The sequence below is a fragment of the Pseudoxanthomonas fibrivorans genome, from assembly GCF_041464125.1.
Taxonomy (GTDB): domain Bacteria; phylum Pseudomonadota; class Gammaproteobacteria; order Xanthomonadales; family Xanthomonadaceae; genus Pseudoxanthomonas.
In genome coordinates this window covers 1-56145 of sequence record NZ_JBGNUG010000002.1, presented here as the reverse complement: position 1 = coordinate 56145, position 56145 = coordinate 1, and the positions used below count along the sequence as shown (strand labels likewise).

General features: G+C 71.8%; 52 protein-coding genes (1 of these 52 only partly in view). 20 read left to right on the top strand and 32 right to left on the bottom strand.

The features are described 5' to 3' along the window. Positions 1-729 carry the 5' end (the start) of a M1 family metallopeptidase gene (locus ACA089_RS13725; protein WP_372017890.1) on the bottom strand. Its footprint begins 1260 nt before the window's first position, so only the first 729 of its 1989 coding nucleotides appear in the window; its start codon is at positions 727-729; its stop codon lies off the left edge, out of view. Between the two features lie 175 nt (positions 730-904). Continuing rightward, the gene (ubiE, locus tag ACA089_RS13720) at positions 905-1681 is read right to left on the bottom strand and encodes a bifunctional demethylmenaquinone methyltransferase/2-methoxy-6-polyprenyl-1,4-benzoquinol methylase UbiE (RefSeq protein WP_372017889.1); all 777 of its coding nucleotides are present in this window, start codon (positions 1679-1681) and stop codon (positions 905-907) included. A 93-nt stretch (positions 1682-1774) separates the two neighbouring features. On the opposite strand from ubiE, the gene ACA089_RS13715 reads away from it, so the two are divergent. Then, positions 1775-2227: a nucleoside deaminase gene (locus ACA089_RS13715; RefSeq protein WP_372017887.1), complete on the top strand. Its 453-nt coding sequence runs from the start codon at positions 1775-1777 to the stop codon at positions 2225-2227. A gap of 47 nt (positions 2228-2274) precedes the next feature. Here the strand turns inward: ACA089_RS13715 and hslU are convergent, their stop codons facing one another. The 19 genes from hslU to acs form a co-directional block, all read right to left on the bottom strand. After that, positions 2275-3648: an ATP-dependent protease ATPase subunit HslU gene (hslU, locus tag ACA089_RS13710; protein WP_372017886.1), complete on the bottom strand. Its 1374-nt coding sequence runs from the start codon at positions 3646-3648 to the stop codon at positions 2275-2277. A gap of 129 nt (positions 3649-3777) precedes the next feature. Next, positions 3778-4329: an ATP-dependent protease subunit HslV gene (gene hslV, locus ACA089_RS13705; RefSeq protein ID WP_372017885.1), complete on the bottom strand. Its 552-nt coding sequence runs from the start codon at positions 4327-4329 to the stop codon at positions 3778-3780. A 76-nt stretch (positions 4330-4405) separates the two neighbouring features. Then, on the bottom strand, positions 4406-4876 hold the full coding sequence (locus ACA089_RS13700; protein WP_372017883.1) for a DUF1203 domain-containing protein: 471 nt from the start codon (positions 4874-4876) through the stop codon (positions 4406-4408). 104 nt (positions 4877-4980) lie between these two features. Continuing rightward, the gene (locus ACA089_RS13695; RefSeq protein WP_372017882.1) at positions 4981-5250 is read right to left on the bottom strand and encodes a DUF3079 domain-containing protein; all 270 of its coding nucleotides are present in this window, start codon (positions 5248-5250) and stop codon (positions 4981-4983) included. A gap of 36 nt (positions 5251-5286) precedes the next feature. Further along, complete coding sequence (gene xerC / locus ACA089_RS13690) at positions 5287-6171, bottom strand: tyrosine recombinase XerC (protein ID WP_372017880.1); 885 nt, start codon at positions 6169-6171, stop codon at positions 5287-5289. A 70-nt stretch (positions 6172-6241) separates the two neighbouring features. After that, a complete protein-coding gene (locus ACA089_RS13685) occupies positions 6242-6934 on the bottom strand; it encodes a DUF484 family protein (protein WP_372017878.1) in 693 nt (230 codons plus the stop codon). Next, positions 6931-7770 (bottom strand): diaminopimelate epimerase, encoded by an 840-nt coding sequence (gene dapF, locus ACA089_RS13680; protein WP_372017876.1) that lies wholly within the window; start codon positions 7768-7770, stop codon positions 6931-6933. Before dapF ends, ACA089_RS13685 begins: the two co-directional genes overlap by 4 nt. Further along, on the bottom strand, positions 7763-7975 hold the full coding sequence (lptM, locus tag ACA089_RS13675) for an LPS translocon maturation chaperone LptM (protein WP_372017874.1): 213 nt from the start codon (positions 7973-7975) through the stop codon (positions 7763-7765). Before lptM ends, dapF begins: the two co-directional genes overlap by 8 nt. Positions 7976-8021: 46 nt before the next feature. Beyond that, positions 8022-8435 (bottom strand): YbaN family protein, encoded by a 414-nt coding sequence (locus ACA089_RS13670; protein ID WP_372017872.1) that lies wholly within the window; start codon positions 8433-8435, stop codon positions 8022-8024. Positions 8436-8462: 27 nt separating this feature from the next. Then, on the bottom strand, positions 8463-10637 hold the full coding sequence (locus ACA089_RS13665; protein WP_372017870.1) for a S9 family peptidase: 2175 nt from the start codon (positions 10635-10637) through the stop codon (positions 8463-8465). Between the two features lie 83 nt (positions 10638-10720). Further along, the gene (locus ACA089_RS13660; RefSeq protein ID WP_372017869.1) at positions 10721-12871 is read right to left on the bottom strand and encodes a prolyl oligopeptidase family serine peptidase; all 2151 of its coding nucleotides are present in this window, start codon (positions 12869-12871) and stop codon (positions 10721-10723) included. A 109-nt stretch (positions 12872-12980) separates the two neighbouring features. Next, a complete protein-coding gene (locus tag ACA089_RS13655; RefSeq protein WP_372017868.1) occupies positions 12981-13313 on the bottom strand; it encodes a hypothetical protein in 333 nt (110 codons plus the stop codon). 106 nt (positions 13314-13419) lie between these two features. Beyond that, a complete protein-coding gene (locus ACA089_RS13650; RefSeq protein WP_372017866.1) occupies positions 13420-14388 on the bottom strand; it encodes a helix-turn-helix transcriptional regulator in 969 nt (322 codons plus the stop codon). 138 nt (positions 14389-14526) lie between these two features. Further along, positions 14527-15438, bottom strand: a complete 912-nt coding sequence (gene hemC, locus ACA089_RS13645; protein ID WP_372017864.1) for a hydroxymethylbilane synthase — start codon at positions 15436-15438, stop codon at positions 14527-14529. A 112-nt stretch (positions 15439-15550) separates the two neighbouring features. Beyond that, positions 15551-16273, bottom strand: a complete 723-nt coding sequence (locus ACA089_RS13640; protein WP_372017862.1) for a LytR/AlgR family response regulator transcription factor — start codon at positions 16271-16273, stop codon at positions 15551-15553. Between the two features lie 93 nt (positions 16274-16366). Then, complete coding sequence (locus ACA089_RS13635; protein ID WP_372018930.1) at positions 16367-17032, bottom strand: alpha/beta hydrolase; 666 nt, start codon at positions 17030-17032, stop codon at positions 16367-16369. Between the two features lie 29 nt (positions 17033-17061). Next, positions 17062-18966: a glucans biosynthesis glucosyltransferase MdoH gene (gene mdoH / locus ACA089_RS13630; RefSeq protein ID WP_372017861.1), complete on the bottom strand. Its 1905-nt coding sequence runs from the start codon at positions 18964-18966 to the stop codon at positions 17062-17064. A 220-nt stretch (positions 18967-19186) separates the two neighbouring features. After that, a complete protein-coding gene (locus tag ACA089_RS13625; protein ID WP_372017859.1) occupies positions 19187-19855 on the bottom strand; it encodes a response regulator transcription factor in 669 nt (222 codons plus the stop codon). A gap of 20 nt (positions 19856-19875) precedes the next feature. Then, positions 19876-21819 carry an acetate--CoA ligase gene (gene acs / locus ACA089_RS13620; RefSeq protein WP_372017857.1) on the bottom strand — a complete coding sequence of 648 codons (1944 nt, stop codon included), beginning with the start codon at positions 21817-21819 and terminating at the stop codon, positions 19876-19878. Positions 21820-22134: 315 nt separating this feature from the next. On the opposite strand from acs, the gene ACA089_RS13615 reads away from it, so the two are divergent. Next, the gene (locus ACA089_RS13615) at positions 22135-23538 is read left to right on the top strand and encodes a DcaP family trimeric outer membrane transporter (protein ID WP_372017856.1); all 1404 of its coding nucleotides are present in this window, start codon (positions 22135-22137) and stop codon (positions 23536-23538) included. Between the two features lie 14 nt (positions 23539-23552). Further along, complete coding sequence (locus ACA089_RS13610) at positions 23553-25214, top strand: MFS transporter (protein WP_372017854.1); 1662 nt, start codon at positions 23553-23555, stop codon at positions 25212-25214. A 67-nt stretch (positions 25215-25281) separates the two neighbouring features. Here ACA089_RS13610 and ACA089_RS13605 read toward each other — a convergent pair whose 3' ends face one another. From ACA089_RS13605 to def, 5 genes are all read right to left on the bottom strand, one after another. Next, on the bottom strand, positions 25282-26559 hold the full coding sequence (locus tag ACA089_RS13605; RefSeq protein ID WP_372017852.1) for an O-antigen ligase family protein: 1278 nt from the start codon (positions 26557-26559) through the stop codon (positions 25282-25284). Between the two features lie 64 nt (positions 26560-26623). Next, positions 26624-28345 (bottom strand): ArnT family glycosyltransferase, encoded by a 1722-nt coding sequence (locus ACA089_RS13600; RefSeq protein WP_372017850.1) that lies wholly within the window; start codon positions 28343-28345, stop codon positions 26624-26626. Positions 28346-28365: 20 nt separating this feature from the next. Continuing rightward, the gene (gene rsmB / locus ACA089_RS13595; protein ID WP_372018927.1) at positions 28366-29649 is read right to left on the bottom strand and encodes a 16S rRNA (cytosine(967)-C(5))-methyltransferase RsmB; all 1284 of its coding nucleotides are present in this window, start codon (positions 29647-29649) and stop codon (positions 28366-28368) included. Between the two features lie 80 nt (positions 29650-29729). Further along, a complete protein-coding gene (fmt, locus tag ACA089_RS13590; protein ID WP_372017849.1) occupies positions 29730-30653 on the bottom strand; it encodes a methionyl-tRNA formyltransferase in 924 nt (307 codons plus the stop codon). Positions 30654-30792: 139 nt separating this feature from the next. Continuing rightward, positions 30793-31305 carry a peptide deformylase gene (gene def, locus ACA089_RS13585; protein ID WP_372017847.1) on the bottom strand — a complete coding sequence of 171 codons (513 nt, stop codon included), beginning with the start codon at positions 31303-31305 and terminating at the stop codon, positions 30793-30795. 132 nt (positions 31306-31437) lie between these two features. Here def and ACA089_RS13580 point away from each other — a divergent pair, with 132 nt between their 5' ends. From ACA089_RS13580 to ACA089_RS13540, 9 genes are all read left to right on the top strand, one after another. After that, a complete protein-coding gene (locus tag ACA089_RS13580) occupies positions 31438-32571 on the top strand; it encodes a LysM peptidoglycan-binding domain-containing protein (RefSeq protein ID WP_372017845.1) in 1134 nt (377 codons plus the stop codon). Between the two features lie 74 nt (positions 32572-32645). Next, positions 32646-33755: a DNA-processing protein DprA gene (gene dprA, locus ACA089_RS13575; protein WP_372017843.1), complete on the top strand. Its 1110-nt coding sequence runs from the start codon at positions 32646-32648 to the stop codon at positions 33753-33755. A gap of 77 nt (positions 33756-33832) precedes the next feature. Beyond that, a complete protein-coding gene (locus tag ACA089_RS13570) occupies positions 33833-34306 on the top strand; it encodes a DUF494 family protein (protein ID WP_372017842.1) in 474 nt (157 codons plus the stop codon). Between the two features lie 100 nt (positions 34307-34406). Then, positions 34407-35081 carry a pilin gene (locus ACA089_RS13565; protein ID WP_372017840.1) on the top strand — a complete coding sequence of 225 codons (675 nt, stop codon included), beginning with the start codon at positions 34407-34409 and terminating at the stop codon, positions 35079-35081. A gap of 34 nt (positions 35082-35115) precedes the next feature. Next, entirely contained in the window at positions 35116-36081 is a 966-nt protein-coding gene (locus tag ACA089_RS13560) for an RDD family protein (protein ID WP_372017838.1), read from the top strand. Between the two features lie 203 nt (positions 36082-36284). Next, positions 36285-38777: a DNA topoisomerase I gene (locus ACA089_RS13555; protein ID WP_372017836.1), complete on the top strand. Its 2493-nt coding sequence runs from the start codon at positions 36285-36287 to the stop codon at positions 38775-38777. Between the two features lie 59 nt (positions 38778-38836). Next, positions 38837-39400, top strand: coding sequence for an L-threonylcarbamoyladenylate synthase (locus tag ACA089_RS13550; RefSeq protein ID WP_372017834.1), 564 nt, complete (start codon positions 38837-38839; stop codon positions 39398-39400). 167 nt (positions 39401-39567) lie between these two features. Beyond that, complete coding sequence (locus tag ACA089_RS13545) at positions 39568-40218, top strand: hypothetical protein (RefSeq protein ID WP_372017833.1); 651 nt, start codon at positions 39568-39570, stop codon at positions 40216-40218. 47 nt (positions 40219-40265) lie between these two features. Next, positions 40266-40937: a DUF4124 domain-containing protein gene (locus ACA089_RS13540; RefSeq protein WP_372017831.1), complete on the top strand. Its 672-nt coding sequence runs from the start codon at positions 40266-40268 to the stop codon at positions 40935-40937. 6 nt (positions 40938-40943) lie between these two features. Here the strand turns inward: ACA089_RS13540 and ACA089_RS13535 are convergent, their stop codons facing one another. Further along, on the bottom strand, positions 40944-41819 hold the full coding sequence (locus ACA089_RS13535) for a sulfite exporter TauE/SafE family protein (RefSeq protein ID WP_372017829.1): 876 nt from the start codon (positions 41817-41819) through the stop codon (positions 40944-40946). A 99-nt stretch (positions 41820-41918) separates the two neighbouring features. Between ACA089_RS13535 and ACA089_RS13530 the strand changes: the two genes are divergently transcribed. The 7 genes from ACA089_RS13530 to ACA089_RS13500 all read left to right on the top strand — a co-directional run bounded on the left by ACA089_RS13530 (position 41919) and on the right by ACA089_RS13500 (position 49767). After that, positions 41919-43844: a lytic transglycosylase domain-containing protein gene (locus ACA089_RS13530; RefSeq protein ID WP_372017828.1), complete on the top strand. Its 1926-nt coding sequence runs from the start codon at positions 41919-41921 to the stop codon at positions 43842-43844. 64 nt (positions 43845-43908) lie between these two features. Further along, complete coding sequence (locus tag ACA089_RS13525; protein ID WP_372017826.1) at positions 43909-45162, top strand: multifunctional CCA addition/repair protein; 1254 nt, start codon at positions 43909-43911, stop codon at positions 45160-45162. A gap of 89 nt (positions 45163-45251) precedes the next feature. Next, positions 45252-46943: a glycoside hydrolase family 43 protein gene (locus tag ACA089_RS13520; RefSeq protein WP_372017824.1), complete on the top strand. Its 1692-nt coding sequence runs from the start codon at positions 45252-45254 to the stop codon at positions 46941-46943. Between the two features lie 95 nt (positions 46944-47038). Further along, a complete protein-coding gene (locus ACA089_RS13515; RefSeq protein ID WP_372017822.1) occupies positions 47039-47404 on the top strand; it encodes a DUF1428 domain-containing protein in 366 nt (121 codons plus the stop codon). Between the two features lie 97 nt (positions 47405-47501). Beyond that, a complete protein-coding gene (locus ACA089_RS13510; protein ID WP_372017820.1) occupies positions 47502-47927 on the top strand; it encodes a YciI family protein in 426 nt (141 codons plus the stop codon). A gap of 105 nt (positions 47928-48032) precedes the next feature. After that, on the top strand, positions 48033-48443 hold the full coding sequence (locus tag ACA089_RS13505) for a VOC family protein (protein ID WP_372017818.1): 411 nt from the start codon (positions 48033-48035) through the stop codon (positions 48441-48443). A gap of 49 nt (positions 48444-48492) precedes the next feature. Then, entirely contained in the window at positions 48493-49767 is a 1275-nt protein-coding gene (locus ACA089_RS13500) for an RNA polymerase sigma factor (RefSeq protein ID WP_372017816.1), read from the top strand. 66 nt (positions 49768-49833) lie between these two features. Here the strand turns inward: ACA089_RS13500 and ACA089_RS13495 are convergent, their stop codons facing one another. From ACA089_RS13495 to ACA089_RS13475, 5 genes are read right to left on the bottom strand one after another with little or no spacing between them, the layout of a single operon-like run. Continuing rightward, on the bottom strand, positions 49834-50919 hold the full coding sequence (locus ACA089_RS13495; protein ID WP_372017814.1) for an acyltransferase family protein: 1086 nt from the start codon (positions 50917-50919) through the stop codon (positions 49834-49836). A 22-nt stretch (positions 50920-50941) separates the two neighbouring features. Further along, the gene (gene nagA, locus ACA089_RS13490) at positions 50942-52096 is read right to left on the bottom strand and encodes an N-acetylglucosamine-6-phosphate deacetylase (RefSeq protein WP_372017812.1); all 1155 of its coding nucleotides are present in this window, start codon (positions 52094-52096) and stop codon (positions 50942-50944) included. After that, on the bottom strand, positions 52096-53166 hold the full coding sequence (locus tag ACA089_RS13485; protein WP_372017811.1) for an SIS domain-containing protein: 1071 nt from the start codon (positions 53164-53166) through the stop codon (positions 52096-52098). The genes nagA and ACA089_RS13485 overlap by 1 nt, the downstream gene beginning before the upstream one ends. A gap of 2 nt (positions 53167-53168) precedes the next feature. After that, on the bottom strand, positions 53169-54239 hold the full coding sequence (locus ACA089_RS13480; protein WP_372018924.1) for a LacI family DNA-binding transcriptional regulator: 1071 nt from the start codon (positions 54237-54239) through the stop codon (positions 53169-53171). Positions 54240-54285: 46 nt separating this feature from the next. Further along, positions 54286-55569, bottom strand: coding sequence for a sugar MFS transporter (locus tag ACA089_RS13475; protein WP_372017809.1), 1284 nt, complete (start codon positions 55567-55569; stop codon positions 54286-54288). 381 nt (positions 55570-55950) lie between these two features. On the opposite strand from ACA089_RS13475, the gene ACA089_RS13470 reads away from it, so the two are divergent. Next, positions 55951-56145, top strand: a 195-nt coding sequence (locus tag ACA089_RS13470) for a glucokinase (RefSeq protein WP_372017807.1), incomplete at its 3' end; no start/stop codon positions are given.

The window sequence follows — 56145 nt, the reverse complement described above, 5'->3', positions numbered from 1 at the left end:
CACCAGGTCGCCCGCGGCGATGGCCAGCAGGTACGAGGGGATCGGCTGCGGCATCTTGAAGCTGTAGTCGCCGTCGCGCACGGCGGCGGGATCGTTGTCGGCGCTCATCAGCACCATCACGTCCGGCCGGCTGCTGACGTGCGCGCTGTAGGTGAAGCGCACGCTCGGCGTGTCCTGCAGCGGCACCCAGCTGCGGGCGTGGATCGCCTGCGACTGGCTGAACATGAAGGGCAGCTGCTTGCCTTCGGTCATCGACGGCTCCAGCCACTGCAGGCCCGAGGCGGTCGGCGCGGTGCGGTAGGTGACGCGGACCTGCGCGTTGCGCTGCGGAGCCTCGATGGTCAGCTTGCTGCCGAACACCGGGTCGGCGTCGGCCAGGGCGAACTGCAGCGGCGCCCAGGCGCCGTCGGCCTGGCCCTCGACCTTCTGGATGGCCAGTTCGCGGGTGTCCAGCACCAGGCGGGTGGCCTTCGGGTCGGTCCAGTCCAGGGTATAGGTGGCAGTGCCGGCCAGCTGCTTCTGGTCGAAGTCCAGCGCCAGGTCCAGCGCCAGGTCGGTGATCCGGACCTTGTCCGGCTCGGCGTAGGAGCTTTCGTCGTGGCGGCGCGCCGACGCGGCGGCGGCCTTGGCGGGCTTGGCGGCGGGCTGGGAGTCGGCCGGGGCGGTGTCGCCGGAGCAGCCACCGGCGGCGGCGACCATGGCGAGGGAGAACAGCAGGGAAAGGCGCATGCGAGGGTGCCGCTCGGAACTGGGATGGGGCGCAGTTTAACCGCGCCCCGGTCCCTTCCGCGGCCTGGCGGGTCCGGCACGCCTCCCCCGCTGGCGACAGTTCAGCACCGCGGCGTGGCGCGCAAGCCCCGGCATGGCCGGGAAGCGGGCCGGCGCGCGCGCGGCCCGCGCCGGCTCAGACCCGGTAGCCGGTATGCACCGCCACGATCCCGCCGCTGAGGTTGACGTGGCTGCAGCGCGAAAGCCCCGCCTCCTCCATCATCGCCTGCAGCTGCGCCTGGGGCGGGTGCTTGCGGATGCTCTCGGCCAGGTACTGGTAGCTGCCGGGGTCGCCGGCGAACAGGCTGCCGAGCTTCGGCAGCACCTTGAACGAGTGGAAGTCGTAGAGCGGCCTGAACCACTCGGCCTGGACTTCGGAGAACTCCAGCACCCGCGCCTGGCCGCCCACGCGCAGCACGCGCGCGATCTCGCGCAACGCCGCGTCCTTGTCGGTGACGTTGCGCAGGCCGAAGGCCATGGTCACCAGGTCGAAACTGGCATCCGGGAACGGCAGCTTCTCGGCGTTGCACTGCACGTAGTCCAGACCGGAGACGAGGCCGCGGTCGGTCATCCGGTCGCGGCCGACCGAGAGCATGCCGGCGTTGATGTCGCCGAGCACGATCGTCCCCGCAGGCCCCACCCGCGGCTTCAGCAGCGCGGCGATGTCGCCGGTGCCGCCGGCCAGGTCGAGCACGCGGTCGCCCGGCTTCACCTGGCAGGTCGCGACGAAATAGCGCTTCCAGACCCGGTGGATGCCGAGGCTCATCAGGTCGTTCATCAGGTCGTACTTGCCGGCGACCGAGGTGAACACCTCGCCGACCAGCTTCTGCTTGTCGCCCGCGGGGACGTCGCGGAAGCCGAAATGGGTGGTGCCGGTGTCGTAGGGGGACGGCTTGTCGTGTGCGCTGCTCATGCGCCGATTATGGCACCGCCGGCCGCGCCCGGCCTGAAGGTGCATCGCCGGCCTGGCGCAGGCAGACTGGAGCGCCATCGCGCAGGACCCGCCATGACCGCTCCCGACTACCGCGCCATGCTCGCCGTCGCCGTGGAGGAAGCCCGCCAGGGGCTGGCCGAGGGCGGCATCCCGATCGGCGCGGCACTGTTCGCACGCGACGGCACCCTGCTCGGCCGCGGCCACAACCGCCGCGTGCAGGAGGGCGACCCGTCCGTGCACGGCGAGACCGACGCGTTCCGCAAGGCCGGCCGGCAACGCTCCTACCGCGACACGATCATGGTCACCACGCTGTCCCCGTGCTGGTACTGCAGCGGCCTGGTGCGCCAGTTCGGCATCGGCACGGTGGTGATGGGCGAGTCGGCCAACTTCTGCGGTGGCCACGAATGGCTGCGCGAGCACGGGGTCGAGGTGGTCGACCTCGCCGACCCGGAATGCATGTCGATGCTCGGCGACTGGATCGCCGCCAACCCGGGCGTCTGGAACGAGGACATCGGCGTGGACTGAGCCGCCACGGTCGCCGCGCCCCGGCCGGGGCGCGGGCTTCGCCCAGATCAGAGGATGTAGCGGCTCAGGTCCGGATCCTGGACCAGCTCGCCCAGGTGCGCGTCGACGTAGGCGCGGTCGACGGTGACGGCCTGGCCGTCGCGGTCGGGCGCCTCGTAGCTGAGGGCATCGAGCAGGCGCTCGAGCACGGTATGCAGGCGGCGGGCGCCGATGTTCTCCTGGCGCTCGTTCACCTGCGCGGCGATCTCGGCGAGCCGGTCGACCGCATCCGGGGTGAACTCCAGCTTCACCCCTTCGGTCGCCATCAGCTCCACGTACTGGCGGGTCAGCGCGGCCCTGGGCTCGGTCAGGATGCGGACGAAGTCGTCCTTGCTCAGCGCCGACAGCTCCACCCGGATCGGGAAGCGGCCCTGCAGCTCGGGGATCAGGTCGCTCGGCTTGGCCAGGTGGAACGCGCCGGAGGCGATGAACAGGATGTGGTCGGTCTTCACCGTGCCGTACTTGGTGGAGACATTGGAGCCCTCCACCAGCGGCAGCAGGTCGCGCTGGACGCCCTCGCGGCTGACGTCGCCGCCGCCGGCCGTGTCGCCGCGCTTGGCGACCTTGTCGATCTCGTCGATGAAGACGATGCCGTGCTGCTCGCAGGCCTCGATCGCCTGGGCGCGCACGTCGTCCTCGTTCACCAGCCGGCCCGCTTCCTCCTCCACCAGCAGCGGGCGCGCGGCCTTGATCGCCACGCTGCGCCTGTGGGTCTTGCCGCCGCCGAGGTTGGCGAACATCTGCCGCAGCTGCTGGCCCATCTCCTCCATGCCCGGCGGGGTCATGATGTCCACGCCCGCGCTGGCGGCGAGCTCGAGCTCGATCTCGCGCTCGTCCAGCTCGCCGGCGCGGAGCATCTTCCTGAACTTGGCGCGGGTCGCATCCTCGGGGCCGGACACCTGCACCTCGGCCCGCGCTTCCGGGTCGAAGCCCATGGCCGGCGCGCGGCGCGGCAGCAGCGCATCGAGGATCCGCTCCTCGGCGCGTTCCTCGGCCTGCAGGCGCACCTTCGCCTTGGCCTGCTCTCGGTACATCTTCACCGCGGTATCGGCCAGGTCGCGCACGATCTGCTCGACGTCCTTGCCGACGTAGCCGACCTCGGTGAACCGGGTCGCCTCGACCTTGACGAAGGGGGCATTCGCCAGCGTCGCCAGCCGCCGCGCGATCTCGGTCTTGCCCACGCCGGTCGGGCCGATCATCAGGATGTTCTTCGGCATCACCTCGTTGCGCAGCTCCGGCTGCAGCTGCATGCGCCGCCAGCGGTTGCGCAATGCGATGGCGACCGCGCGCTTGGCCTGCTGCTGGCCGACGATGTGCCGGTCCAGCTCCTGCACGATCTCGCGCGGGGTCATGGTGGAGGAGGTGGAATCGATCTGCGGCATGGGGTGCTCACTGGGGAAGGCCCCTGGGCCAGGGGCGGCCGCGAAGCGGCGGTGTGTGGGAGTCGCGGCCCCGGACCGCCATCGGTGCGGGAATCGCTGGCGCGGCGGCGCGCATGCGCCGGCGCCTCGTCAGAGTTGTTCGATGACGACGTTGCGGTTGGTGTAGATGCAGATGTCGCCGGCGATGTTCAGCGCTTCCACGGCGATCGACCGTGCGTCCATCGGCGTGTGCGCCAGCAGGGCGCGCGCCGCCGACAGGGCGTAGGAGCCGCCGGAGCCGATCGCGATGATCCCGTCTTCCGGTTCGATCACGTCGCCGGTGCCGCTGATGATCAGCGAGGTTTCCCTGTCGGCCACCGCCAGCAGCGCCTCGAGCTTCCCGTAGCGGCGCTCGGTGCGCCAGTCCTTGGCCAGCTCCACGGCGGCGCGTTGCAGCTGTCCGTGCTTCTCGAGCTTGGCCTCGAACAGCTCGAACAGGGTGAACGCGTCGGCGGCGGCGCCGGCGAACCCGGCCAGCACCTGGCCGTCGCGGCCCAGGCGGCGCACCTTGCGCGCGTTGCCCTTCATCACCGTGTGGCCCAGGGTGACCTGGCCATCGCCGGCCACGGCGACCTTGCCGTCGCGGCGCACGGAAATGATGGTGGTGGCGTGGAACACGTTCGGGTTCTGGCTGGGGTCCATGCGGCCTCCGGAAGCTTGTCCGCACGACATGGGGACAGGCCCGGCACCGATCAAGCCTCCTGCCCGCGGGCGGTGTTCAGGCGCGCTCGGCCAGGCAGGAATAGCAGCCGCGCCGGGCGTTGTGCAGGTGGACGTAGGCGACCTCGCTGCGCCCGAAGGCGTCTTCCAGCCAGGCGCCGACCGCGCCGCCCTCGCGCACCTCGGCATCGACCATCAGGTGCGCGGCATCGTAGGCACGCAGTGAGATCAGCCGGTCGGCCACGTACGGCGGCACGTCGCCCGGCGCCAGCACGCGGCGGCGCGCATCGCGGCGGACGAAGACCGGCCCGCACGCGCGGTACGGCGACAGCGCCGGCTGGTGCCCGTACGGCAGCAGCAGCAGTTCGTCGCCACGGCGTGCGTCCTCCAGGCCGACGCGGCAGGGAAAGCCGCGGTCGGCATCGGCGAAGCGGCGGGCGATTCCGCGCACGGCCAGCTGCGCGTCATCGAGCAGGAACAGCGGTGCGAACGGCGCCGGATCCAGGCCGGCGAGGCGGAACGAAGGCATGCGGAAGCTCCTGCGGAATGGAGATCCGCAGGTTCGCCGCACCTTCGCACCGGCGCTCGCCACATCCGGACATGGCAGCGCGGCGCGGGGGCGACGGCGCACGCCTAGAGCGCGGCGTGTTTCGGTCGTCGCGGATCAGGCTCGATGCCCCACGCCAGGTACCAGTCCTCGCCCTGGGTTTCGGCCGGATGCATGACCCGGCCCGAACCGTTCCCGCAGGCCAGCGCGTCGTCCGCGCAGTAGCGGTCGCAGCCCCAGCAGATCCGCTCGGGATGTTTGGGATTCAGTGGAAACGGCCTCGCCACGACATACGCCTCTGCCAACTGGCTAGCAGGATGCTTCGCGCAGGCGGTGACCGCCCTGATCCAGCGCAAGTCGACGCCTATTCAGGCTGTGCGTACCGGCTTCGTTCAGCCGCCACCCTTGCGCTTCGCGCGTGGGTGCGCCGCGTCGTAGACCTTGGCCAGGTGCTGGAAATCCAGGTGCGTGTAGATCTGGGTGGTGGCGATGTCGGCATGGCCGAGCAGCTCCTGCACGCCGCGCAGGTCGCCGGAGGATTCGAGCACGTGGCTGGCGAAGCTGTGCCGCAGCATGTGCGGGTGCACGTGCTTGAACAGCCCCTGGCGCGCGGCCAGCTGGCGGATCCGGATCTGCACCGCGCGCTGGCTGATCGGGCCGTCGCCACGGCCCGGGAACACGAACGCATCGCTGCCGGCGCCGGTGGATGCGCGCCATTCCTCCAGCGCGCGGCGCGCATGCGAGCCGACCGGTACGCTGCGCTGCTTGCCGCCCTTGCCGAGCACCGTGACCAGGCCCGCGTCCAGGTGCAGGTCGCGCCAGCGCAGCGCGCACAGTTCGCTCAGGCGCAGGCCGGAGGAATAGAACAGTTCGAGCAGCGCGCGGTCGCGCAGGCCCAGCGGCGCGTCGGTCGGCACTTCGACCAGGCGCACCGCCTCGTCGACATCCAGCACCTGCGGCAGCCGTCGCGGCGCCTTCGGCGCACGCAGGCCGGCGGCGGGGCTGGCCGGGATCGCGCCGTTCCTGAGCAGCCAGGCGTAGTAGCTGCGGCAAGCGGACAACCGCCGCTGCAGGCTCTTCGGCGACAGTCCCCGGCGATGCTCGGCCGCCACGAACTCGCGCAGGCGGGCGGCGTCCAGCCGTGCCGGCTCGTCGGCGCCATTCGCCTGGGCCCATCCCGCCAGTGCGTCCAGGTCGCGCCGGTACGCGTCCAAGGTGTGCGCGGACACGGCCCGCTCCACCCTCAGGTGCTCGAGGAAGGCGTCGATGCCGGTCATCGGCGGCGGGCGGGGACGTGCATGGAGCGGATGATGCGCGCAAAACGCGCGCGCCGCGAACGGGCCCGGGTCAGTCGGCGAAACGCTGCAGCGCCACCACCAGCGACTCGCCCATCATCCGCAGGAACAGCGTGCCCATGCCCGGGTAGAAGCGGTTGCCGTCGTGGCTGCCGACGGCAACCAGGCCCACGCCAGTCAGCGGGAGCAGCGCGCTGGACTGGACCTCCTCCTGGCGGAGCCCGTACAGCACCGCATTCTTCTCCGCCTGCAGGCGCCCGCACAGCGGCTCGCCATCGCGCAGCGCGTCGCGGAAGGGCGCCAGCTCCGGCTCGCCCTCGCCGCGCACCTGCAGCCATTCGGCGTCTTCCATGCCGGCCACCGGGCGGAACGAGACGATCCGCACCAGGTCGCCGCTGAAGTCCTCCGCCAGCGAGGCGGCCATCGCCCGCAGGGTATCGGCGTAGTTGTCCTCGCGCATCAGCGACAGGGTCAGCTGGTGGGTGCGCACCGCCAGCCGCTCGTTGACCTGGGCGTTGGCCGACAGCTCTGCCAGGCGCCGCGACAGCTCGCGGTTCTTGTCGCGCAGCACTTCCAGCTGGTAGCTGGCCAGCGAGGCGGTGCGGCCGTCGTCGCGCGGCACCACCAGGCTCAGGGCCAGGTCGGGGAACTGCTTGAGGAAACCCGGATGCCGGCGCAGCCACGCCGCGACCTCGTGCGCACCCAGCTTGTCCTGCCCGTGCTTGTCCTGGAGCTGGTCGCTCATGCCTGCCATTCCCCTTCGAATACGAATGCCGCCGGTCCGGCCATGATGACTTCCGCGCCGTCGTCCGGCCAGCGGATGCGCAGGTCGCCGCCGGGCAGCGACACGGTCGCCTCGCGCGCGATCCGGCCGCGACGCACCAGCGCCGCCACCGCCGCGCAGGCGCCGCTGCCGCAGGCCAGGGTCTCGCCGACGCCGCGCTCGTACACGCGCAGGCGTACGTGGTCCGGCGCCAGCACCTGGGCAAACCCGACGTTCACCGACTGCGGGAACGCCGGCGAGCGCTGCACCGCCGCGCCGAGCCGGGCCACGTCGGCGGATCCCACGTCGGCCACCTCGACCACCGCGTGCGGGTTGCCCATCGACACCGCGCCGAAGGCGACGCGTGCGCCCTCCAGGTCGAGCACGTACTCCGGCTGCGCGGCGTGGAAGCCGGCCAGCGGGACGTCGGCCGGGTCGAAGCGCGGCACGCCCATCGCGATCGCGAAGCGGCCGTCGCCGAGGTCGTCCACCTCGTGCGTGCCCACCGGGCTGTCGACCACGAAGCGCGCGCCCGAAGCGACGCCGTCGCGCACCAGCCAGGCAGCCACGCAGCGCGCGCCGTTGCCGCACTGGCCCGAGGGGCTGCCGTCGGCGTTCCAGATGCCGTACGCGGCGACCGCGCGGGCGCTGCGCGGCGGCTCGATGGTCAGGATCTGGTCGCAGCCGATCCCGCGGTGGCGATCGGCCAGCCGCGCCGCGAGCGCGGCATCGGGGGGCGGCGTGCCGTCGCGCAGGTCGACGACGACGAAATCGTTCCCCGCCCCGTGCATCTTGCTGAAACGCAGGCGCTCAGCCATCCGTGGCGTCCGCCGGCGCGGTGGCGGGCTCGGGCGGCGTTCCGGTGTCGGCCGGTTCGGCCGGCTCGGCGGGATCGGCCGGCGCGGCCGGGGCGGGCTCTTCCACCGGTACCGGCTTCTGCGGCATCACCAGCGGGCCCTTGTTGCCGCAGGCAGCCAGCAGCAGGACGGAAACGGAGGCGGCGAGCAGGGTCGTGGTCTTCATCGGGCGAGTATAGCGAGGCACCGGCGCATGGCCGTGCGCGCGGCCGTCACGGCGCCGGGCCGTCCCCGCGCGGCTCGGGCCGCAGCCACAGCCAGGTGCCGACCACCAGCATGCAGCCGATCGGCACCGCCACCATCCAGCCACGATGCGAGGGCACGGCCACCATCACCCCCAGCAGCACCGCCGCGCAGGCGAGCATGGTCCAGGTGGCCGCCCACTTGGCCCGGCGCGGCACCGCGCGGTCCTGGCGCCAGGCGCGGATCACCGGGCCGAATTGCGGGTGCGCGAGCAGGCGCTGCTCCAGCCGCGCCGAGCCGCGCGTGGCGGCCCAGGCGGCGATGATCACGAACACGGTCGTCGGCAGGCCCGGCACGAAGACGCCGACGATGCCCACGCCCAGGCTCAGGTAGGCCAGCAGCCACCATGCCCAGCGGAAGCGGTTGCGCTCGCGGTCACCCATCGGCGCCGATCATAGGCGCAGCCGCGCTCAGCGGGTATCGGCCACGCCCAGCTGGTCGAGGACGAAGGCGTAGTACTCGGCCTGCTCGCGGAAGCGCTGGAAGCGGCCGGACTTGCCGCCGTGCCCGGCCTCCATGTTGGTGCGGAACACCACCGGATGGGTGCCGGTGTTGACGTCGCGCAGCTTCGCCACCCACTTGGCCGGTTCCCAGTACTGCACCTGCGAATCCCACAGGCCGGTGCCGACGAACAGCGCGGGGTACTCCTGCGCCCTGACGTTGTCGTAGGGCGAGTAGGACAGCATGTAGTCGTAGAACGGCTTCTGCGCCGGGTTGCCCCACTCGTCGTACTCGTTGGTGGTCAGCGGAATGGATTCGTCGAGCATGGTCGTGACCACGTCCACGAACGGGACCTGGGCCACCATCACCCGGTAGTCGGCGGGCGCCTGGTTGGCCACCGCGCCCATCAGCAGGCCGCCGGCGCTGCCGCCCGAGGCGGCCACGCGCCCCGGCGCGGCGTAACCCTGCCTGACCAGCTCGCGGGTCACGTCGACAAAGTCGTTGAACGTGTTCTGCTTCTTCAGCAGCTTGCCGTCCTCGTACCACTGGCGGCCCATTTCCTGGCCACCGCGGATGTGCGCGATCGCATAGACCACGCCGCGGTCGAGCAGGCTGACCACCGGCCCGTTGAAGCCCGGGTCCATCGAGATGCCGTAGCTGCCATAGGCGTACTGGAACAGCGGTGCGGTGCCGTTCTTCTCGAAGCCCTTGCGGTAGACCAGCGAGACCGGGACCTTGGCCCCGTCGCGCGCCGTCACCCACACCCGCTCGGTCACGTACTTCGACGGATCGTAGCCGGGCACCGGCTGCTGCTTGAGCAGCCGCCGCTCGCCGGTGGCGACGTTGAGCTCGTAGGTGGTCGCCGGTGTGGCCAGCGAGGTGTAGCCGTAGCGCAGCCATGGCGTGGCGTGCTCGGCGTTGACCGACAGGCCCATCGAATAGGCCGGTTCGTCGGCGCCGACGTACTGTTCGCTGCCGTCGTTCTTGAGCAGGCGGATCCGCTCCAGCCCTCCGGACCGCTCGGCCACCGCGGTGAAGCCGTCGAACAGCTCGACGTCCTCGATGAACACCGACGGGTCGTGCGCCAGCCAGTCGCTCCACTGCGCGCGCGAGGTGGCGTTGCTGGGGGCGGTGACGAGCTTGAAATTGGTCGCCGCCTTGCCGTCCGCGCCGGGCGCGTTGGTCCGGATCACCCAGCGCCCGCCGAGGTGGTCGGCGTCGTATTCGACGTCGCGCTGGCGCTTGGCCAGCACGGTGAACTCGCGCGGATCGGAGGCCGGCGCGTAGCGCAGCTCCGAGGCCACCGTGCTGTCCACGCCGATGGTGATGAAGTGGTCGTCCCGGGTGCGGCCGATGCCCATGTAGAAGCTGTCGTCGTGCTCCTCGTAGACCAGCGCGTCCTGCGCGGCGGGCGTTCCGAGCACGTGCTTCTTCACCCGCACCGTGAGCAGCGTGTCCGGGTCGTTCTCGACGTAGAAAAGCGTGCGGTTGTCGTCGGCCCAGACGATGTTGGGCGAGACGCCGCCGATGGTTTCGGGATAGACCTCGCCGGTCCCGAGGTCGCGGAAGCGGACCGTGTACTGGCGGCGGCCGACGTCGTCGTCGGCCCAGGCCAGGATCCGGTTGTCCTGGCTGACCGCGTAGTCGCCGACGCTGAAATAGCCCTTGCCCGCGGCCATCGCGTTGACGTCCAGCAGCACCTGCTCGCCGGCGAAGTCGCCGCGCGCGTTGGCGGCCTGGATCGACAGCGCGTCCACGCCTGGCCCGTCCTGGCGGCGCGCGTGCACCGGATAGTCCTTGCCGACCTCGAAGCGCGAGTAGTACCACCAGCCCCGCTCGCGGTACGGCACCGAGCTGTCGTCCTGCTTGATGCGGCCGACGATCTCCCCGTAGAGCTTGTCCTGCAGCGGCTTGAGCGGCGCCATCACCGCGTCGGTGTACGCGTTCTCCGCCTCGAGGTAGGCCAGCATCGCCGGCGCCTTGCGGTCGTCGTCGCGCAGCCAGTAGTACTCGTCGTCGCGGCTGGCGCCGAACGGCGCGGTGACCGCATGCGGCGTGCGCGCGGCGTCGGGCGGAGTCGGGGCGGCGGGGGCGGTGGGCGGCAGGGTCATCAGCAGGGCGAGCAGCGGAAGGTGGAGTTTCATCGATGGGGTCCGGTCAGGCCGATTCCAAGAGATTCCAGGCCATGCAAGGAAAGCGCCCCCGGGGGACCGGGGGCGCGGTTTCGTCACTTGCCGATGGTGCCGTTGGCCGCGCCGGCCGGCGCGCCTTCGCCGCCGGACAGCCGCTCCCACAGGAAGCGGTAGGCCAGCGCCGACATGTGCGCGGCCTGGGCGTTGTTGGCCGCGCCGCCGTGCCCGCCCTCGATGTTCTCGTAGTAGGTCACGTCCTTGCCGGCCTCGATCATCCGCGCGGCCATCTTGCGGGCATGTCCGGGATGGACGCGGTCGTCGCGGGTGGAGGTGGTGAACAGCACCGGCGGGTACTTTTTCGCCGGATCGAACAGGTGGTACGGCGAGAAGCCCTGGATGAACGACCAGTCGTCGGTGTCCGGGTCGCCGTACTCGGCCATCCACGAGGCGCCGGCCAGCAGCTTGTTGTAGCGCTTCATGTCCAGCAGCGGCACCTGCACCACGATCGCGCCGAACAGGTCCGGGTACTGGGTGAGCATGTTGCCCATCAGCAGGCCGCCGTTGCTGCCACCCTGCGCGCCCAGGTGCGCCGGCGAGGTGATGCCGCGCTTGAACAGGTCCTGCGCCACCGCGGCGAAGTCCTCGTAGGCCTTGTGCCGGTTGGCCTTCAGCGCAGCCTGGTGCCAGCGCGGGCCGTACTCGCCGCCGCCGCGGATGTTGGCGACGACGTACACGCCGCCCTTGTCCAGCCACGAGCGGCCCAGGCCGCCGGAATAGCCGGGCACCATCGGGATCTCGAAGCCGCCGTAGCCGTACAGCAGGGTCGGGTTGCGGCCATCGGCCTTCAGTCCCTTCGGCCGCACCAGGAAGTACGGGACGCGGGTGCCGTCCTTCGAGGTCGCGAAATGCTGTTCGACGGTGTCCTTCGATGCGTCGAAGAACGCCGGCATCGCCTTCAGCGCCTGGGCCTCGGCCGCAGGCGCGGACGCGTCGGCGAGCAGCAGCGTGGTCGGGGTCAGGTAGCTGGTGGTGGTGACCCACAGCAGGTCGCTCTCGTCGGCGTCCACCGCGCTGACGCTGGTGGTGCCGATCGCCTCGCCGCCCAGCTGCAGCGGCTGCGCCTTCCAGCCGCCGGCGCCGTGGGTCAGCACGCTGATGCGGTTCTTGACGTCATCGAACACGTTGAGCACGACGTGGTTGCGGGTCAGCGTCGCGCCGGCCAGCGAGGTGCTCGCGTCCGGTTCGAACAGCACGTCGAACGCGCGCTCGCCGGCCATGAACCCGTCGAAGTCGGCGACGATGAACGAGCCGGCCTTGTAGGTCTTGCCGCCGACGGTCCATGGCTCGCGCAGTTCCAGCGCCAGCCACTGGCGCTGGACCGACTTCTGCGCCGAATTGGGCACGTCCACCTTGACCAGCGCGCCGTCCTTGGCGACCAGGTACAGCTCGTCGTTGTAGAACGCCAGGGTGCGGGTGACGAAGTCGCGCTCGTAGCCGGGCGTGTCGTCGTGGCCGGCGGCGATGTACATGTCGTCGGCCTTGCCCTCGTACACCACCTGCGCGGCGGCCAGCGGGGTGCCGCGCTTCCAGCGCTTGACCACGCGCGGGTAGCCGGACTCGGTCATCGAGCCGGCGCCGAAGTCGGTGTAGACGTAGACGGTGTCGCGGTCGATCCAGCCCAGGCCGCCCTTGGCCTCCGGACGGAAGAAGCCGTCCTCGACCCAGCGCCTGGTCGACAGGTCGAACTCGCGGGTGACGTCGGCGTCCGCGCCGCCGCGCGACAGCGCGACCAGGCAGTGGCGGTAGTCCGGGCGCAGGCACTCGGCGCCGTGCCAGACCCAGTTCTCGCCCTCGGCCCTGTTCAGGGCGTCGAGGTCGATGATGGTTTCCCAGGCCGGCGCGGGCTTGCGGAATTCCTCCAGCGTGGTCCGGCGCCAGATGCCGCGCTCGTGGTTCCGGTCCTTCCAGAAGTTGTAGTAGTAGCCGCCCATCTTCTGCACGAAGGGGATCTTGGCGTCGGAATCGAGCACTTCGCGGATCCCCGCCTCGGTGCTCTTGAACGCGGCGCTCGACGCCAGCGCGGCGTCGGTCCGGGCGTTCTGCGCGCGGACCCAGTCCAGCGGCTTGTCGCCGGTGACGTCCTCGAGCCACTGGTACGGGTCGTCGGCCACGGCGGGCTCCTGGGCGTGGGCCGCACCGGCGGCGATGAGGCCAGCGAACAGGCAGGCCTGGGCGAAACGGGACATCAAGCGGCTCCGGAATGCGGTCGGACAGACCGGGGACGCTAGCACAGGCCCCGCGCGCGGCTCCCCTGCCGATGGTCAGGCCCGCCGGGCCGGCCGGGGCCGCGGGATATCACGCCGCGCGCGGCAACACCGCGGCGGCCGGGGTCCTGCGCGCCCGCCGCCGCGCCTGCGCACCCCGCCGCGACCGACGGCCCAGGCCTGCCTTCAGGCGGGCCGGCAGCCGGAAGCGGTGCAGCGCCCACCAGGCCACCGCGGGCATCGCCACCAGCCACATCGGCCACCAGCCGAGCCACGCGCTGGACCCGCGCAGGGCCGGGACCAGGGCGACCGCGAGCAGGCCCAGCAGCAGCCAGCGCCGCAGCAGCGCCTCCAGCGCCGGATCGGGCCGGTGGCCGGGCAGGGACAGGGCGAGGGCGGCGCGGGTGGGCGACCAGGTCGGCATGGCGGCGGCTCCTTGGGTTGGGAGCCGCAGCCTGCGCGGGGCGCATCTCACGGGCTGCGATCAGCGGAACGCCGCCCCCCGTCGCGGCGGCGGTCGCCCGCCGGCGTCAGCGGTCGTACTGCGCCAGCGCGAGCGCCAGCAGCGATTTCGCCTGCTCGCGCAGCATCGCCGGCTCGACGATCTCCGCGTCGGCGCCGTAGTGCAGGACGTCCATCAGCAGCTCGCGCGGCACGCTGTAGGGCAGCTTGAGCTCGTAGCGGCCATCGGCCAGGAACCGGCCCTGCTGCTTCGAATGCCAGTGCTCGTCGGCGACCCAGCGCGCGACCTTCGGGCTGAACACGATCGTCGCCCAGCCCTTGGGCTCGCCGGAGAAGATGCCGTAGCTGGAGGCCAGGTGCTGGTCGAGCACGCCCTCCTCCACGTCCTGGGCCGCGTCGTCCAGCAGCCGGGCCTGGCTCACGCGGTCGACGGCGAAGCTGCGCAGCGCCTCGCGCTCATGGTCCCAGGCATCGAGATACCAGTTGTCGCGATAGTGGGTGATGCGCTGCGGCGACACCTTGCGGCGGGTGGTCTCGTCGGTGGAGCGGGCGCGGTATTCGAACGCGATCCGGCGCCTTTCCAGCACGGCCGAGGCGACGGTCCGGAAACTGGCTTCGTCCAGGCGCCGGCCGCGGTGCGGGATGACCCGCACGCGGTCCACCGGCCACTGGCTGGCGCCGGCCTGGGCCGCGAGCAGGCCCTCGATCCGCTGCTGCAGCGGCGCCAGCACGGTGGACAGCACCCCGCCGCCGGTGCGGCGCAACAGCTGCTGCGAGGCCAGCAGCGCGTGGAGTTCTTCCGAACTCAGCCACAGGCCGGGAAGCTCGAAGCGGTCGCTTTCGGTGGCGGCGTAGCGGAAGCCCGCCTCGCCGTCGCCCTCCACCGGCGCCATCAGCGCGTCGCGCAGGAACGCGAGGTCGCGGTACACCGTGGCGCGCGAGCAGCCGAGTTCCTCCTGCAGGCGCGGCACCGTGACCGGGTAGCGCGCCGCCTTGAGGATGCGGTGCAGCGCGTTGATGCGTTCGTAGCGGTCCATGCCCGGATTATGGCGCGGTTGCGGGGACGCGGCGACGGCCGCCTGCGACCCCGGCCATCCCCCGCCACCGTGGCGGGTGGCGGGTCGGCCGGGCCCGCGGCGGCAGGCCACGGCCGCCACCGGGCCGCGCGCGGGACGTCACCCCAGGAAACGCGCCGCGCCGCGCGCCAGCAGGTCGGCGGCGACCGAACCGCCCAGCGCCTGCGGCGCGGAGGCCGGTCCCTCGCCCGCGGCCGCCACCCCGCTGCCGTCGGCCGCCGAGCCCACCCACGCATCCAGCCGCAGCCGCTCGCCTTCGATTTGGGCGTACGCCGCGACCGGCACATGGCAGCTGCCATGCAGCGCGCGGTTGAGCGCGCGTTCGGCCTCGATCCGGGTCCGGGTGGGGCCATGCTCGAGCACCGCCATCCGCGCGGCGGTGCGCGCGTCGCCGGCCAGGGTTTCCACCGCCACCACCGCCTGCGCCGGCGCCGGCAGCCAGGCCGGCGGCGCCAGCCGTGCGCGGATGCGCGCGTCCAGTCCCAGGCGCTGCAGGCCGGCGCAGGCCAGGACGATCGCGTCGTACTCGCCGGCGTCGAGCCGGGCCAGGCGCGTGTTGACGTTGCCGCGCAGGTCGCGCAGCTGCAGGTCTGGTCGGCGGGCACGCAGCTGCGCCTGGCGGCGCAGCGACGACGTGCCGACCACCGCGCCGCGCGGCAGCGCGTCGATCCCATCGAAGGCATTGCTGACGAACGCATCGGCCGGGTCGGCGCGCTCCAGCACCGCGGCGAGCGCGAAGCCCGGCTCCAGCTCCATCGGCACGTCCTTCAGCGAATGCACCGCGCAGTCGGCCTCGCCGCGCTGCATGGCCAGTTCGAGCTCCTTCAGGAACAGCCCCTTGCCGCCGATCGCCGCGAGCGAGCGGTCCAGCTGCTCGTCGCCGCGGGTGCTCATCGGCACCAGCACGACCTCGAGGCCCGGGTGGGCGGCGCGCAGCCGCGCGGCGACGTGTTCGCTCTGCCACAGGGCGAGCGGGCTCTTGCGGGTGGCGATGCGCAGGGGAGTGTCCATCGGCGCATTATCCGGGATCGGCGCGCGCCGCGCCGGCCGGCGATCCCGCGCGCCAGGCCGATCTCCGCCGTTGCGCCCGCGCGGCGACGGCCGGCTGGCGTGGCTGCCCGGCTCAGAGGTGGCGCAGGGTCTGGCGCAGCCAGGGCACGCAGCGCCGGCTCACTTCCAGCGGCGCGCCACCGCTGCGCAGCACCGCCTGCACGTGGCCATCGGCGCCCCGGCGCAGTTCGACCAGCTCCTGGCGCGCGACCAGGCAGTTGCGGTGGATGCGGACGAAGCGCTCGGCGAACTCGTCCTCCAGCGACTTGAGCGATTCCTCGATCAGGTCCTCGCCGCGCGCATGGTGCACGACCACGTACTTTTCCTCGGCCTGCAGGTAGCGCACCTCCTCCAGCGGGATCAGCCGCAGGCTGCCCCGCAGGCGGGCGCAGAGGTGGTTGCGGCGGGCGCTGCCCCCGGCGGGCCTCCCGGCCAGGAACGTGCGCACCCGTTCCAGCGCGGCGGACAGGCGCTCGGGGCGGACCGGCTTGACCAGGTAGTCGAGCGCAGCCGCCTCGAAGGCCGACAGCGCGTGCGCGTCGTAGGCGGTGCAGAACACCACCGCGGTGGGCGGGCTGTCGGCGGCCAGGCGGCGCGCGGTTTCCAGCCCGTCGATGCCCGGCATGGAAATGTCGAGCAGCACCGCGTGCGGCCGGTGCACGGCGCAGGCGTCGAGCACCTGCTGCCCGTCGCCGGCCTCGGCCACCACGTCCACGCCCGGCTCGTCGGCAAGCAGCATCCGCAGCCGCTCGCGCGCCAGCGGCTCATCGTCTGCGATCACCAGTCTCAGGCTCATGCGTCCGCGGGGCGTGAACTCCGCGGCATAGTAGCCGCCGCTCCCGTCCACCGTCACCCGTTCCGGCCGCGGCCCGGAACCGGGGGGATCCCGTCAGCCGGCCAGTCGCTGCCCGAGCCAGTCGCCCAGGTCGGCGATTTCCTCCGCGCAGACCTGGTGGGCCATCGGATACCGCTGCCAGCGCACTTCGAAGCCGGCACGCTCCAGCATCTGCGCACTGGCCTGGCCGTACTGCACCGGGATCACCGGGTCGCTGTCGCCATGGGCGAAGAACACCGGCTGGGCGACGGCGTTGGCATGGCGCTGGCCGGCGACGGCGGCGCCCCCCGGCAGGTAGGTCGACAGGGCGACCAGGCCGGCCAGCGGCTCGCGCCGGCGCAGGCCGGTGGCCAGGGCGATGGCGCCGCCCTGCGAGAAGCCGGCCAGGACGATCCGCGACGGCGGGATGCCGCGTTCGACCTCGCGTGCGACCAGCGCCTCCACCTGCGCCACCGATTCCTCGATGCCCGCGGCCTCGGCGCGCGTGGCGAAGTCCATGCCCACGATGTCGTACCAGGCACGCATGCGCATGCCGTTGTTGATCGTCACCGGGCGCACCGGTGCGTGCGGGAACACGAAGCGCAGCGCCGGCCAGTGGGGCCGCACCAGTTCGGGCACGATCGGGGCGAAGTCATGGCCGTCCGCCCCCAGGCCATGCAGCCACAGCACCGTCCACGCCGGCGAGGCACCGGTTTCCTGTTCGACACACTCCAGCAGCATGGCCATCCCTTTTCGAGGAACCGCCGGCATTATGCCTGCGGCTGCAATGCCGCCGCGCGCAGTTCGGCGGCGCGGCGCAGCACCGGCGGCGGATCCAGCTCCTCGGGGATGCACAGCACCCGGTGCCGGCGCAGCCAGCGCCCGGGCGTGCGCGCGGAGGTGATCCAGACGGTCGGGATCGCCAGCACCATGCCCACCACCACCGGCGCCATCCACAGCGCCAGGCCGGGCGACACCGCCCAGGCCAGCAGGCCCATGAAGGCGCCGAACAGGCTCAGCCCGGCGTAGCTCTGGACCAGGCTCCAGAACGGCACGCTGCCATCGTCGCGGCGCTGCGCCTCCCAGCCCGAATCGCGGCCGGCCAGCACCTCGGCCACGCCGCGCGACTGCCGGTACATCACGATCGGCGCCATCAGCGCGGCCAGCACGCTCTCGACCAGCACGCCAGCCAGGGCCCGCAGCGCGCCGCCGGCACCGCGGCGCGCATCGGCGTCCACCACCGTGGCGATGTAGCCGAATACCTTCGGCGCGAACAGCACGCCCATGGTCGCGGCGAACAGCCAGGCCACGCGCTCGGCGTCGGCCGCGCGCCAGTAGGCCAGCGGCGAGAACCCCTGCAGCTGGAAGCCATCCCAGACCAGGTCCGAGCGGTACAGCGGGATCGCCAGGCCGACCAGCATCAGCATCGCCCACATCGGCGCGGTGAAGTAGTGGCCGATGCCGACCAGCATGTGGGTGCGGCTGATCCAGTGCAGGCCGGCGCTGCCGACCACCTTGCCGTGCTGCAGGTTGCCCTGGCACCAGCGGCGGTCGCGCACCAGCAGGTCGGTGAGCGAGGGCGGGCCCTCCTCGTAGCTGCCGTCCAGCTGCGGCACCAGGTGGATCGCCCAGCCGCCGCGGCGCATCAGCGCCGCCTCGACGAAGTCGTGGCTGAGGATATGGCCGCCGAACGGCTTGCGGCCGGGAAGTTCCGGCAGGCCGGCGTGGTCGGCGAAGGCGCGGGTGCGCAGCATCGCGTTGTGGCCCCAGTAGTTGCCCTCGCTGCCGTGCCACCAGGTCACGCCGCGCGCGATCACCGCGCCGTAGACGTGGCCGCCGAACTGCTGCATCCGCGCGAACAGGGTCTGGCCGTTGACCACCCGCGGCAGGGTCTGGAGCACGCCCACGCCCGGATTGCGCTCCAGCGCCGAGGCCAGCCGCACCAGGGTGGCGCCGCTCATCACGCTGTCGGCGTCGAGGATCAGCATCTGCGGGTAGGCGCCACCGAAGCGCTGCACCCATTCGGCGATGTTGCCGGCCTTGCGCCCGGTATTGTCGGTGCGCCGCCGGTAGAACAGGCGGCCGTGGCCGCCGGTGCGCTCGAGCAGCGCGGCGAACTCGCGCAGCTCGGCCCCGGCGACCTCCTCGCGGCGGCTGTCGCTGAGCACGAAGAAGTCGAACGCGCCGATCTGCCCGGTCGCGGCCACCGATTCGTACACCGCCTGCAGGCCGGCCATGATCCGCGCCGGGTCCTCGTGGTAGGTCGGCATCAGCAGCGCGGTACGCGCGCCTACCACCGGCAGCGGCGCATCCGGATCGATGCCCAGCACGTTGGCGCGTCCGGCCAGCAGCAGGACGAAGCCGCAGGCCGCGCTCACGCTCGACAGCGCGATCCACGCGAACAGCGCCACGAACAGGACCAGCAGCACGCCATCGAGCACGCTCAGGCCGCCCACCCGCAAGACCTGCAGCATGCCCATCGCGGCCAGCACGGTCAGCGCGGCGGTGCCGCCGACCACGAACAGGCGGCGCCAGCCGATCCCGCGCGGCGAGGTGGCGAGGCGTGGACCGGTCAGCCGGCCGGTGCGCAGGGTCTGGCCCGGCATCGGCAGCGGCGACTCGCCGGCGGGAAGCCATGCCGACTGGCGCGTGGCGTGGTCCGGAGTCGCCGTCATGACCGCAGGGCCCGCGGGCCGGCGGAACGTTCGGAAGCTGGCACCACGCGGGTTCTCCGGAGCGCGAGGAACCGGCCCCATGGGCCGGCGGTTCGCAGACCCGCTATTGTGCGGCGCGTCACCGCCCTCGCGGCAAGGGGGTACGGCGGGCGGTTCGGGCCGGTTTAGACGGAAACCGCTTCCATGCCGCCACCCGCGGCCGCACCCGTGGCGGTCCCGGCTACTCGACCTCTTCCGGCGGCGGCACCACCCCGTCCGGGTCCACCGCCAGGCGTCCGGCCATGAGCACGGCCTGGGTGCGGTTGTTGACCCCGAGCTTGCGCAGCACCGCGGTCACGTGGGCCTTGATCGTCGCCTCCGACACGCCCAGGTCCCAGGCGATCTGCTTGTTGAGCCGGCCTTCGCCGAGCATCTGCAGCACCTTGAACTGCTGCGGCGTCAGCTCGCGCAGGCGCTGCGCCACGGCCTGCTCGTCGCGGTCCATCGCCGGCGCCGCGGCGGCGGCGGCCGGCGCCCAGCGCTCGCCGTCCAGCACCTGCCCGACCGCCTCGCCGATGGTCTCGGAGTCCGCGCTCTTGGGGATGAAGCCGAGCGCGCCGTGGTCCAGCGCGCGCCGCATCACCGCCGGCTCCTCGCGCGCGGAGACCACCACCACCGGCAGCTGCGGATGCAGCGCGCGCAGGTGCACCAGTGCGCTGAAGCCGTGCGCGCCGGGCATGTTGAGGTCCATCAGCAGCAGGTCGGCGTCGGCATGCGCCTCGACCAGCCCGTACAGCGCATCCACGCTGTCGGCCTCGTGCAGGGTCGCCCCCGGCAGGATCCGCTGCACCGCGCCGCGCAGGGCCTCGCGGAACAGCGGGTGGTCGTCGGCGATGAGGATCGTGGACATGTCGGCGCCGTCCCGCGGCTTCATTTCACCTTGCGTTCGTTGACCAGCGACTCGACCACGGTCGGGTCGGCCAGGGTCGAGGTGTCGCCGAGCTGGTCCGGGGCGTTCTCGGCGATCTTGCGCAGGATCCGGCGCATGATCTTGCCCGAGCGGGTCTTCGGCAGGCCCGGCGCCCACTGCAGGTGGTCGGGGGTCGCGATCGGGCCGATCTCCTTGCGCACCCACGCGACCAGCTCCTTCTGCAGCTCGTCGCTCTGCGCCTCGCCGGCCTTGAGGGTGACGTAGGCGTAGATGCCCTGGCCCTTGATGTCGTGCGGGAAGCCGACCACCGCCGCCTCGGCGACCTTCGGGTGCAGCACCAGCGCGCTCTCCACCTCGGCGGTGCCGATGCGGTGGCCGGAGACGTTGATCACGTCGTCGACCCGGCCGGTGATCCAGTAGTAGCCGTCGGCGTCGCGGCGGCAACCGTCACCGGTGAAATAGGTGCCGGGATAGGTGCGGAAATAGGTGTCGATGAAGCGCTGGTGGTCGCCGTAGACCGTGCGCATCTGCCCGGGCCAGGAATCGAGCAGGACCAGGTTGCCCTCGGCCGCGCCTTCCAGGCGCTCGCCGTTGGCGTCGACCAGCGCCGGCTGCACGCCGAAGAACGGCAGCGTCGCCGAGCCGGGCTTGAGGTCGGTGGCCCCGGGCAGCGGCGAGATCAGGATGCCGCCGGTCTCGGTCTGCCACCAGGTGTCCACCACCGGGCAGCGGCTGTCGCCGACCACCTCGTAGTACCAGCGCCACGCCTCCGGGTTGATCGGCTCGCCGACGCTGCCGAGCAGCCGCAGCGAGCTGCGCGAGGTCTTCTTCACCGGCGCCTCGCCCTCGCGCATGAGCGCGCGGATCGCGGTCGGTGCGGTGTAGAAGATGGTGACCTGGTGCTTGTCGATCACTTCCCAGAAGCGCGAGACGCTGGGCCAGTTGGGCACGCCCTCGAACACCAGCGAGGTGGCGCCGTTGGCGAGGGGCCCGTAGACGATGTAGCTGTGGCCGGTGACCCAGCCCACGTCGGCGGTGCACCAGTAGACGTCGTCCTCGCGCAGGTCGAACACCGCCTCGTGGGTGTAGGCCGCGTACAGCAGGTAGCCGCCGGTGGTGTGCAGCACGCCCTTGGGCTTGCCCGTGGATCCGGAGGTGTAGAGGATGAACAGCGGGTCCTCGGCGTTCATCCGCTCCGGCTCGCATTCGGCCGGCTGGCCGTCGACCACGTCGTGGAACCAGCGGTCGCGCGGCGCCTGCATGTCCACCGCGCCGCCGGTGTGGCGCACGACCAGCACGGTCTCCACGGAGTGGGTGCCCGGCAGCTTCAGCGCGGCGTCGACGTTGGCCTTGAGCGGGATCTTCTTCGAGCCGCGCAGGCCTTCGTCGGCGGTGATCACCAGCTTGCTGCCGCAGTCGGCGACCCGGTCGGCGATCGAGTTGGGGGCGAAGCCGCCGAACACCACCGAGTGGATCGCGCCGATGCGGGCGCACGCCAGCATCGCCACCACCGCGTCGGGGACCATCGGCAGGTAGATCGTGACCCGGTCGCCCTTCTCCACGCCGAGGTTGCGCAGCGCGTTGCCGAGCCGGCAGACGCGCTCGTACAGCTCGCGGTAGCTGACCTTCTGGGCCGGTTGCGAGGGGTCGTCGGGCTCGAACAGCAGCGCGGTCTTGTCGCCACGCGTGGCCAGCTGCCGGTCCAGGCAGTTGACCGAGGCGTTGAGCTCGCCGTCCTCGAACCAGCGGATGCGGAAGTCGTCCAGGGCGTAGCTGACGTCCCTGATCCTGGACGGCTTGCGGAACCAGTCCAGCCGGTCGGCGGCCTTGCGCCAGAAGCCCTCCGGGTCGCGCACCGATTCGGCGTACAGGTGCTGGTACTCGTCCCTGCCGATCCGCGCGCGCGCGGCGAATTCGGGCTTGACCGGATACAGGTCGGACATGGCTTCTCCCTCCTCAAGATGCCGGGGACGGCCGCGCCTGCGCCGCCGCCCGTTACTGGACGGACAGTTTGACGCATCCACCGTGACGCATTGCAACAGCGCGGCTAAGACCTTGGTCGAAGGCATCGGCCCCCGTGCGCCGCCGGGCGGCGCGGCGGCCGCGCAGTGGCGGGCATCCACGCGTCCGCGCCGCGGGCTTCGACTAATGGCGAATAGGCGCCCCCGGCTGCCCACCGCAGTCTCCGGCCAACGGCTGCGCGCGGGCAGCGCGTCGATACGCGGTACCCGTCACCACAACGAGGGAGGAGAGGGGCAATGAACAAGCATCCATCCAGGCTGGTGCGACGGCCGCTGGCCGCCGCGTTGCTGGTGGCACTGGTCGCACCGGGCATGGCGTTCGCGCAGACCGCGCGCGAAAAGGCGCTGGAGGCGCGCGTGGCCGAGCTCGAGCGCCAGGTGCAGCTGCTGGTGTCCACCCAGCAGCAACAGCAGTCGCAGATCAGCACCACCCAGGAACAGGTCACCCAGGTGCAGACGGCGCAGGCCGCGGCCCCGGCCACGGCCGCCCCGGCCGGCAAGCAGCCGATCCAGGCCACCACGATCACCCCGGCGGCCAACCCGGGCACGGTGTTCACCTACGGCGGTTTCATCAAGCTCGACGCGATGACCACCGACACCAGCGACGGCCGCATCGCCGACGGCTCGTCCGGGCGCATGTTCTACGTGCCGGCCACGATCCCGGTCGGCGGGCCGGGCGCCGATGGCGGCGACCCGTACACCGACTTCCATGCGCAGTTCTCGCGGTTCTGGCTCAGCGCCGACCATGTCACCGAGGGCGGCGACAAGCTCAAGGGCTACGTGGAAATGGACTTTTTCGGCGGCGGCAGCAACGCGCTGGCCGGCAACGAGATCGCCACCAACACCTACGCGGTCACCCTGCGCCAGGCCTACGTGAGCTGGAACAACTGGCTGGCCGGCCAGACCTGGTCCAACTTCCAGGACACCGCGGCGCTGCCAGACGCGGTGGACTTCGTCGGCGTCACCGACGGCACCATCTTCGTGCGCCAGGCCCAGGTCCGCTACACCAGCGGCCCGTGGTCGGTGGCGCTGGAGAACCCGAACACCACGATGCAGGCCTATGCGCCGAATGCGGCCGCGGCCGGCGCGCGCACCACCACCGGCGACAACAACGTCCCGGACCTGACCGCCCGCTACAACATGAAGGGCGACTGGGGCCACTTCTCGGTCGCCGGCCTGCTGCGCCAGTTCAAGTCCGGCGACAACACCGATTCCGGCGGCGCGGTCAGCGTCTCGGGCAAGTTCAACCTGGGCGACAGCGACGACCTGCGCTGGATGGCCAACTACGGCAGCGGCATCGGCCGCTACATGGCGTTCGGTCTGGGCAGCGACGTGATGCAGGACGCCGGCGGCGACATCGAGGCGATGAACGGCTGGGGCGGCTTCGTCGCCTGGCGCCACGTGTTCAGCCCGAAGCTGCGCGGCAACCTGATGTATTCGGCCGCGGCGTTCGACAACGACGTCGCGCTGGTGGGCTGGGGCGTCACCGAGCGCTCGCAGTCCTACCACGCCAACCTGATCTACACCCCGTTCCCGAAGCTGGACATCGGTGCGGAGATCGGCTGGGGCCAGCGCTCGCTCGAGGATGACCGCGAGGGCGACCTGAAGCGCATCCAGACACACGTCAAGTACAGCTTCTGAGGGAGGGGATCCACATGAACGCAACCACGCATCATCATTCGCCGCAGGGCGAACTCGGCAAGGGCCACAAGAAGGTCATCTTCGCCTCGAGCCTGGGCACGGTCTTCGAGTGGTACGACTTCTACCTGTACGGATCGCTGGCCGCGATCATCGCCAAGCAGTTCTTCAGCGGCGTCAACGAGACCACCGGCTTCATCTTCGCCCTGCTCGCGTTCGCGGCCGGCTTCGCCGTGCGTCCGTTCGGCGCGGCGTTCTTCGGCAGCCTCGGCGACCGCATCGGCCGCAAGTACACGTTCCTGGTCACCATCGTGCTGATGGGCCTGTCGACCTTCATCGTCGGCATCCTGCCCACCTATGCGTCGATCGGCGTCGCCGCGCCGATCATCCTGATCCTGCTGCGGCTGGCCCAGGGCCTGGCGCTGGGCGGCGAGTACGGCGGCGCAGCGACCTACGTGGCCGAGCACGCCCCCGACGGCAAGCGCGGCCTGTACACCAGCTTCATCCAGACCACCGCCACGCTCGGCCTGTTCCTGTCGCTGCTGGTGATCCTGACCTGCCGCCTGACCCTGGGCACCGAGGCGTTCGAGGCCTGGGGCTGGCGCATCCCGTTCCTGGTCTCGATCGTGCTGCTGGGCATTTCGGTGTGGATCCGCCTGCAGCTGAGCGAGTCGCCGCTGTTCCAGCAGATGAAGGCCGAAGGCAAGGGGTCCAAGCAGCCGTTCCGCGACAGCCTCAAGGGCGGCAACCTGAAGCTGATGCTGCTGGTCCTGCTGGGCGCCACCGCCGGCCAGGCCGTGGTCTGGTACGGCGGCCAGTTCTACTCGCTGTTCTTCCTGACCCAGGCGCTGAAGGTCGACGGCACCACCGCCAACCTGCTCATCGCCGGCGCATTGGCCCTGGCCACGCCGTTCTTCATCTTCTTCGGCTGGCTGTCGGACAAGATCGGCCGCAAGAAGATCATCCTGGCCGGCTGCCTGCTCGCCGCGGTGACCTACTTCCCGATCTTCAAGGGCCTGACCCACTTCGCCAACCCGGCGATCGAGGAGGCCCGCGCGAATTCGCCGGCGCTGGTCCATGCCGATCCGGCCTCCTGCTCGTTCCAGTTCGATCCGGCCAACGTGCGCAAGTTCACCAGCGCGTGCGACGTGGCCACGGCGGCATTGACCAAGGCCGGCGTGCCCTACACGGTGCAACCGGCCCCGGCCGGTACCCTGGCGCGGGTCGAGGTGGGCGGAAACTCGGTGGAGTCGTACGACGCGGCCGGCCTGTCCAAGGACGATGCGAAGACGCGCGCGGCCGCGCTGGCGGCGTCGCTGAAGGCGGCGCTCACCGCTGCGGGCTATCCGGAGAAGGCCGACCCGGCGCGGATCAACATCCCGATGACGCTGTTCCTGCTATGGGTGCTGGTGATCTACGTGACCATGGTCTACGGCCCGATCGCCGCCTACCTGGTGGAACTGTTCCCGACCCGGATCCGCTACACCTCGATGTCGCTGCCGTACCACATCGGCAACGGCTGGTTCGGCGGCTTCCTGCCCGCGATCTCCTTCGCCCTGGTCGCCGGCAGCGGCAACATGTACTTCGGCCTGTGGTACCCGATCGCGATCGCGGTGATGACGCTGGTGATCGGCACGCTGTTCCTGCGCGAGACCAAGGACGTCGACATCTCGAAGTGACCTCCCCCCGCCGGCGGCGACGCCGGCACCCCCCGGCGCCGACCCTCGCGGGTCGGCGCTTTTTTTTTCAGCGCGGCTTCGGCGCGGCCTTCCGCGCGCCGCCAGGCGCGGCGCGCGCCTCGCGCAGGGCCATGCCCAGCAGCAATCCGCCGAAGGCCGCGTACACGCTGGTCGTGGTCTGGTGGGCGAACATCGACTGGGTGAGGCCGCAGAGCACGAACACGAGCACCATCATCGCGCCCGCCGACGCCGACCCCCGCAGGCGCCCGAGGGTCACGTCCCGCCGCAGGCGCATGAACAGCCACAGCGGAACCGCATACAGCAGGATCAGCGCCACGGCCCCCGGAAGGCCCATCGTGGCGCCCCATTCGGCCAGGTCGTTGTGCGCGTGGCCCAGGTGGCAGCGTTCGATCTTCAGCCCCGCCTCGCCTCGGCAGGCCGGCAGCCGCTGCATGGCCCGGTCGAACTCGCCGAAGCCCACGCCGGTCCATGGCGCGTCGGCGAACGCGCCGGCCGCCACCTGCAGCCGCTCCAGGCGCGCACCGGCGGACGAGTTGTGGTCGCCATGGTCCATGCGCTCGATGTCGCGGCGCAGCTCCGACAGCCGCAGCTGCTGGGTTAACGCCGGCACGGAGACGAGCAGGACGATGCCGCAGGTCACCATGCCGCCGAGCAGCAGGGCGCGGCTGCGGCGGCTGCGCCAGCCGCTGCCCAGGATCAGCACCAGCAGCAGGACCAGCAGGCCCGGCCAGGGGCCGCGCGTGCCGCTGAGCAGGATCGCCAGCACGCCCAGCGCCAGGGCGAAGGCCGACCAGTGCCAGCTGCGCGGCGGGCGGCAGAACACCGCCATCACCATCAGCACCAGGACCACGTCGGCGAACACGATCTCGTTGAGCCAGCCGCCGGCGCGGCTGGCGCCGGCCAGGACCTGGACCAGGGCCAGCGCCGCGGCCGCCAGCAGTCCCGCCAGCGCGCCGCGCCACAGCATGATCCGCGGAGGGTTCAGCGCCCATGCCCAGGCCATGGTCCACGGCAGCACCAGCAGCCGGTCGCGCCCGTCGATGCTCTCGTCCGAGCCGGTCATGTGGATGGAGGCCAGCGCCACCAGCAGCGGGACGACCGCGGCGGCGGCGACCAGCAGCCAGGGTCGGCCGATCTCGCGGGTGGCCCGCAGGACCCGCAACGGCACCAGCAGGGTCGAGGCGAGCAGCAGCAGGCCGAACGGCAGCAGGCCCTTGGGGATGCTCAGGGTCAGCGCTGGCAGGCACCAGAGGCCGAGGGCCGCGCACGCCGAGGCCCAGCGCCAGCGCAGGTCCATCCTGTTGTCCGCGTGCGTCGTATCCATGGCGGTCCTGCGTGGGCTGGCGCATGTTCACGGAAGCATCCGGAACACGCGCTGAGCCCTGGCCTCACTCCCCGGTCTGCTCGCGACCCTGCTCGGCGTCGGCGCGGGCCCGCTCCTCCTCGGTGGCCACGCATGGCCCCGTCACCGCGCCGGGCGGCACGAGCCACCAGCGACGACGGTTGGAGATGCCGGCCAGTTCGATCCGCTCCCGGTCGATGCATCCTTCAAGCGCGGCCTCCTGCACCAGCAGCCATCGCGAGGGCGACCGTGCCTGCCACGCCACGGCCGCGCCCAGTTGCGCCTCCCACGCGACCTTGAACCCGAAGTCGGTGACCTTGCGGTCGGCCATCAGCAGGTTCTGTTCCTTCCACGCGACCAGGCCCAGTTCGGCCTCGGGCCCGATCCGTTCGCCCGCCCGGGCCATGACGCCCCGTGCCGAGCTGGCGTCGTTGAGCAGCGGGTAGCCGACCAGGCTGTAGGCCACCCACAGGCCGCCGAGGGTGGCGAACAGCATGGCCACGCCACGACGGCGGAACGCCAGCGCGCAGCCCAGGCCCCACAGCCCGATCGCCAGCAGCATCCAGGCCAGCGCGCGGATCCCGGCCGGATCCAGCCCGCGCTGGCTCTCCATGCGCGCGACGAGCGGACTCCCCGGTTGCAGCAGTGCGGCGCCGCCGCCCAGGAACAGCAGGGCCAGTCCCACGGCCAGCGCAGCCGCCACCCATCGCGCCCAGCGCCGGCGCAGCAGCCCGGGCAGCAGGGGCGCCAGCACCAGGCACATCATCGGCAGCGCCGGCATGATGTAGACGTCGCGCTTGCCGTCCGGGATGGAGAAGAACACCAGCACCATCGCCCACCACGCCAGCGGCAGCAGGTAGCGCGCATCGCGACGCCTGAGCCGCCGCCACCAGGCCGGCAGCGCCCAGGGCAGCGCCAGCACCGGCGGGATCCACATCGTCAGCATCACGCCGAGGTGGTACCAGGCCGGCTGGTGGTGGTCCCAGGACTGCGAATAGCGCCTGGCGGTCTGCCGGAACAGGATGTCGTCCAGGTAGGCGCGGTATTCGGGCAGGTTCTTGGACAGTGCCACCGTCACCACCGGCAGCAGCCACAGCGAGACGGCCAGGACGAAGCCGAGCGGGCCCAGCCAGAAGCGCGGGTCGCGCGCGTGCACCTTCACCCGCGGCCAGCCGCGCAACGAGGCGATCGCCGCCGGCAGGACCATCAGCAGCGCGATCGCGCCGACGCCCTTGGTGATCGTGCCGATGCCCGCCGCGAACCAGCCCAGCGTCCACCACCGCCAGTCCGGGCCGAGCAGCAGGTGGCGCAGGAGGCCGTAGTTGGCCAGGGTGATGAAGAAGGTGACCAGCGGATCGATCTGCGCCTTCTTGGACTGCCAGGTGAACTGGAACGCGAACAGCAGCGCCCAGGCGGCGTACAGGCCGACCTTGCGCGTCCACAGGCGGCGGCCGAGGTCCTGCACGCACCACAGCGTGCCCAGCGCGGCCAGCAGCGACGGCAGCAGGAACGCCACGCGCCAGTTGCCGAACAGGGTGTAGAACGCCGCCTGCAGCCACATGAGCATCGGCGGCTTGTCCGAGTACAGCTCGATGCCGCGATGCGGGAACAGCCAGTTCCCGCTTTCCACCATCTGCTTGGCCACCAGGGCGAAGCGCGGCTCGTCGGCAGGCCAGGGGTCGCGCAGGCCCAGCCCGGCGCCCAGCACCAGCAGGGCGGTGATCCAGAACAGCCAGGTGTCGCGGTTGCGGGGGGTGAACGTCGGCATGGGCGCCGATGATAGGGGGCTCACCCGTTCTTGCGCAGGCGCGCGTAGAAAAAACCGTCCATCCCGTCCTCGCCGGGCAGGCGCTGGCGACCGGCGCCGGCGGCATGCCCGAACGCCGGTGGAAGCAGGTCGGCGGCCGCGTCAGTGGTCCGTTCGAGGAACGCGTCGACCTGGCGGGCATTCTCCTCCGGCAGGATCGAGCAGGTCGCGTACAGCAGCACGCCGCCCGGCCGCAGCAGCGGCCAGACCGCGTCGAGCAGGCGCGCCTGCGCCTGGACGAGGCTGGCGAGGTCTTCCTCGCGCCGGTGCAGCAGGATGTCCGGCTGCCGGCGGACCACCCCCGTGGCCGAACACGGCGCATCCAGCAGGACCGCGTCGAAGGTGAAGCCGTCCCACCACAGCGCCGGCAGGGTCGCGTCGGCCACGCGCACCTGGGCACGGTCGGCGACCCCGGAACGCCGCAGGTTGTCCTCGATGCGCGGCAGCCGGCGGGGATCCACGTCCAGTGCCAGCAGCTCCAGCGCGGGGTCGCGCTCGAGCAGGTGCGCGGCCTTGCCGCCAGGCGCCGCGCAGGCATCGAGCACGCGCGCGCCCGGCTCGGGCGCCAGCGCTTCGAGCGCCTGCTGCGCCGATCCATCCTGCACGGCGACCACGCCCTCGTCGAAACCCGGCAGCGCGGCCACCGGTACCGGCACTTCGAGGCGCAGCCCGTCGTCCAGTCGCGGATCGGTGGTGGCGGACAGGCCGGCCTCCCCGAGCCGCACCCGGTATCCATCGCGGGTGGCCAGGCGGCGGTTCACCCGCAGCCACAACGGCGCAGGCTGGGCGTTGGCCGCGAACACCGCCGCGGCCTGCGCCGGCCACGCCGCTTCGACCCGGGTACGCAACCAGTCCGGCCAGGCGCCGGCCGGGTCGGCGGCGGGGAAGCCTTCGCGCTGCGCGCGTCGCAGCAGGGCGTTGACCAGCCCGGCCTGGTGCGGCCGGCCCAGCGCGCGCGCCGCTTCCACGGTGGCGTCCAGCGCCGCATGGGCGGGCAGGTGCAGGGCATCCAGCTGCGCGCAGCCGGCCAGCAGCAGCGCCAGCAGCGGCCCGTCGCCGGGACCGGGCGGCTTCTGCAGCCAGCCGTGCAGCGCCGGCAGGTAGCGGTAGCGGCCACGCAGCGCGGTGAACGCGATCGCCTCCAGCAGCGCGCGGTCGCGGGTGTCGGACAGCCGCGGCAACGCCCCCGCCAGCTCGGATTTCAGCGAGCGGCCGCGATGCACGACCGCGTCCAGCACCTGCGCGGCGAGCACCCGCACCTGCACTCCCGGTGCGAGCGGCCGGCGTTCGCCGGCTCCCGGCTCGCGCGCGCGGTCGGCGGGGGAACGGGGCGGAACGGCCACGGTCAGGCGCTCCGCGCCAGGTCGCGACGCGCGTTGAGCCAGTCGGCGGCGGTGATCGCCCGGCCGCCCTCGCGCTGGACCACCCGCAGGCGCAACGCGCCGCGGCCGCAGGCGACGTCGATGCCGTCGCGCCCGGCCGCCAGCAGGGTGCCGGGCGCCGCGTCATGGCCGGCTTCGATGGCGACCGCGCCATGGATGCGCAGGCGCTCCCCGGCGACCATGCCCTCGGCGACCGGCCACGGATTGAAGGCACGCACCGTGCGCGCCAGTTCCTCGGCAGGACGGCCCCAGTCCAGCCGCGCTTCGGCCTTGTCGAGCTTGTGCGCGTACGTGATGCCGTCTTCCGGCTGTGGTTGCGGCTGCGGCCGCAGGCCCGCGCGCAGCAGGCCCAGGCCGTCGGCCAGCACCTGTGCGCCGAGGTCGGCGAGGCGGTCGTGCAGCTGGCCGCCGGTCTCCTCCGGCCCGATCGGCGTGCGCTGCTCCAGCAGCACCGGCCCGGTGTCCAGGCCCGCTTCCATCTGCATCAGGCCGACGCCGGTCTCGGCATCCCCGGCCTGGATCGCGCGCTGGATCGGCGCCGCGCCGCGCCAGCGCGGCAACAGCGAGGCGTGCACGTTCCAGCAGCCATGGGTCGGGATCGCCAGCACCGCCCGCGGCAGGATCAGCCCGTAGGCCACCACCACCATCAGGTCCGGGGCGAGCTCGCGCAGGGCCTGCCGCGGCTCCGCACCGCGCAGGGACTCCGGCTGCAGCACCGGGATGCCGCGGGCGACGGCCTCGAGCTTGACCGGCGAGGCGGCCAGGCCCCGGCCGCGGCCGGCGGGGCGGTCGGGCTGGGTATAGACGGCCACCACCTCGTGCTGCCGCGCGGCGGCGCGCAGCGAAGGCACCGCGAACTCGGGCGTGCCGGCGAACACGATCCTCATCGGACCAGCCTCATCGGATCAGGGACTCCTTGGTGCCGCGCCGCCACTCCTGGCATCACGGACGGGTGCCGGCGCGCGGCCGGCTCATCGGGAAGGACGGGGCGCGCGGACGACCGGGGCGGCACCCACGCGGCGCGGCTCAGGCCGCGTGCTTGCGCTGCTTGGCGAGCTTCTTGCGCACCATCTCGCGCTTGAGCGGCGAGAGGTAGTCGACGAACAGCTTGCCGTCCAGGTGGTCCATCTCGTGCTGGATGCACACCGCCAGCAGGCCGTCGGTGCTCAGTTCCTGCACGCGGCCCTGCCGGTCCAGGTGGCGCACGGTGATGCTGTCGGCGCGGGTCACGTCGGCGAAGATCCCCGGCACCGACAGGCAGCCTTCCTGGTAGACCTGCTCGCCATCGCGGGCGGTGATCTCCGGGTTGATGAAGACCATCGGCGCGTCCTTGCCCTCGCTGACGTCGATGACCATGAAGCGCAGGTGCTGGTCGACCTGGCTGGCGGCCAGGCCGATGCCGGGCGCCGCGTACATCGTCTCGAACATGTCGTCGACCAGCGTCTGGAACTCCGGCGTGGTCACCTGCGCGGGGTCGACCACGGCGGCCTTGGTACGCAGGCGCGGGTCGGGGAACTCGAGGATGGGCAGCAGGGCCATGGGGCAACTCCGGTGGGGACGGCCGGGACAAACAGGCCGGCCGTCGCAATTCTAGCGCGGAAGCTTGCGCAACGGCCTGAATTCTGGACTATAGTCCGCGGACCTGTTGGGGAATCAGGCGGGATCGCAACCATGCTCACACGCCTTCGGACGGTCCTGGCCGTCGCGATGCTGACCGTCGCCACCTATGCTGCCGCCGTCGAGTCGCGCGGCAGCCACCCGGACACGTATGTCGTGGTCCGCGGCGACACGCTCTGGGACATCGCCGGGCGCTTCCTCGGCAAGCCCTGGCTCTGGCCGGAGATCTGGCAGGCCAATCCGCAGGTCGCCAACCCGCACCTGATCTATCCGGGCGACGTCCTCAGCCTGGCCTACCTGGACCGCGTCGCGGTGCAGGCCGGGCCGCGCGAGGAAGCGCCGATCGGCGCCGTGCCGCTGTCCGAGATCGAGCCCTTCCTGCGCGACCTGCGCGTGACCGACGCGTTCGAGCACCTGCCTTACGTGGTGAACTTCGAGGACAACCGCCTGCGTGGAAGCGCCGGGCAGTCGGCCTACGTGAGGGGCCTTGAAGGCGTGCCGGCCGGCCAGCGCTACATGGTGCTGCGTCCGACCGTGCGCTACGCCATGCCGCGCACGTTCCAGCACCTGGAATACGACGGCAGCACCGTGCCGCTCGACGGCGTGCTGTGGAGCCAGTACGTGCCGCCGACGGGCCGCAACGACTTCCTCGGCTTCGAGCTGGCCAAGGTCAACGTCGGCACCATCACCCGCGCGTCCGGCACCGGCGGTGTCGAGGTGGCCACGCTGTACCTGGAAGACAGTGGCCACGAGGTCCGTGCCGGCGACCGCGTCGTCCCGGTCGAGGCGCAGCCGTACGACCTGCAGTTCTTCCCGCACCCGCCGGCGTCCCAGCCCGCCGAAGTGGCGGTGCTGGCGGTGGCCACGGGCGGCGGCACCGGCACCGCCGGCGGCCCGCGCGACGTCATCGCGATCTCGGCCGGCCGCCTGGACGGCATCGACAACGGCACCGTGTTCTCGCTCTGGCGGCCGGCACGCCACGTCAACGACCGGGTCACCGGTGCGCGCACGTCGCGCCAGGACGACCAGTTCACCGGTTCCGGCAGCACCGTCGGCCTGCCGGAGGAGTACGCGGCGCACGCCATGGTGTTCCGCACCTTCGACAAGGTCAGCTATGCGCTGGTGATGGACGGCATCAAGCCGGTGCGGGTCGGCTTCCAGGCCCGGCATCCGGACGCGCAGCAGTAACCGCGGCCGATTCCTACAGACGATGACGACGGCGCCCTAGGGCGCCGTCGTTGTTTCCGGCCCAGGATCGGGCCATGTCCACGCCCGATCCCCTGCCGCTTCTCCGCCTGGTGCTGGCCGGCGGTGCCCTCGCGCCGCGACGGGCGATGGTCGGCCGCCGGGATGCGCCCGGCGATGCCGCCCTGCAGGCCAGGCTGGACGGGGTCCCGGCGCGCGCCCTCGACCACGTCCTGGACTGGCTGGGTCGACCCGGCCACCACCTCGTCGGTTGCGACGATCCGCGCTTCCCGCCGCTGCTGCGCCAGTCGCCCAGCGCGCCGCTTGCCCTGTTCGTCGATGGCGACCCGGGGGCGCTGTGGATACCCGCGGTGGCGGTGGTCGGCAGCCGCAGCGCCAGTGCCGGCGGCTGCGACAACGCCCGGGCCTTCGCCTCCGCGCTGTGCGGTGCCGGCCTCGCCGTGGCCAGCGGCATGGCCGCCGGCATCGACGCGGCGGCGCACGAGGCCGCGCTCGCCGCCGGCGGCACGACCGTGGCGGTCCTCGGAACCGGCCCCGACGTCGCCTACCCCCGTGCCCACGCCAGCCTTCGCCGGCGCATCGCGGCGGCCGGCGCGGTCGTCAGCGAGCACCCGCCCGGAACCCCGCCCCGGCCGGCGCATTTCCCGGGCCGGAACCGGATCATCGCCGGCCTCTCGCTGGGCACGCTGGTGGTCGAGGCGGCGGTGCGCTCGGGCGCGCTGATCACCGCCCGGCTGGCGGCGGAGGCCGGGCGCGAGGTCTTCGCCCTGCCCGGCTCGATCCATTCCCCGGGCGCACGTGGCTGCCATCGCCTGATCCGCGACGGCGCGCAGCTGGTCGAGGAACCGGCCGAGGTACTGGCCGGCATCGCCCCGTTGGCCGGACGGCTGGCCGTCTCGCTGGGCCCGGATACCGGGGTGGCGCCGCCCTGCCGGACCGCCCCTCACCGGCCCCCGGCGCCCCCCGTGGGAGGCGATGCGGACCACCACACCTTGTGGCGCGCCCTGGGCCATGACCCCATCCCTATGGATGTTCTTGCCGACAGGACCGGATTGACGCCTGCGGTCCTGTCCTCCATGCTGCTGGCCATGGAACTGGATGGGCGGGTCGCGGTCGAACATGGCCGCTACGCACGCAGGTCCACCGGCGGCGGCGCGACCGACTGACCGGCTAGGCAGGCGGAGACGCGATGCCCGTGGTTCCCCACCCACGGCGCCCCCCAGCGGGGCGCAGGCCGAGGGCAATGAAAGAAAGCATCCTGGACGTCCTGCTCTACCTCTTCGAACACTACATCGGCGACGATGCGGACACGCTCCGCGACCGCGACCCGCTCCACGAGGGCCTGATCGAGGCCGGTTTCAGCCCCAGCGAGATCAGCAAGGCCTTCGACTGGCTCGACGGGCTGGCGCAGCAGCGCCTGGCCGGCGCCGGCGCGCGCGTCGACGGCCCGGTTCGCGTGTACCACGGGCCTGAACTGGACAAGCTGGACGTGGACTGCCGCGGCTTCCTGCTGTTCCTGGAGCAGCAGGGCGTGCTCGATGCCGACCAGCGGGAACTGGTGCTGGACCGGGCGATGGCGCTGGACCAGGACGAACTCGACCTGGACGACCTGAAGTGGGTGGTGCTGATGGTGCTGTTCAACCAGCCTGGCGCCGAGGCCGCCTACGCCTGGATGGAGACCCAGATGTTCGGCGAGGAACCCGAGCCGGTGCACTGAACCGCCCTGCGTTGCCACCCGATCGAAGCCGGCAGCAATGCCGGCTTCCGCGTTTCCGGGCCATGGGGCACACTGGCCGGGCACGCTCAGGGGAAAACGCATGAACGAGTGGTTTTACGCCACTGCCGACGGGCAGCGGCATGGCCCGCTTTCGGCCCAGGAACTGGGCGCGCTCGCCGCCCGCGGCGCGATCGGTGCGCCGACGCTGGTCTGGCGCGAAGGCCAGGCCAGCTGGCGTCCGCTGCAGGATTTCGCGCTCGAACTGGGCCTGCCCACCCTGCCGCCGCCGCTGCCGGCCGCACCGGTGGCCGCCGCCGCACAGCCGCGCCCGGGCGGGCTGTCCGGTTGCGCGATCGTCGCCCTGATCGCGGTGGCCGGCGTGTTCGTGGTCGCGGTGCTCGGCGTCATGGCCGCGATCGCCCTGCCCGCCTACAGCGACTACACCCTGCGTGCGCAGTCGAGCGCGGCGATCAGCCAGGCGCAGGCGCTGCAACCGCAGGTCACCGAATTCCTCGATGCCAACGGGCGTTGCCCGACCAACGACGATGACGGATTCGGCGAGCCCGCCAGCTATGCGGAGGGGGCGCTGGCCGAGGTGACCTTCGGCGAGTTCGAGGGCAGCGACCTGTGCGGACTGGAGGCGATCCTCGCAGTGCCCGGCAAGCCGGCGCTGGATGGCCACAAGGTCTGGCTGGAGTACGACCCCGCGACCTCGGCCTGGCAGTGCACCTCGGATGCCGAGGACAAGTACCTGCCCGTGTCCTGCCGCGGCTGACCCCTACACCATCCAACAGCAAGGAACGCAACGCATGACCGAGTGGTATTACGCCGACCGCCAGCGCCGCCAGGTCGGCCCCGAGACGGCCGAGGTGCTCGCCCGGCGTTTCCGCGCCGGCGAGATCGACGCTGCGACGCTGGTGTGGCGCGAAGGCCTGGCGTCCTGGCAGCCCCTGGGTTCGCTGCGCGCCGAACTCGGGCTGGAGGACGCCGCAGCCACCCTGGATTTCCGCGTCGAACCGGTGGCTTCCGCCCCCGCGCCGGCGCCCGCGGAACAGGCGGCCGCGATCCCCGCGCCGCCGACGGCTCCGGCCTACAGCCCGTACGCGGCCCCGAGCACGGTGATGGATGTCGCCCATGCGGGAGCGTCGCCGGTGCAGGGTGGCGAGGTGGTCATGGCCGGGCTGTGGCGCCGGGTCGCGGCGAGCGTCATCGACGGACTGGTGACCGGCGTCCTCGGCTACGCGGTGCTGATTCCGCTGACGCTCGGCTTCGGCGTCAGCCTGTCCAGCCTGGCGGAGAACGAACTCGCCGGCGCCGGTGCCAGCGTCACGTTCCTCGTCCTCTACTACGGCATCAGCATCGGCCTGCCCATGCTGTATTTCTCCTGGATGCATTCCTCGCGCACCCAGGCCAGCCTCGGCAAGATGGCGGTCGGGATCAAGGTGGTGCGCACCGCCGGCGACCCCATCGGCTTCGGGCGTGCATTGCTGCGCTACCTGGCCTACTTCCTGTTCACCGTGGTCACCTGCGGCCTGGGCGTGCTGATCTCCGGGCTGATGGTCGCGCTCACCGAGCGCAAACAGGCCCTGCACGACATGGTCTGCGACACCCTGGTGGTCGACAAGTGGGCCTACACCGACCACCCCGAATGGCAGGAGCGGGGGCTCGGCACCGTCACCGTGGTGGTGCTGGTGCTGTTCGGACTGATGCTGGCGGCCGTGCTGGTGATGGCCGTGGCCATGGTCGGCCTGCTTTCGGCGGCCGGCTGGAACTGACCCACGGCGCGCACCGGGAGGGGCGCCGGCCGGCCCGGCTTGACACGGCCGGCCGCGGCGTGATTCACGTATAAAAAGGACAGCGACCGCGCCCGGGGGCCCTCCCCCGGGCGTCGGCTTCTCTGGCGGGGGCTTCTTCACATGCCGCTCACCGCCCGCACCCGGTCCCGGAAGGACCGCCGCCGCACCCAGACCACCCCGCCATGCCCAAGCACCTCCTCATCGTCGAATCGCCCGCCAAGGCCAAGACGATCAACAAGTACCTCGGCAAGGACTTCACCGTCCTCGCCTCCTACGGGCACGTCCGCGACCTGGTGCCCAAGGAGGGTGCGGTCGATCCGGAGCGCGGCTTCGCCATGCGCTACGACCTGATCGACAAGAACGAAAAGCACGTCGAGGCCATCGCCAAGGCGGCGAAGACGGCCGACGACATCTGGCTGGCGACCGACCCGGACCGCGAGGGCGAGGCGATCAGCTGGCACATCGCCGAAATCCTCCGCGAGCGTGGCCTGCTCGACAAGCCGATGCACCGGGTCGTGTTCACCGAGATCACGCCGCGCGCGATCAAGGAGGCGATGACCCAGCCGCGTTCGATCGCCGGGGAACTGGTCGATGCGCAGCAGGCGCGCCGCGCGCTCGACTACCTGGTCGGCTTCAACCTCTCGCCGGTGCTGTGGCGCAAGGTCCAGCCGGGGCTGTCGGCCGGCCGCGTGCAGTCGCCGGCGCTGCGCATGATCGTCGAGCGCGAGGAGGAGATCGAGGCGTTCAAGGCGCGCGAGTACTGGAGCATCGGTGCCGAGCTGGCGCATGCCTCGCAGCCGTTCACCGCCAAGCTGGTCAAGCTTGACGGGCAGAAGTTCGAGCAGTTCACCATCACCGACGGCGAGACCGCGGAAGCGGCGCGCCTGCGCCTGCAGCAGGCAGCCGCGGGCGCGCTGCACGTCACCGACGTGGCCAGCAAGGAACGCAAGCGCCGGCCGGCGCCGCCGTTCACCACCTCCACCCTGCAGCAGGAGGCCTCGCGCAAGCTCGGCTTCACCACGCGCAAGACCATGCAGGTCGCGCAGAAGCTGTACGAAGGCGTGAACCTGGGCGACGAGGGCACCGTCGGCCTGATCAGCTACATGCGTACCGACTCGGTGAACCTGTCGCAGGAAGCGCTGGCCGAGATCCGCGACGTGATCGCGCGCGACTACGGCACCGCCTCGGTGCCGGACAAGCCCAATACCTACCAGACCAAGTCCAAGAACGCGCAAGAAGCTCACGAGGCGGTGCGCCCGACCTCGGCGCTGCGCACGCCCGCGCAGGTCTCGCGCTTCCTGACCGACGACGAGCGCAAGCTCTACGAACTGGTGTGGAAGCGCGCGGTCGCCAGCCAGATGGTCCCGGCCACGCTCAACACCGTCTCGGTCGACCTGGCCGCCGGCAGCGACCACGTGTTCCGCGCCAGCGGCACGACCGTCGTGTTCGCCGGCTTCCTGGCCGTGTACGAGGAAGGCAAGGACAGCAAGGCCGCCGAGGACGAGGACGAGGGCCGCAAGCTGCCGCCCCTCAAGCCCGGCGAACGCGTGCCGCTGGACCGCATCCACGCCGACCAGCACTTCACCCAGCCGCCGCCGCGCTTCACCGAAGCGGCGCTAGTCAAGGCGCTGGAGGAATACGGGATCGGCCGGCCCTCGACCTACGCCTCGATCATCCAGACCCTGCTGTTCCGCAAGTACACCGAAATGGAAGGGCGCGCGTTCAAGCCCACCGACGTGGGCCGCGCGGTCAGCAAGTTCCTGTCCGGCCACTTCACCCGCTACGTGGACTACGACTTCACCGCCAACCTCGAGGACGAGCTGGACGCGGTCTCGCGCGGCGAGGAGCAGTGGGTGCCGCTGATGGAGAAGTTCTGGGGCCCGTTCAAGGAACTGGTCGAGGACAAGAAGGAATCGCTGGACCGCACCGACGCCGGCAGCTCGCGCACGCTCGGCACCGACCCGAAGAGCGGCAAGGACGTGAGCGCGCGCATCGGCCGCTTCGGGCCGATGGTGCAGATCGGCACGGTCGACGACGAGGAGAAGCCGAAGTTCGCCTCGCTGCAGCCGGGCCAGAGCATCTACTCGATCTCGCTGGACGAAGCGCTGAAGCTGTTCGACATGCCGCGCCAGCTGGGCGAGAGCAACGGCGAGCCGGTGAGCGTCGGCATCGGCCGCTTCGGCCCGTTCGCCAAGCGCGGCAGCACCTATGCCTCGCTGAAGAAGGAGGACGATCCGTTCAAGATCGACCTGGCGCGCGCGGTGTTCCTGGTCGAGGAGAAGGAGGAGATCGCGCGCAACCGGGTGATCAAGGAATTCCCCGGCAGCGAGATCCAGGTGCTCAACGGACGCTTCGGCCCGTACCTGAGCGACGGCAAGCTCAACGGCAAGATTCCCAAGGACCGCGAGCCCGCCTCGCTGACCCTGGCCGAAGTGCAGAAGCTCATGGAGGAGACCGGCAAGCCGGCCCGCCGCGGCTTCGGCGCGAAGAAGGCCGTGGCGAAGAAGGCGCCGGCGAAGAAGGCGGCGAAGGCCGCGGCCCCGGCCGACGCCGCGGCGAAGAAGGCCCCGGCAAAGAAGGCCGCGAAGAAGGGCGCGGCGAAGAAAGCGGCAAAGAAGGCACCGGCGAAAAAGGTGGCGAAGAAGGCCGCCGACGCCGACCGGCCGCCCTTCTGAGACCCCGTCACCCGGACCTTCATCCGCCACCCGCAATCCCGCGGCTAACATCGCCCGCCATGGCCCGCACCCTCGCCATCGCCGAAGCCGCCTCCCTGCTGCAGCGGGGAGGGCTGGTCGCCTACCCCACCGAAGCGGTGTGGGGGCTGGGCTGCGACCCGGACAACGAAGCCACGGTGCTGCGCCTGCTTGAACTCAAGCAGCGCCCGGTGGACAAGGGGCTGATCCTGGTCGCGTCGCACCTGGACCCGTTGCGGCGCTGGCTGGACCTGCCCGCGCTGCCCCCGGAACGGCTGGCCGTGGTCCTGGCCAGCTGGCCCGGGCCGCATACCTGGGTGATGCCCGCCGCGTCCGACGCGCCGGCCTGGATCACCGGCGGGCGCGACAGCATCGCGGTGCGGATCAGCGCCCACCCGGTCGTCGCCGCGCTGTGCGAGGCGTTCGGCGGGGCGCTGGTTTCCACCAGTGCCAACCGGGGCGGCGAACCACCGGCGCGCTGCCGGGCCGACCTCGATCCGCTGCTGGACGATGCCATCGACGCCATCGTGGCGGGAGACACCGGCGGACTGGCGCAGCCGACCGCGATCCGGCTGGCGCTGGACGGCGCCATCCTGCGCGCCTGACGCGCGCGCCCGGATCGTCCGAGCGGGCGCCGCGCTAGGATGGCGGCCAGGTCACGGAGACGGCCATGATCCCGACGACGCGTTGTCCCCGCATGCCGGCCCGGGCACGAACGGCAGTGCGGCATACGGACCTTCCGGCTCGCCCGGCCGCCGCGGGCGCGCTGGTCATGCTGCTCGTGCTGGCGCTGCCGGTCCCGCGCGTGCACGCCGCTCCGGCGGAGGTCACGGTCTACCGGTGCATGGACAGTCGCGGACAGCTGGTGGCCCTGCGCGACTCGCCGTGCCGTCCCGGGGAGCGGCAGGAAGCCGTGCAGATGCAGCGTCCACAGGATCCACCTCCGCGCACGGTATCGACGATGCCTGCACCTGCCGCGCCGGCCGCGTCCGTGCGCGAAGTGCGCGTGGTCACCGTGCAGGCGCCACAGCCGCTGTTCGAGTGCACGGCGCCGGACGGCACGACCTACATCAGCGAGACCGACCAGGTCACCGAGCGGTGGGTCCCGCTGTGGACGCTCGGCTACCCCGTCGGGCCGGGACCCCGCCCACCGCGGCCGGTGCCCGCACCGCGCGGTGGAACATCGGTGGGCAGCAGCGGCGCGGGGCGCCTGCCGCCCTCCGGGGCGATCGTGCCGGCCGGCACCTGGGTCCGCGACTCCTGCGTGCGCCTGACCCAGCAGGAAGTCTGCACGCACCTGTCGGACCGGCGCTACGAGATCCTGCGGCTCTATCATGCCGCCATGCCCAGCGAACGGAACGCGCTCGACCGCGAGCAGCAGCAGATCGATACCCGGATGGCGAACGAGTGCCCGGGCTATTGAACATGACGTGGCGACTGCTGGGGTTCGCTGTCATGGGATGGTGCTGCATGGCGACGCAGGTCGCGGCACAGGGCACCACGATCTACCGCTGCACCGATGCCGCCGGGGTGTTGACCGTGCAGAACGCACCGTGCCCTGCCGGCAGCACCCAGCGCGAACAGGCGGTGCGCGACCTTCCGAGCAGCCCCGGGCAGGCCCCGGCGCCGGCGACCGCCCCGCCGGGAGTGGGTCCTGCTGGCGCCCCCGCAGCCGCCGCACCCGACGCTCCGGCGGCGCCGGCAACGCGAACGGCGCAGGACGAGTTCGTCACCACCAGCACCGGGCCGGAACCACGGATCCTCGACAGCGCCAACCTGCCGCGCACCCGGCAGGCGGATGCGGTCGCCGATCCGGACCGGCCGCCACCGCCGCCGCTGTTCCGGTGTGCGACCTACGACAACGACAGTTACCTGTCGGAAGACCAGGACGTACCGCCGCGCTGCCTGCCGCTGCGGACCGTGGGCCTGGACGGCAATCCCTCCGGGGGCGCAGGTCGCGCCTGCGAGATCGTCCGCGACCAGTGCGCGCGCGTCCCCGACGGCGCCGCCTGCGAGGCATGGCGGCGATACGCGCGCGAAGCGGAGACGCGATTCCGTTTCGCCCATCCCGACAACGTCGAACGTCGGCGCACCGAGTACGAGCGCCTGGCGGGGATCGTCACGGCGAGCTGCGGCGGCTGAGCCGGATCAGCCCGACCACGGCACGCTGACGCCCACCAGCAGCAGGAACAGCGCGAACACCCGGCGCAGCGCATCGCCGCTGAGCCGGTGCGCCAGCCGCGTACCCCACGGCGCGGAAATCACGGAGGCCAGCGCCACGCCGATCGCCGCCGGCAGGTAGACGTAGCCGATGCCGTGCGCGGGCAGCGCCCCGGCCGGCGCGTGCAGCGCGTAGCCCAGCGCCGAGGCCAGGCCGATGGCGACGCCGCAGGCGCTGGACGTGCCGACCGCGCGCACCGGCCGCACGCCGCGCCAGACCAGCAGCGGCACGGTCATGCTGCCACCACCGATGCCGACCACCGCCGACAGCGCGCCGATCCCGCCACCGGCGACGCTCATCGGCCAGCCACGGGGCGCCGGCACCTCGCTGCCATCGGTCGGCGCGCGGGTGCGGCCGAAACCGATCTGCCAGGCCGCGACCAGGCAGTAGCCGGCCACGATCCAGCGCAGCATCGCGTCGTCCAGCGCGACCGCCACGCCGCTGCCCAGCCAGCCACCCAGCAGCAGCCCGGGCACCATCCACGCGACGGTCGGCCAGAGCACGCTGCCACGCCGTGCGTGCGCCCGCGCCGAGGAGGCCGCGGTCAGCACGATGCTGGCCAGCGAACTGGCCAGCGCCGCATGCATCGCCGCGTCCTCCGGCACGCCGAACAGCGGCAGCAGCCAGGCCAGCGCGGCGACCAGCACCAGGCCACCGCCGATGCCGAGCAGGCCGGCGAGGATGCCGGCGACGACGCCGAGCAGCGGAAACAGCAGGAACATCAGCGGTGACAAGGTCTTCTCCATCGCGAAACGCCGCCGGTCGCGGGCGATGCGGCTCGCGCGCCGCATCGTCACGGCCATTCAGGCGCGTTGGGTATATTCGACCGCATGTCGCGCCCGGTCACCATCCCATCGCTGCGAACCCTGCGCCGCTGCGCGCTGGTCGCGTTGTTGTCACCCATGTTGGTGGCCGCCCGCCCCGCGTCCGCGCAGGCCGCCGCCGCCGCCACCAACGACGTGGCCATGCGGGCGGCGATCGCCGCCGCCCGGGCCGGGCAACTGGCGCCCGCGCAGGCCGACGCGCTGCGCGGCGATCCGCGCTGGCCCTGGCTCGAGTATGCGCGCCTGTCACGCGACCTCGATCGCGCCGACCCGGCGCAGGTCCGTGCCTTCCTGAAACGCCACGACGGCCAGGCCGCGGCGGCGGCACTGCGCCCGCTGTGGCTGGCCTCGCTGTCGCGGCGCGAACAATGGAGCGACTTCCTGGCCGACTGGAGCGCCAGCGACGACGCCGGGCTGCGCTGCGCCCGCCTCAACGCGCTGCAGGCGCTCGGCCGCGCGGACGCGGGCTGGAACGGCGAAGCGCAGGCGCTGTGGCGTTCGGGCAAGTCGCTGCCGGACGCCTGCGACGCGACGTTCGCCTCGCTGGCCGCCCGCGGCGCGCTGGATGACAGGTTGCGCTGGGAGCGCTTCGACCTGGCCGTGGCAGAGGGCGAACCGGGGGTGATGCGCACCGCCGCGCGTGGCCTGCCGGCCGATGCGCTGGCCCTGGCCAGCGACTACGCCGCGTTCGTCCAGGCGCCGCACGCGCGCGCCGCGCAATGGCCGCGCGATGCGCGCAGCCGCAAGGTGGCCGCCGCCGGACTGGCCCGCCTGGCCAAGGACGACCCGGATGCGGCCGAGCGCCAGCTGGCGCAGCTGGCGCCGCTGCTCGGGATGGACGAGGCCGAACGCGGCAAGGTCCAGTACCAGGTCGCGCTGTGGACGGTGGCGTCCTACCTGCCCGACTCGGCACGGCGCCTGGCGGCGGTGCCGGCGGCGGCGTACGACGAGCGCCTGCACGAATGGCGCGCGCGCGAGGCGATGGCGCGCGGGGACTGGCCCGCCGCGCTGGACGCGATCCGGAAGATGCCGGCCAGGCAGCGCGAGGATTCGCGCTGGCGCTGGTTCGAGGGGCGGATGCTGGAGAAGACCGGGCGCGGGACCGAGGCGCAGGCGCTGTTCCGCGCCGCTGCCGCCTCGCCGACCTTCCATGGTTTCCTCGCCGCCGACCGGATGCAGCTGCCCTACGCACTGTGCCCGTGGGATCCAGCCGATCCTCCGGGGCTGCGCAAGGACGTCGCGAAGGATCCCGCCCTGGTCCGAGCGCTGGCGCTGTACCGGATCGACCAGCCCGGATGGGCGGTGCGCGAGTGGAACGACGCGCTCTCCCGCTTCGACGACGCGCGCCGGCGCACGGCCGTGGCGTTGGCGCAGGAGCAGGAGCAGGGCTGGTTCGACCGCGCGGTGTTCTCGCTGGGCAAGGTCAGCGACGAACAGCGCCTGTACGAGCTGCGTTTCCCGCTGCACCACGATGCCGACATCCGCGCTGCCGCGCAGCGCAACGGCCTCGACCCGGCCTGGATCGCGGCGGAGATCCGCGCCGAGAGCACCTTCAATCCCAACGCGCGCTCGCCGGCCAACGCACGGGGCCTGATGCAGCTGCTCCCGGGCACCGCCTCCGGCGTGGCCCAGCGCACCGGCCTGCCCTACGCGGGCGCCGAAAGCCTGTACGACTCCTCCACCAACATCGCCCTGGGCAGCGCCTACCTGCGCGAGATGGAGGACAAGTACGGCCAGACCTACCAGGCGATCGCCGCCTACAATGCGGGGCCGACCCCGACCGCGCGCTGGCTCTCGCAGCGCCCGTCGCACGATCCGGACCTGTGGATCGAGACGATCAGCTACAAGGAAACCCGCGACTACGTGGCCCGCGTGATGGCGTTCAGCGTGATCTACGACTGGCGCCTCAACGGCGACGCGCTGCCGGTCAGCGAGCGCATGCTGGGCAGGACCGAAGGCGCGCGCAAGCGCTTCGCCTGCCCGGCACCGATGCCGGCGGGTTGATGGCGATGCCGGGAAGCCGGCGCGCGCGACGCGTCGCGGTATCCCGCCGGAGTACGATGGACGCATGGATACCTACCTGGTCGGCGGCGCCATCCGCGATGAACTGCTCGGCCTTCCGCCCGGCGACCGCGACTGGGTCGTGGTCGGTGCCACGCCGCAGCGGATGCTCGATGCCGGTTTCCGGGCGGTAGGCCGCGACTTCCCGGTCTTCCTGCATCCGCAGACCGGGGAAGAGCACGCGCTGGCACGCACCGAGCGCAAGAGCGGCCGCGGCCACCGCGGTTTCGTGGTCGACGCCGATCCCTCGGTGACGCTGGAAGAAGACCTGCAGCGCCGCGACTTCACCATCAACGCGATCGCGCGCGACGCGCACGGCGACCTGGTCGATCCCTACGGCGGCGTGGACGACCTACAGGCACGCGTGCTGCGCCACGTCGGCCCGGCCTTCGCCGAGGATCCGCTGCGCGTGCTGCGTGCCGGCCGCTTCATGGCCCGCTTCGCGCCGCTGGGGTTCCGCGTGGCGCCGGAGACGATGGGGCTCATGCGGCAGATGGTCGCCAGCGGCGAACTGGACACCCTGGTGCCCGAGCGGGTCTGGCAGGAGCTGCGCAAGGCGCTGGCGGCACCGCAGCCGTCGGCCTTCCTCGCCACGATGCACGCCTGCGGCGCGCTGGCCGCGATCCTGCCCGAGGTCGACGCGCTGTACGGCGTGCCGCAGCGCGCCGAGTACCACCCGGAGGTCGACACCGGCGTGCACCAGCAGCTGGTCAGCGACATGGCCGCGCGGCTGGCCCCCGGCGACGACCTGGTGGGGTTCGCGGCGCTGGTCCACGACCTCGGCAAGGCGCTCACCCCGGCGCACGTGCTGCCGAAGCACATCGGCCACGAGCACGCCGGGCTGAAACCGCTGGCGGTGCTGTGCGAACGGCTGAAGGTGCCGCTGGAGCACCGCGGCCTGGCCGAATGCGTGTGCCGCGAGCACCTCAACGTGCATCGCCTGGCCGAGCTGCGCGACGCCACCGTGCTCGAGCTGCTCGAACGCTGCGATGCGTTCCGCCGTCCCGAACGCGTGGCCGGCATCGCACTGGCCTGCGAGGCCGACAAGCGCGGGCGGCTGGGCAGCGAGGAGGCGGCCTATCCACAAGGCGGCGAGTTGCGCCGGCTGCATGCCGCGGCCATCGCGGTGAACGCGCGCGACCTGCCGGACATCGGCGCGCTGGCCGGGCAGCAGGTCGGCGTGGCGGTGCGCAAGGCGCGTATCGCCGCGATCGCCGCGGCACGCACGCTGCGCGCGGCGACGGCTGCCCCGTCGTCCTGAGCGCCGGGCCCGGCGCCGCCGGGCACCGCGGAGGCTGCGGTTAAGCTCTGCGCTCCCGTGGCCACGGCCGCGACGCCGAGGACGCGCCCGTGCCCAACGCCTTCCCGATCCCCCTGTCGCTGGGCATCTGCCTTGCCGCGGCGGCCGCATGCGTACCCGCGTCGGCAACACCCTCCGGCCGGTACGCCAACCCGATCCTGTTCGCCGACTACTCCGACCCGGACGTGATCCGCGTCGGCGGGGACTACGTGATGGTCGCCTCGACCTTCCACTTCTCGCCCGGACTGCCGGTGCTGAAATCGAAGGACCTGGTGCACTGGACCCTGGTCGGCCACGCACTGCCGCGGTTGCCGTTCGGCCCGGCCTACGACCTGCCGGGGCCGCTGGACTTCGACGATGCCTCCGCGCGTGCGCGCCTGGATCCGGCGATGGGCCACCGCTACAGCGCCGGCGTGTGGGCGCCCTGCATCCGCCACCACGACGGCCGCTGGTTCATCTACTTCGCCACGCCGACCGACGGCATCTTCATGGTGTCCGCGGAGCGGCCGGAAGGTCCCTGGAGCGCGCCGGTCGCGCTGGTGGCGCAGGCCGGCTTCGAGGATCCGACCCCGTTCTGGGACGACGACGGCAGCGCCTGGCTGCTGCACTCGAAGGTCGGCGCCGGACCGCTGATCCTGCGACGGATGACCGCTGACGGTACCCGCGTCCTGGATGCCGGCACGGTCATCGTCGAGGACCCGGTGAACCTGCCCGTGCTCGAGGGCCCCAAGCTGCTCAAGCGCAACGGCTGGTACTACATCTTCGCGCCCTACGGCGGCGTGGAGAAGGGCCCGCAGGCGGTCCTGCGCGCACGCGACATCCGCGGCCCCTACGAGTGGCGCACGGTGCTCGCGCAGGGCGATACCGACGTACAGGCGCCGCACCAGGGCGGGTACGTGGAGACCCCGTCGGGCGAGGGCTGGTTCGTCCATTTCAACAGCACCGGCGCGTATGGGCGGATCGTGCACCTGCAGCCGGTGCGCTGGGTCGACGACTGGCCGCTGGTCGGCGAACCGGTTTCGTCGACCACCGGCCAGCCCGTGCCCGGGCATGCGATGCCCGACGTGGGACGCGACTGGCCGGCGATCCGGCCACAGGCGTCCGACGGCTTCGACACGCGCGTGCTCGGCCCACAGTGGGAATGGAACCACAACCCGGTCGACTCGCACTGGAGCCTGGCCGCCCGTCCGGGCCACCTGCGCCTGACCGCGATGTACGCGCCCGGCTTCCTCGCCGCGCGCAACACCCTCACCCAGGTGCACCACGGCAGCGCGTCGCGGACCACCGTGCGGATGGATGTGTCGGCCATGCGCGACGGCGAACGCGCGGGCCTGGCCATGCTGCAGGTGCAGCCGAACTGGATCGGCGTGGCGCGGGAGGGCGGCCACCGCCACCTGGTGTTCGCCGCCGCCGGCGTCGAAACCCGCGGACCGCGCGCGGACGGAACCGTCGTCCAGCTGCGCCAGCACGTGGCGGACCAGCGCGTGCACTACGAGTACAGCCTCGATGACGGCCGCAGTTTCCATTCGCTGGGCGCGACCAGCGCGATGCGCTTCAGCTGGTGGAAGGGCGCGCGACCGGCCCTGTTCACCTGGTCGAGCGATGCGCACGCGGCTGCGCGCGGGCACGTGGACGTGGACCGGGTCGAGATCGAGACGCTGGCGCCGCTGGCCGGGAACCGGGCGGCCGGGTCCGGGGGCCAGGCCGTCCCGGCGCAGTCCCCATCGCACCACGCGCCTTGAACACGCCGGATTCCATCGTGTCGATCCCCGCGACGGCGGGACGTCGTCGTGCAACAGGCCGGCGCGGCCGGCCGCCAACCGCAGGAGATGCAGTCATGTCGTACGTGGACGGTTTCGTGTTGCCGGTGCCGAAGGACAAGGTGGCGGCCTACCGCGCGCTCGCGCGCAAGGCGGGCAAGGTCTGGATCGAGCACGGCGCGCTGGAGTACGTGGAGGCGGTCGCCGACGACGTGCAACCGGGCAAGGTGACGTCGTTCCCGCAGGCGGTGAAGCTCAAGGCCGGCGAAGTCGTGGTGTTCTCCTGGATCCGTTACCGCTCGCGGGCGCACCGCGACAAGGTCAACCGGCTGGCGATGGCCGACCCCCGGCTCGCCGGCATGGGCCCGGACAACATGCCCTTCGATGGCAAGCGCATGTTCTGGGGCGGGTTCAAGCCGATCGTCGACATGGCCGGCGAGTGAGCGGTACCGGCGCGAAGGGCAGGATGTCGAATCCTTCCGCCCCGGTCCGTCGTCCACACAGGGAGCCGCGTGGCTTCCACCCAGCGAGGAGACCCGCATGCGCGTCATGGTGATGGTGAAGGCGTCGGCCAGTTCCGAGGCCGGGGCGATGCCCGGCGAAGAACTGCTGGCCGCGATGGGCCGCTACAACGAGGAACTGGTCAAGGCCGGGGTGATGCTGGCCGGCGAGGGCCTGCACCCCAGCAGCAAGGGCGTGCGGGTGCGCTTCTCGGGCCGGCAGCGCAGCGTGGTCGACGGCCCGTTCGCCGAAACCAAGGAACTCGTCGCCGGCTACTGGCTGTGGCAGGTGCGCTCGATGGAGGAAGCCATCGAATGGGCGCGGCGCTGCCCCAACCCGATGCCCGAGGACAGCGAGCTGGAGATCCGGCCGGTGTTCGAGGAGGAGGACTTCGGCGCCGAATTCACCCCGGAGCTGCGCGAACAGGAACGCCGCCTTCGCGACCAGATCGCCGCGCGCGGATGAGCCCGGACGCCCCGGCGAACGCCCCCGGCGCGCCACGGATGGCGCGCCGCGCCGGACCACCGGCTCCCGCGCACCCTGGCATCCACCCACCCACGGAATCCGCCCATGCCCCGCAAGATCTTCGTCAACCTGCCGGTGAAGGACCTGGAGCGCTCGGTCGCGTTCTTCACCACGCTCGGTTTCCGCTTCAATCCGCAGTTCACCGACGAGAACGCCACCTGCATGATCGTCTCCGACGACATCTTCGTGATGTTGCTGGTGCAGCCGTTCTTCCAGGGGTTCACGCCCAAGCCGGTGAGCGACGCCCACCGGCAGACCGAGGTGCTGCTCGCGCTGTCGCTGGAAAGCCGCGCGGAGGTGGAGGACTTCGTCGCCAAAGCGGTGGCCGCCGGCGCGACCGTGACCCAGCCGCCGCGCGACTACGGTTTCATGTACCAGCAGAGCTTCGCCGACCTGGACGGCCACCAGTGGGAACCGTTCCACATGGCCGCCGACGCGGTGCCGCCGCAGGCATGACCGGCGCGGGACTTGCCGTGGCCGCGCCGCGGTGGTGTGATCCCCGCGCATGAACCACGACCACGGGCACCACGACATCCACCGCACCATCGACGCCGTCTGGCGGATGGAGTCGGCGCGCGTCATCGCCGGCCTGGTGCGCATGGTCCGCGACGTCGGCCTGGCCGAGGAGCTGGCGCAGGATGCGCTGGTGGCGGCGCTGGAGAAGTGGCCCGACACCGGCGTGCCCGACAACCCGGCCGCATGGCTGACCACCACCGCGCGCAACCGCGCCATCGACCGCCTGCGGCACCTCAAGCTGCGCGACGAGAAGCACGTCCAGGTCGCCTACGAACTCGAGCAGTTGCAGGAGGAGGCCGAACGGCGCGACGAGCACCTGCTGGACGACCCGGTCGGCGACGACCTGCTGCGGCTGATGTTCATCAGTTGCCATCCGGTGCTGCCGCCGGAGTCGCGCGTGGCGCTGACCCTGCGCCTGCTCGGCGGACTGGAGACCGGCGAGATCGCCCGCGCGTTCCTGGCCGCCGAAGCGACGGTCGCGCAGCGCATCGTCCGTGCCAAGCGCACGCTCGCCGAAGCCAACGTGCCGTTCGAGATCCCGCGCCGCGAGGAGCTGCCGGAGCGGCTGTCGGCGGTGCTCGGGGTGGTCTACCTGGTGTTCAACGAAGGCTACGCGGCCAGCAGCGGCGACGACTGGATGCGTCCGGCGCTGTGCGAGGAGGCGCTGCGCCTGGGGCGCGTGCTGGCCGGGCTGATGCCGGACGAGTCGGAAGTGCACGGCCTGGTCGCGCTGATGGAGATCCAGGCCTCGCGCCTGCATGCGCGCACAGGCGCCGACGGCGAGCCGGTCCTGCTGCTGGACCAGGACCGCTCGCGCTGGGACCGGCTGCTGATCGGCCGCGGGCTTGCGGCGCTGGAGCGTGCGCAGCGGCTCGGCGGCGCGCTCGGGCCGTATGCGCTGCAGGCGGCGATCGCGGCCTGCCATGCGCGCGCGGTCACGGCCGCGGAGACCGACTGGGTCCGCATCGTCGCCCTGTACGACGCGCTGGCCCAGCTTTCGCCGTCGCCGGTGGTCGAGCTCAACCGCGCGGTCGCGGTATCGATGGCCTTCGGTCCCGAAGCGGCGCTGGAACGCGTGGACGCGCTGCGCGACGAACCGAAGCTGGCCAGCTACCACCTGCTGCCGAGCGTGCGCGGCGACCTGCTGTTCCGGCTGGGACGGACCGGCGAGGCGCGCTCGGAGTTCGAACGCGCGGCGGCGCTGGCCGGCAATGGCCGCGAGCGCGCATTGCTGCTCGCGCGCGCCGCGCAATGCGCCGCATGACCCGCCTGCCGGAATGCACGGCACGCGCTGCCACGCGGGGCGTGTCCCGCCCGCCCCATTGGTGCGTCAGATCCTGACGTACCAGCCGCGCCGGTCCATCCCGCGCACCACCAGCCACCACGCACCGACGAACACCGCGGCGAACGCCAGCGAGGGCAGGTACGGTCCGAAGCGCGGCGTCATCCAGCCGGCGAATCCACCCCGGTAGAGCGGCTCCCACCAGCCCAGCGCGGCGAAGCCGTAGACCATCACCGCCGATCCCGCATAGGCCGCGATCGCATTGACCCCGAAGCTGCGACCGACGGCCGGCCATCCGCGCCGGTCGATGAGCACGTGTGCCGCGGCCAGCGCGAGCATCGCCCAGCCACCGGTCCACAGGACGTAGGAGGGGGTCCACAGGTTCTTGTTCAAGGGCAGCACGGTCGACCAGGCCAGGCCCAGCAGCAGCGCGGCGACGCCCGCGCAGGCCAGCGTGCGGACGCGTCCGCGCCGCAGCCAGGCACCGGCGCGAAGGCCCAGCAGCGTCGTGGCCAGCGCGCCGAGCGTGCTCAGCAGGCCTTCGGGATCGTGGCCCAGCCCGGTGGCCGGGTCGAACTGGTACAGCCATGGCCCGAGCAACGCGGTATCGACCCGGCTGGCGAGGTTGTGCCACGGCGCGAGGCTGCCACCGGCGGCGAGCAGGCCCCACCATCCCAGCAGCAGCGCCGCCAGCCACCACGCCTGCGCACGCGGCCGCAGCCACAGCGCCGCGGCACCGACGGCGAGGAAGCACAGGCCGATCCGCTGCAGCACGCCCCAGGGGCGGAAATGCGCGGTGTCCAGCCACCACCACGCCAGCAGGTGCAGGACCAGGCCCAGGCCGATGATGCGCAGCGACCGCACCGCCACGGCCCGCATCAGCGCGGGCCGCGGGGCGCCGGCCTCGACCCGCGGCACCATGCCCAGCGCGATCGAGACGCCGACGATGAACAGGAAGAAGGGGAACACCAGGTCGGTCGGCGTGCAGCCATGCCACGTCGCGTGCAGCAGCGGCGGGTACACATGGCCCCAGTCGCCCGGGTTGTTGACCAGCAGCATGGCCGCCACGGTCAGCCCACGCAGCGCATCGACCGAGGCGAAACGCGGCGCCCGCGCCGCGGGTGCGTGATTCATGCGATGCGCACGACCCGGCCGGTCATACGACATCCTCGCGCGCGCCAGCGATCCAGGTCGAGCGCACCTGCAGGTCGTCGTCGAGCAGGGCCAGGTCGGCCTGGCACCCCGGCGCGATCCGGCCGTGGCGCGCGGACAGCCCCAGGAACTGGGCCGGGTACGTCGAGGCCATGCGGGCGGCCTCGTCGAGCGGCAGGCCGAGCAGGCGCACGCAGTTGCGCACGGCCGTGGCCATGTCCAGCGCCGAGCCCGCCAGCGCGCCGGCGGCGTTGCGCACCACGCCATCCACCGCGGTGATCACTTCGCCGTAGAGGGCGAAGGCCGGATCCTCCGACCCGACCATCGGCATCGCATCGGTGACCAGGAACAGCTTGCCGCGCGGCTTGGCCGCCAGGGCCACGCGCAGGCTGGCCGGATGCACGTGCACGCCATCCACGATCACGCCGCACCAGCTGTCGCGGTCCTCGAGCGCGGCGCCGACCGCGCCCGGCTCGCGCCCCTGCAGCGGCGACATCGCGTTGAACAGATGGGTGAAGCCGCGCAGTCCGGCGTCGAGGCCGGCGCGCGCCTGCTCGTAGCTGGCGGCGGTGTGGCCGGCGACCACGATCGCGCCGCGCGCGACCATGTCACGGACCGTTCCCAGCGGCACCTGCTCGGGCGCCAGCGTGATCAGGGTGACGCCGTTGTCCAGCGAGGTCGCCATCGCCGCTTCGGCCGCATCCGGCACGCGGAACTTGGCTGCGTCGTGCGTGCCCTTGCGCGCCGGGGCGATGTAAGGACCTTCCAGGTGCACGCCGAGCACGCCCGGCACGCCGGCGGCGATCGCCTCCCGGGTCGCCGCGACCGCGCGTGCCATCACCTCGGCATCGTCGCTGATCAGGGTGGGCAGGAAGCCGGTCGTCCCGAACCGGCGGTGCGCGCGGCCGATCGCCGCGATCGCTTCCGCCCGGGTGTCGTTGTTGAACAGCACGCCACCGCCGCCATTGACCTGTGCGTCGATGAACCCGGGCACCAGCCAGCCACCGCCCAGGTCGTGGACCTCCGCGGCCTGCACGCGGGCCTGGCCGGCCGGCACGAGCGCGGCGATGTCGCCCGCCTCGTCCAGCAGCACCGCCACGTCGTCGCGGAAGCCGTCTTCGACCAGGACCCGGGCGTTGACCAGCGCACGCGTGGCCATCACACCGTCTCCGTGACCTTGTTGAGGTGCGGTGGCAGGTCGGGGTTGTGGCCGCGACGCAGCGCCAGCGCATTGATGGCGCGGTAGAAGCTCTGCACGGTCAGCAACGGTGCCAGCGCGGGATGCGCGGCCGGCGCCAGTGGCAGGCGGACGCTGGAGGATGCCGGGGTCGGCCCCTGGGCCGAGGCGACCCAGACCTCGGCGCCGCGCGCATGGAACTCGTCGGCCACCGCGACCGCACCGGCGCCGGTTTCGTCGGGCTGGGCGAACACCAGCACCGGGAATCCCGCACCGACCAGCGCCATGGGGCCGTGCTTCACCTCGGCCGAGCTGTAGGCCTCGGCGTGCAGGCCGCAGGTTTCCTTGAACTTCAACGCCGCCTCCTGCGCCGCGCCGAGGCCGAGGCCGCGGCCGAGCACGAACAGGTTGCGCGCGTCGACCAGGCCGTCGGCCAGCGGCGACCAGTCCTGCTGCCAGGCCTGGCGCAGCGACTGCGGCAGGGCCTCCAGCGCGGCCAGCAGCGCGGCGTCGTCCTTCCAGTGCGCGACCAGCTGGGCGATGGCCGCCAGCGAGGCCAGGTAGCTCTTGGTCGCCGCCACGCTCTTCTCGGGCCCGGCGCCGAGCGGGATCACCGTGTCGGCCAGCTGCGCCAGCGGCGAGTCCTCGACGTTGACCAGCGCCACCACGCGCGCGCCGCAGGCCTTGGCCGCCTCGGCGTTGCGCAGCAGGTCGGGGCTCTTGCCGGACTGCGAGATGGCGATGAACAGCGCGCCTTCCAGGCGCAGCGGGGTCGCGTAGACCGAACCGATCGACGGCGACAGCGAGGCGGTGACGATGCCCAGCTGGGTTTCGATCAGGTACTTGGCATAGGTCGCGGCATGGTCGGAGCTGCCGCGGGCGCAGGTGGCCACGAACGGCGGCGGCGCGGCGCGCAGCTGCGCGGCCAGCGCCGCGATCGTGCCGCGATTGCGGGCGAACTGCGCGGCGACCACGTCGGCGGCCTGCGCGGCCTCGTTGTGCATCAGGGTATCGGTCTCGGCGGGCAATACGCCGGGCTGCACGAGCGGCATGGTCATGCTTCGGAAGAGGTGGGGGGACGCGGTCGCGACTGCAGCGGCGCCGGGGCGGTGGAGCCGCGCACGACCAGCTGCGGCACGAAGCCCTGGTTGGACACGGCCAGCGGATGGTCTTCGTACGCGTCCTGGCGCAGGCTGCCGATCAGCAGGCGCGCCGCGTGGCGCGCGATCTCTTCGGTCGCCTGCTTGGCGGTGGTCAGCGCCGGCCAGGACTGGCGCGAGAACGGACTGTCCTCGAAGCCGGCGATGGACAGGTCGTAGGGAACGTTGAGCCCGACCGACTTGGCCGCGGCGAGCACCCCGGCGGCGATCTCGTCGTTGGAGCCGAAGATCGCGGTGGGCGGCTCGCGCAGGGCCAGCAGCCGGCGCGCACCGCGGAACCCGTCGTCGAAGGTGTAGTCGCCCGGAATCACCAGGTGCTTGTCCAGCGCGATGCCGTAGTCCTTCAGCGCGGCCTCGTAGCCGGCATAGCGCTCGCCGGAGGAATGGTGCTGCGCCCCGCCCCAGAGGAAGCCGATGCGCTGGTGGCCCAGCTGGATCAGGTGTTCGGTGACTTCGTAGGCGGCGTCGCGGTCGTCGATGTAGACGCAGGGGCCGTCGCCCGGATCCTCGGTGGCGGCGATGATCCTGACCACGCGGATGCCGCGCGCCACCAGCGCGGCGACCAGGTCGGTGCGCTCGGACATCGGCGCCGTGAGCACCAGCCCGGCCAGGCGCGAGCGCTGCACGAACTCCGCCAGCTCTTCCGCCAGCAGCGGCGAGGTCGAATCGCAGGGCTGGATCTGCAGGCCGAAGCCGGTCTCCCGGCAGGCGGCGAGCACGCCGTTCTGCACACCGATGATGTGGTACGGGTTCGGGTTGTCGTAGACGAGGCCGATCACGAACGGCGTGCCGCTGCGCAGGTTGCGCGCGGTGGCGTCCGGTTCGTAGTCGAGCTCGGCGATGGCCGCCAGCACGCGCGAGCGCGTGGCCTGCATCACCGACGGTTCGTTGTTGATCACCCGCGACACCGTCTTGAGCGAGACCTTGGCCCGCTCGGCGACGTCCTTGATGGTCGGCCTGCGCATGCGTTCGACTGCCTTGTGGTTCATCCCGCCGTCCATCATGCGGCAATCACCGCCCGGCCGTCAGGCCGGCGCGGTGGCCGCGCTGGGCGTAGTAGAGGATGTACAGGTAGCAGGGCACCATCAGGCCGGCGAACACCCACTGGAAGTCGGCGTGCTGCTTCAGCACCGCGAACGCCTGCGGGATGATCGCGCCGCCGGCGATGCCCATGATCAGCAGCGCCGAGCCGGTCTCGGTGAAACGTCCCAGGCCGCGGATCGCGAGCGGAAAGATCGCCGGCCACATCATCGCGTTGGCGAAGCCGAGGGCGGCGACGAAGCCGACCGACACATAGCCGCTGGTCAGCAGCGCGCCCACCGAGAGCAGCACGCCCAGCACCGCCGAGACGCTCAGCCATTTTTCTTGGCTGACTACGCGCGGGATCAGCCACAGACCCGCGATGTAGCCCAGCAGCATCGCAGCCAAGGTGAAGAAGGTGAAGTACTTGGCGTGGTCCAGCGGTAGACCGAAGGCTCGGCCGTAGGTGCCGATCGCGTCCCCCGCCATCACCTCCGCGCCCACGTAGACGAATAGGCACAGCACACCCAGCCACAGATGCGGGAAACGGAACACGCTCCCGCGCTCCTCCACGCCGGACCCCGGGGCGGCATTCGCTTCGGCGGCGCGGATTTCCGGAAGCGGCGAAAACAGGATGGCCACCGCCGCTAGCAGCAGAAGCGCTGCCATCACGACGTAGAAACCGCGGATTCCACCTGCGAAATCCGCCAACAGCGCATTGCGTCCTACCGCGTCGGCGGCCGCCACCGCGGCGGCGAGATCGTCGACCCCGTGCAGCACCAGCGTGCCGAGCAGCAACGGCGCAAGCATGCCTGCGACCTTATTGCAGATGCCCATCAACGCGATACGCCGCGCCGCGCTTTCGATCGGCCCGAGAATGGAAATGTACGGGTTGACCGCGGTCTGCAGCAGGGCGAGGCCGCCACCAATCACGAACAAGCTCGCCAATGCGCCACCGAAAATACGCAAGGTGGCGAACTGGCTAAACGCCAGCGCGCCCAGTGCCATGACGGCCAGACTCAGAGCCAGCCCCTTCTTCATGCCAGTACGGCGCAGGATCCACGAAGCTGGAAGGGCGAGGAAGAAGTACGACAGGTAGAACACCATTAAAACTAGGAACGCGGCCACTTCGCTCACGTCGAACGCCAACTGGACGAAGGTGATCAGCGGCCCGTTGATCCAGGTGAAGAAGCCGATGATGAAGAACAGGCCGCCGACGATGGCGATGGACGAGGCCAGGCCTGTGCGCGCGGGCGCGGTGGTGGTGACGGACATGGAATCTGGTGCCTCCCCGGCGATGGACGGTCCCCTGCGGCGCCATGGCGGCGGTCAGGCGGGAACAACGTTGTCACATTTTTTCCGTCGCGACGCCTGAAAAGTCAACCGGGCCACGATCTGCATCGCCGTTCGCGTGCTGCTCCGCAGCACGAATGGGACCATCTTCGCGCTCCTGAATACGCTCCATGTGGCTGATTTGCATCCATAACTGAACCCAATCTCGGTCTGCCCGGGACCAGGACGCTCGTTTTCGGAACCGGTCGCCGGCTCGTCCGAGGCCCCCGCGAAATTGTGTTGACATCGTTGTCAGATGGATTTCACACTCCGCCGGAACTGGTGCCGTGGCTTCGCCTGGCACCCCAGCCTCGGGGAGCGTTCGTGCCAGCAGTCGATCCAACGTTCGTGCCGGTTCCGCAGTCGCCGCCGTTCATCGCCGCCGACGTCGGCGGCACCCACGTGCGCATCGGCCTGGTCCAGGCCGGGGCGGCCGGGGCGCCGCTGCAGGTGCTGGCCTACAGCAAGTTCCGCTGCGCCGACTACGCCGGCCTGGCCGACATCCTGGCCGAGTTCATC

What these genes read in the sequence shown, in the direction of transcription:
- fmt (WP_372017849.1), bottom strand. Translation starts at nt 30,653, where the DNA reads ATGAGGATCGTGTTCGCCGGCACGCCCGAGTTCGCGGTGCCTTCGCTG.
- ACA089_RS13535 (WP_372017829.1), bottom strand. Translation starts at nt 41,819, where the DNA reads ATGGCCGTGACGATGCGGCGCGCGAGCCGCATCGCCCGCGACCGGCGG.
- ACA089_RS13670 (WP_372017872.1), bottom strand. Translation starts at nt 8,435, where the DNA reads ATGGGTGACCGCGAGCGCAACCGCTTCCGCTGGGCATGGTGGCTGCTG.
- ACA089_RS13475 (WP_372017809.1), bottom strand. Translation starts at nt 55,569, where the DNA reads ATGTCCGTCACCACCACCGCGCCCGCGCGCACAGGCCTGGCCTCGTCC.
- ACA089_RS13485 (WP_372017811.1), bottom strand. Translation starts at nt 53,166, where the DNA reads ATGCCGCTCGTGCAGCCCGGCGTATTGCCCGCCGAGACCGATACCCTG.
- ACA089_RS13625 (WP_372017859.1), bottom strand. Translation starts at nt 19,855, where the DNA reads ATGTCCACGATCCTCATCGCCGACGACCACCCGCTGTTCCGCGAGGCC.
- ACA089_RS13640 (WP_372017862.1), bottom strand. Translation starts at nt 16,273, where the DNA reads ATGAGCCTGAGACTGGTGATCGCAGACGATGAGCCGCTGGCGCGCGAG.
- ACA089_RS13525 (WP_372017826.1), top strand. Translation starts at nt 43,909, where the DNA reads ATGGATACCTACCTGGTCGGCGGCGCCATCCGCGATGAACTGCTCGGC.
- lptM (WP_372017874.1), bottom strand. Translation starts at nt 7,975, where the DNA reads ATGAAGACCACGACCCTGCTCGCCGCCTCCGTTTCCGTCCTGCTGCTG.
- hslU (WP_372017886.1), bottom strand. Translation starts at nt 3,648, where the DNA reads ATGCCGCAGATCGATTCCACCTCCTCCACCATGACCCCGCGCGAGATC.
- ACA089_RS13700 (WP_372017883.1), bottom strand. Translation starts at nt 4,876, where the DNA reads ATGCCTTCGTTCCGCCTCGCCGGCCTGGATCCGGCGCCGTTCGCACCG.
- ACA089_RS13605 (WP_372017852.1), bottom strand. Translation starts at nt 26,559, where the DNA reads ATGGATACGACGCACGCGGACAACAGGATGGACCTGCGCTGGCGCTGG.
- mdoH (WP_372017861.1), bottom strand. Translation starts at nt 18,966, where the DNA reads ATGACGGCGACTCCGGACCACGCCACGCGCCAGTCGGCATGGCTTCCC.
- dapF (WP_372017876.1), bottom strand. Translation starts at nt 7,770, where the DNA reads ATGGCTGAGCGCCTGCGTTTCAGCAAGATGCACGGGGCGGGGAACGAT.
- ACA089_RS13495 (WP_372017814.1), bottom strand. Translation starts at nt 50,919, where the DNA reads ATGAATCACGCACCCGCGGCGCGGGCGCCGCGTTTCGCCTCGGTCGAT.
- ACA089_RS13655 (WP_372017868.1), bottom strand. Translation starts at nt 13,313, where the DNA reads ATGCCGACCTGGTCGCCCACCCGCGCCGCCCTCGCCCTGTCCCTGCCC.
- acs (WP_372017857.1), bottom strand. Translation starts at nt 21,819, where the DNA reads ATGTCCGACCTGTATCCGGTCAAGCCCGAATTCGCCGCGCGCGCGCGG.
- nagA (WP_372017812.1), bottom strand. Translation starts at nt 52,096, where the DNA reads ATGGCCACGCGTGCGCTGGTCAACGCCCGGGTCCTGGTCGAAGACGGC.
- ACA089_RS13545 (WP_372017833.1), top strand. Translation starts at nt 39,568, where the DNA reads ATGCTGCTCGTGCTGGCGCTGCCGGTCCCGCGCGTGCACGCCGCTCCG.
- ACA089_RS13610 (WP_372017854.1), top strand. Translation starts at nt 23,553, where the DNA reads ATGAACGCAACCACGCATCATCATTCGCCGCAGGGCGAACTCGGCAAG.
- ACA089_RS13635 (WP_372018930.1), bottom strand. Translation starts at nt 17,032, where the DNA reads ATGCTGCTGGAGTGTGTCGAACAGGAAACCGGTGCCTCGCCGGCGTGG.
- def (WP_372017847.1), bottom strand. Translation starts at nt 31,305, where the DNA reads ATGGCCCTGCTGCCCATCCTCGAGTTCCCCGACCCGCGCCTGCGTACC.
- ACA089_RS13665 (WP_372017870.1), bottom strand. Translation starts at nt 10,637, where the DNA reads ATGAAACTCCACCTTCCGCTGCTCGCCCTGCTGATGACCCTGCCGCCC.
- ACA089_RS13510 (WP_372017820.1), top strand. Translation starts at nt 47,502, where the DNA reads ATGCGCGTCATGGTGATGGTGAAGGCGTCGGCCAGTTCCGAGGCCGGG.
- ACA089_RS13615 (WP_372017856.1), top strand. Translation starts at nt 22,135, where the DNA reads ATGAACAAGCATCCATCCAGGCTGGTGCGACGGCCGCTGGCCGCCGCG.
- ACA089_RS13685 (WP_372017878.1), bottom strand. Translation starts at nt 6,934, where the DNA reads ATGAGCGACCAGCTCCAGGACAAGCACGGGCAGGACAAGCTGGGTGCG.
- hslV (WP_372017885.1), bottom strand. Translation starts at nt 4,329, where the DNA reads ATGGACCCCAGCCAGAACCCGAACGTGTTCCACGCCACCACCATCATT.
- ACA089_RS13565 (WP_372017840.1), top strand. Translation starts at nt 34,407, where the DNA reads ATGAACGAGTGGTTTTACGCCACTGCCGACGGGCAGCGGCATGGCCCG.
- ubiE (WP_372017889.1), bottom strand. Translation starts at nt 1,681, where the DNA reads ATGAGCAGCGCACACGACAAGCCGTCCCCCTACGACACCGGCACCACC.
- hemC (WP_372017864.1), bottom strand. Translation starts at nt 15,438, where the DNA reads ATGGACACTCCCCTGCGCATCGCCACCCGCAAGAGCCCGCTCGCCCTG.
- ACA089_RS13515 (WP_372017822.1), top strand. Translation starts at nt 47,039, where the DNA reads ATGTCGTACGTGGACGGTTTCGTGTTGCCGGTGCCGAAGGACAAGGTG.
- ACA089_RS13570 (WP_372017842.1), top strand. Translation starts at nt 33,833, where the DNA reads ATGAAAGAAAGCATCCTGGACGTCCTGCTCTACCTCTTCGAACACTAC.
- ACA089_RS13600 (WP_372017850.1), bottom strand. Translation starts at nt 28,345, where the DNA reads ATGCCGACGTTCACCCCCCGCAACCGCGACACCTGGCTGTTCTGGATC.
- ACA089_RS13660 (WP_372017869.1), bottom strand. Translation starts at nt 12,871, where the DNA reads ATGTCCCGTTTCGCCCAGGCCTGCCTGTTCGCTGGCCTCATCGCCGCC.
- ACA089_RS13540 (WP_372017831.1), top strand. Translation starts at nt 40,266, where the DNA reads ATGGCGACGCAGGTCGCGGCACAGGGCACCACGATCTACCGCTGCACC.
- ACA089_RS13550 (WP_372017834.1), top strand. Translation starts at nt 38,837, where the DNA reads ATGGCCCGCACCCTCGCCATCGCCGAAGCCGCCTCCCTGCTGCAGCGG.
- ACA089_RS13480 (WP_372018924.1), bottom strand. Translation starts at nt 54,239, where the DNA reads ATGCGCAGGCCGACCATCAAGGACGTCGCCGAGCGGGCCAAGGTCTCG.
- ACA089_RS13560 (WP_372017838.1), top strand. Translation starts at nt 35,116, where the DNA reads ATGACCGAGTGGTATTACGCCGACCGCCAGCGCCGCCAGGTCGGCCCC.
- ACA089_RS13500 (WP_372017816.1), top strand. Translation starts at nt 48,493, where the DNA reads ATGAACCACGACCACGGGCACCACGACATCCACCGCACCATCGACGCC.
- ACA089_RS13530 (WP_372017828.1), top strand. Translation starts at nt 41,919, where the DNA reads ATGTTGGTGGCCGCCCGCCCCGCGTCCGCGCAGGCCGCCGCCGCCGCC.
- dprA (WP_372017843.1), top strand. Translation starts at nt 32,646, where the DNA reads ATGTCCACGCCCGATCCCCTGCCGCTTCTCCGCCTGGTGCTGGCCGGC.
- ACA089_RS13715 (WP_372017887.1), top strand. Translation starts at nt 1,775, where the DNA reads ATGACCGCTCCCGACTACCGCGCCATGCTCGCCGTCGCCGTGGAGGAA.
- xerC (WP_372017880.1), bottom strand. Translation starts at nt 6,171, where the DNA reads ATGACCGGCATCGACGCCTTCCTCGAGCACCTGAGGGTGGAGCGGGCC.
- ACA089_RS13555 (WP_372017836.1), top strand. Translation starts at nt 36,285, where the DNA reads ATGCCCAAGCACCTCCTCATCGTCGAATCGCCCGCCAAGGCCAAGACG.
- ACA089_RS13580 (WP_372017845.1), top strand. Translation starts at nt 31,438, where the DNA reads ATGCTCACACGCCTTCGGACGGTCCTGGCCGTCGCGATGCTGACCGTC.
- ACA089_RS13505 (WP_372017818.1), top strand. Translation starts at nt 48,033, where the DNA reads ATGCCCCGCAAGATCTTCGTCAACCTGCCGGTGAAGGACCTGGAGCGC.
- ACA089_RS13650 (WP_372017866.1), bottom strand. Translation starts at nt 14,388, where the DNA reads ATGGACCGCTACGAACGCATCAACGCGCTGCACCGCATCCTCAAGGCG.